General features: G+C 65.8%; 61 protein-coding genes and 3 tRNA genes (2 of these 64 only partly in view). 22 read left to right on the top strand and 42 right to left on the bottom strand.

Annotated elements, in window-relative coordinates:
• The 4 genes from DM450_RS09375 to DM450_RS09390 all read left to right on the top strand — a co-directional run.
• A protein-coding gene (locus tag DM450_RS09375) for an efflux RND transporter permease subunit (RefSeq protein ID WP_142634276.1) crosses the window boundary here: on the top strand, positions 1-555 show its 3' end. The gene continues 2517 nt to the left of window position 1, outside the view; only the last 555 of its 3072 coding nucleotides appear in the window; its start codon lies off the left edge, out of view; the stop codon is at positions 553-555.
• Positions 548-847 (top strand): DUF3240 family protein, encoded by a 300-nt coding sequence (locus DM450_RS09380; protein ID WP_093063425.1) that lies wholly within the window; start codon positions 548-550, stop codon positions 845-847. Before DM450_RS09375 ends, DM450_RS09380 begins: the two co-directional genes overlap by 8 nt.
• On the top strand, positions 844-2088 hold the full coding sequence (locus DM450_RS09385; protein WP_093063424.1) for a TolC family protein: 1245 nt from the start codon (positions 844-846) through the stop codon (positions 2086-2088). Before DM450_RS09380 ends, DM450_RS09385 begins: the two co-directional genes overlap by 4 nt.
• Before the next feature lie 127 nt (positions 2089-2215).
• Positions 2216-3127: a LysR family transcriptional regulator gene (locus DM450_RS09390; RefSeq protein ID WP_093063423.1), complete on the top strand. Its 912-nt coding sequence runs from the start codon at positions 2216-2218 to the stop codon at positions 3125-3127.
• Here DM450_RS09390 and DM450_RS09395 read toward each other — a convergent pair.
• The 24 genes from DM450_RS09395 to DM450_RS09510 form a co-directional block, all read right to left on the bottom strand.
• A complete protein-coding gene (locus DM450_RS09395) occupies positions 3100-3336 on the bottom strand; it encodes a DUF2274 domain-containing protein (RefSeq protein ID WP_093063422.1) in 237 nt (78 codons plus the stop codon). The two genes, DM450_RS09390 and DM450_RS09395, sit on opposite strands and share 28 nt — an antisense overlap.
• A complete protein-coding gene (locus tag DM450_RS09400; RefSeq protein WP_142634278.1) occupies positions 3333-4553 on the bottom strand; it encodes a TrbI/VirB10 family protein in 1221 nt (406 codons plus the stop codon). Before DM450_RS09400 ends, DM450_RS09395 begins: the two co-directional genes overlap by 4 nt.
• Positions 4550-5575, bottom strand: a complete 1026-nt coding sequence (gene trbG / locus DM450_RS09405) for a P-type conjugative transfer protein TrbG (protein WP_140926479.1) — start codon at positions 5573-5575, stop codon at positions 4550-4552. Before trbG ends, DM450_RS09400 begins: the two co-directional genes overlap by 4 nt.
• Entirely contained in the window at positions 5572-6255 is a 684-nt protein-coding gene (trbF, locus tag DM450_RS09410) for a conjugal transfer protein TrbF (RefSeq protein WP_140926480.1), read from the bottom strand. The genes trbG and trbF overlap by 4 nt, the downstream gene beginning before the upstream one ends.
• Before the next feature lie 3 nt (positions 6256-6258).
• Positions 6259-7569 carry a P-type conjugative transfer protein TrbL gene (gene trbL / locus DM450_RS09415; RefSeq protein ID WP_142634280.1) on the bottom strand — a complete coding sequence of 437 codons (1311 nt, stop codon included), beginning with the start codon at positions 7567-7569 and terminating at the stop codon, positions 6259-6261.
• Between the two features lies 1 nt (position 7570).
• Entirely contained in the window at positions 7571-7873 is a 303-nt protein-coding gene (gene trbK-alt, locus DM450_RS09420) for a putative entry exclusion protein TrbK-alt (protein ID WP_142634282.1), read from the bottom strand.
• Positions 7874-7877: 4 nt separating this feature from the next.
• Positions 7878-8636: a P-type conjugative transfer protein TrbJ gene (gene trbJ, locus DM450_RS09425; protein ID WP_142634284.1), complete on the bottom strand. Its 759-nt coding sequence runs from the start codon at positions 8634-8636 to the stop codon at positions 7878-7880.
• On the bottom strand, positions 8633-11122 hold the full coding sequence (gene trbE, locus DM450_RS09430; RefSeq protein WP_142634286.1) for a conjugal transfer protein TrbE: 2490 nt from the start codon (positions 11120-11122) through the stop codon (positions 8633-8635). The genes trbJ and trbE overlap by 4 nt, the downstream gene beginning before the upstream one ends.
• Positions 11119-11400 carry a VirB3 family type IV secretion system protein gene (locus tag DM450_RS09435; protein WP_142634288.1) on the bottom strand — a complete coding sequence of 94 codons (282 nt, stop codon included), beginning with the start codon at positions 11398-11400 and terminating at the stop codon, positions 11119-11121. Before DM450_RS09435 ends, trbE begins: the two co-directional genes overlap by 4 nt.
• Positions 11397-11732 carry a TrbC/VirB2 family protein gene (locus tag DM450_RS09440; protein ID WP_093063414.1) on the bottom strand — a complete coding sequence of 112 codons (336 nt, stop codon included), beginning with the start codon at positions 11730-11732 and terminating at the stop codon, positions 11397-11399. Before DM450_RS09440 ends, DM450_RS09435 begins: the two co-directional genes overlap by 4 nt.
• Positions 11729-12715: a P-type conjugative transfer ATPase TrbB gene (gene trbB, locus DM450_RS09445; protein ID WP_142634290.1), complete on the bottom strand. Its 987-nt coding sequence runs from the start codon at positions 12713-12715 to the stop codon at positions 11729-11731. Before trbB ends, DM450_RS09440 begins: the two co-directional genes overlap by 4 nt.
• 233 nt (positions 12716-12948) lie before the next feature.
• The gene (gene dmeF, locus DM450_RS09450; protein ID WP_142634292.1) at positions 12949-13884 is read right to left on the bottom strand and encodes a CDF family Co(II)/Ni(II) efflux transporter DmeF; all 936 of its coding nucleotides are present in this window, start codon (positions 13882-13884) and stop codon (positions 12949-12951) included.
• Between the two features lie 8 nt (positions 13885-13892).
• Positions 13893-14168 (bottom strand): metal/formaldehyde-sensitive transcriptional repressor, encoded by a 276-nt coding sequence (locus DM450_RS09455; protein WP_093063411.1) that lies wholly within the window; start codon positions 14166-14168, stop codon positions 13893-13895.
• Positions 14169-14247: 79 nt separating this feature from the next.
• Positions 14248-14673, bottom strand: a complete 426-nt coding sequence (locus DM450_RS09460) for a CopG family transcriptional regulator (RefSeq protein WP_093063410.1) — start codon at positions 14671-14673, stop codon at positions 14248-14250.
• Between the two features lie 10 nt (positions 14674-14683).
• Positions 14684-16657 (bottom strand): conjugal transfer protein TraG, encoded by a 1974-nt coding sequence (locus tag DM450_RS09465; RefSeq protein WP_142634294.1) that lies wholly within the window; start codon positions 16655-16657, stop codon positions 14684-14686.
• A gap of 15 nt (positions 16658-16672) precedes the next feature.
• Positions 16673-18433 carry a relaxase/mobilization nuclease domain-containing protein gene (locus DM450_RS09470; RefSeq protein ID WP_142634296.1) on the bottom strand — a complete coding sequence of 587 codons (1761 nt, stop codon included), beginning with the start codon at positions 18431-18433 and terminating at the stop codon, positions 16673-16675.
• A gap of 238 nt (positions 18434-18671) precedes the next feature.
• The gene (locus DM450_RS09475) at positions 18672-19559 is read right to left on the bottom strand and encodes a lytic transglycosylase domain-containing protein (RefSeq protein ID WP_142634298.1); all 888 of its coding nucleotides are present in this window, start codon (positions 19557-19559) and stop codon (positions 18672-18674) included.
• An 88-nt stretch (positions 19560-19647) separates the two neighbouring features.
• Positions 19648-19983 carry a DUF736 domain-containing protein gene (locus tag DM450_RS09480; RefSeq protein WP_142634300.1) on the bottom strand — a complete coding sequence of 112 codons (336 nt, stop codon included), beginning with the start codon at positions 19981-19983 and terminating at the stop codon, positions 19648-19650.
• Between the two features lie 36 nt (positions 19984-20019).
• Positions 20020-20565 carry a S26 family signal peptidase gene (locus tag DM450_RS09485; protein WP_142634302.1) on the bottom strand — a complete coding sequence of 182 codons (546 nt, stop codon included), beginning with the start codon at positions 20563-20565 and terminating at the stop codon, positions 20020-20022.
• Positions 20562-21068 carry a DUF2840 domain-containing protein gene (locus DM450_RS09490; protein ID WP_142634303.1) on the bottom strand — a complete coding sequence of 169 codons (507 nt, stop codon included), beginning with the start codon at positions 21066-21068 and terminating at the stop codon, positions 20562-20564. The genes DM450_RS09485 and DM450_RS09490 overlap by 4 nt, the downstream gene beginning before the upstream one ends.
• Positions 21065-21331 carry a helix-turn-helix transcriptional regulator gene (locus tag DM450_RS09495; RefSeq protein ID WP_048578566.1) on the bottom strand — a complete coding sequence of 89 codons (267 nt, stop codon included), beginning with the start codon at positions 21329-21331 and terminating at the stop codon, positions 21065-21067. Before DM450_RS09495 ends, DM450_RS09490 begins: the two co-directional genes overlap by 4 nt.
• A gap of 130 nt (positions 21332-21461) precedes the next feature.
• On the bottom strand, positions 21462-22007 hold the full coding sequence (locus DM450_RS09500; protein ID WP_409529363.1) for a DUF2285 domain-containing protein: 546 nt from the start codon (positions 22005-22007) through the stop codon (positions 21462-21464).
• Positions 22008-22023: 16 nt separating this feature from the next.
• Positions 22024-22245, bottom strand: coding sequence for a transcriptional regulator domain-containing protein (locus DM450_RS09505; RefSeq protein ID WP_142634307.1), 222 nt, complete (start codon positions 22243-22245; stop codon positions 22024-22026).
• Between the two features lie 146 nt (positions 22246-22391).
• Positions 22392-22664, bottom strand: coding sequence for a hypothetical protein (locus tag DM450_RS09510; protein WP_142634309.1), 273 nt, complete (start codon positions 22662-22664; stop codon positions 22392-22394).
• 169 nt (positions 22665-22833) lie between these two features.
• On the opposite strand from DM450_RS09510, the gene DM450_RS09515 reads away from it, so the two are divergent.
• Positions 22834-23061 (top strand): helix-turn-helix domain-containing protein, encoded by a 228-nt coding sequence (locus tag DM450_RS09515; RefSeq protein WP_142637700.1) that lies wholly within the window; start codon positions 22834-22836, stop codon positions 23059-23061.
• Positions 23062-23222: 161 nt separating this feature from the next.
• Here DM450_RS09515 and DM450_RS09520 read toward each other — a convergent pair whose 3' ends face one another.
• Entirely contained in the window at positions 23223-24065 is an 843-nt protein-coding gene (locus DM450_RS09520; protein WP_142634312.1) for a DUF932 domain-containing protein, read from the bottom strand.
• Positions 24066-24718: 653 nt separating this feature from the next.
• Positions 24719-25018, bottom strand: a complete 300-nt coding sequence (locus DM450_RS09525; RefSeq protein ID WP_142634314.1) for a DUF736 domain-containing protein — start codon at positions 25016-25018, stop codon at positions 24719-24721.
• Positions 25019-25323: 305 nt separating this feature from the next.
• Between DM450_RS09525 and DM450_RS09530 the strand changes: the two genes are divergently transcribed.
• Positions 25324-26202, top strand: a complete 879-nt coding sequence (locus DM450_RS09530; protein WP_260609749.1) for a TIGR02391 family protein — start codon at positions 25324-25326, stop codon at positions 26200-26202.
• A 102-nt stretch (positions 26203-26304) separates the two neighbouring features.
• Here DM450_RS09530 and DM450_RS09535 read toward each other — a convergent pair whose 3' ends face one another.
• Positions 26305-28374: a ParB/RepB/Spo0J family partition protein gene (locus DM450_RS09535; RefSeq protein ID WP_142634316.1), complete on the bottom strand. Its 2070-nt coding sequence runs from the start codon at positions 28372-28374 to the stop codon at positions 26305-26307.
• A gap of 307 nt (positions 28375-28681) precedes the next feature.
• Between DM450_RS09535 and DM450_RS09540 the strand changes: the two genes are divergently transcribed.
• Positions 28682-29902, top strand: a complete 1221-nt coding sequence (locus tag DM450_RS09540; RefSeq protein ID WP_142637704.1) for an IS481 family transposase — start codon at positions 28682-28684, stop codon at positions 29900-29902.
• A gap of 188 nt (positions 29903-30090) precedes the next feature.
• On the opposite strand, the gene DM450_RS09545 is transcribed toward DM450_RS09540, so the two are convergent.
• Both DM450_RS09545 and DM450_RS09550 read right to left on the bottom strand, forming a co-directional pair.
• Positions 30091-31512 carry an IS1182 family transposase gene (locus DM450_RS09545; protein ID WP_142634318.1) on the bottom strand — a complete coding sequence of 474 codons (1422 nt, stop codon included), beginning with the start codon at positions 31510-31512 and terminating at the stop codon, positions 30091-30093.
• A gap of 166 nt (positions 31513-31678) precedes the next feature.
• Positions 31679-32128 carry an Rrf2 family transcriptional regulator gene (locus DM450_RS09550; protein ID WP_142634320.1) on the bottom strand — a complete coding sequence of 150 codons (450 nt, stop codon included), beginning with the start codon at positions 32126-32128 and terminating at the stop codon, positions 31679-31681.
• 87 nt (positions 32129-32215) lie between these two features.
• Here DM450_RS09550 and DM450_RS09555 point away from each other — a divergent pair, with 87 nt between their 5' ends.
• The 5 genes from DM450_RS09555 to DM450_RS09575 all read left to right on the top strand — a co-directional run bounded on the left by DM450_RS09555 (position 32216) and on the right by DM450_RS09575 (position 36627).
• Positions 32216-32668: a group III truncated hemoglobin gene (locus DM450_RS09555; RefSeq protein WP_107396135.1), complete on the top strand. Its 453-nt coding sequence runs from the start codon at positions 32216-32218 to the stop codon at positions 32666-32668.
• The gene (locus DM450_RS09560; RefSeq protein WP_012115018.1) at positions 32665-32958 is read left to right on the top strand and encodes a DUF1971 domain-containing protein; all 294 of its coding nucleotides are present in this window, start codon (positions 32665-32667) and stop codon (positions 32956-32958) included. The genes DM450_RS09555 and DM450_RS09560 overlap by 4 nt, the downstream gene beginning before the upstream one ends.
• Complete coding sequence (locus tag DM450_RS09565; RefSeq protein ID WP_142634322.1) at positions 32951-33415, top strand: hypothetical protein; 465 nt, start codon at positions 32951-32953, stop codon at positions 33413-33415. The genes DM450_RS09560 and DM450_RS09565 overlap by 8 nt, the downstream gene beginning before the upstream one ends.
• A gap of 18 nt (positions 33416-33433) precedes the next feature.
• Positions 33434-35737 carry a nitric-oxide reductase large subunit gene (locus DM450_RS09570; protein ID WP_142634324.1) on the top strand — a complete coding sequence of 768 codons (2304 nt, stop codon included), beginning with the start codon at positions 33434-33436 and terminating at the stop codon, positions 35735-35737.
• A 344-nt stretch (positions 35738-36081) separates the two neighbouring features.
• On the top strand, positions 36082-36627 hold the full coding sequence (locus tag DM450_RS09575; protein WP_142634326.1) for a hypothetical protein: 546 nt from the start codon (positions 36082-36084) through the stop codon (positions 36625-36627).
• A gap of 52 nt (positions 36628-36679) precedes the next feature.
• Here the strand turns inward: DM450_RS09575 and qatD are convergent, their stop codons facing one another.
• The 4 genes from qatD to qatA are packed head-to-tail and all read right to left on the bottom strand — an operon-like array spanning position 36680 to position 41629.
• Complete coding sequence (gene qatD / locus DM450_RS09580) at positions 36680-37432, bottom strand: Qat anti-phage system TatD family nuclease QatD (RefSeq protein ID WP_142634328.1); 753 nt, start codon at positions 37430-37432, stop codon at positions 36680-36682.
• 8 nt (positions 37433-37440) lie between these two features.
• Entirely contained in the window at positions 37441-38790 is a 1350-nt protein-coding gene (gene qatC / locus DM450_RS09585; protein ID WP_142634330.1) for a Qat anti-phage system QueC-like protein QatC, read from the bottom strand.
• Positions 38787-39671: a Qat anti-phage system associated protein QatB gene (qatB, locus tag DM450_RS09590; protein WP_142634332.1), complete on the bottom strand. Its 885-nt coding sequence runs from the start codon at positions 39669-39671 to the stop codon at positions 38787-38789. The genes qatC and qatB overlap by 4 nt, the downstream gene beginning before the upstream one ends.
• On the bottom strand, positions 39671-41629 hold the full coding sequence (gene qatA, locus DM450_RS09595; RefSeq protein ID WP_142634334.1) for a Qat anti-phage system ATPase QatA: 1959 nt from the start codon (positions 41627-41629) through the stop codon (positions 39671-39673). Before qatA ends, qatB begins: the two co-directional genes overlap by 1 nt.
• Before the next feature lie 254 nt (positions 41630-41883).
• Between qatA and DM450_RS09600 the strand changes: the two genes are divergently transcribed.
• From DM450_RS09600 to DM450_RS09615, 4 genes are all read left to right on the top strand, one after another.
• The gene (locus DM450_RS09600; protein WP_142634336.1) at positions 41884-42210 is read left to right on the top strand and encodes a type II toxin-antitoxin system PrlF family antitoxin; all 327 of its coding nucleotides are present in this window, start codon (positions 41884-41886) and stop codon (positions 42208-42210) included.
• A 2-nt stretch (positions 42211-42212) separates the two neighbouring features.
• Positions 42213-42701, top strand: a complete 489-nt coding sequence (locus tag DM450_RS09605; RefSeq protein ID WP_221889473.1) for a type II toxin-antitoxin system YhaV family toxin — start codon at positions 42213-42215, stop codon at positions 42699-42701.
• A gap of 67 nt (positions 42702-42768) precedes the next feature.
• On the top strand, positions 42769-43017 hold the full coding sequence (locus DM450_RS09610) for a hypothetical protein (RefSeq protein ID WP_142634339.1): 249 nt from the start codon (positions 42769-42771) through the stop codon (positions 43015-43017).
• Positions 43018-43035: 18 nt separating this feature from the next.
• Positions 43036-44733: a recombinase family protein gene (locus tag DM450_RS09615; protein ID WP_142637706.1), complete on the top strand. Its 1698-nt coding sequence runs from the start codon at positions 43036-43038 to the stop codon at positions 44731-44733.
• On the opposite strand, the gene DM450_RS09620 is transcribed toward DM450_RS09615, so the two are convergent.
• The 4 genes from DM450_RS09620 to DM450_RS09635 all read right to left on the bottom strand — a co-directional run bounded on the left by DM450_RS09620 (position 44689) and on the right by DM450_RS09635 (position 45480).
• Positions 44689-44765 (bottom strand) — tRNA-Arg (locus tag DM450_RS09620). The two genes, DM450_RS09615 and DM450_RS09620, sit on opposite strands and share 45 nt — an antisense overlap.
• Before the next feature lie 52 nt (positions 44766-44817).
• A tRNA-Arg gene (locus DM450_RS09625) sits at positions 44818-44894 on the bottom strand.
• A gap of 48 nt (positions 44895-44942) precedes the next feature.
• A tRNA-Arg gene (locus DM450_RS09630) sits at positions 44943-45019 on the bottom strand.
• 44 nt (positions 45020-45063) lie between these two features.
• On the bottom strand, positions 45064-45480 hold the full coding sequence (locus DM450_RS09635; protein ID WP_260609750.1) for a (deoxy)nucleoside triphosphate pyrophosphohydrolase: 417 nt from the start codon (positions 45478-45480) through the stop codon (positions 45064-45066).
• Positions 45481-45585: 105 nt separating this feature from the next.
• On the opposite strand from DM450_RS09635, the gene DM450_RS09640 reads away from it, so the two are divergent.
• Positions 45586-45774 carry a Flp family type IVb pilin gene (locus DM450_RS09640; protein WP_142634341.1) on the top strand — a complete coding sequence of 63 codons (189 nt, stop codon included), beginning with the start codon at positions 45586-45588 and terminating at the stop codon, positions 45772-45774.
• A gap of 127 nt (positions 45775-45901) precedes the next feature.
• Positions 45902-46075, top strand: a complete 174-nt coding sequence (locus DM450_RS09645; RefSeq protein ID WP_142634343.1) for a Flp family type IVb pilin — start codon at positions 45902-45904, stop codon at positions 46073-46075.
• A gap of 107 nt (positions 46076-46182) precedes the next feature.
• Here DM450_RS09645 and DM450_RS09650 read toward each other — a convergent pair whose 3' ends face one another.
• The 4 genes from DM450_RS09650 to DM450_RS25815 all read right to left on the bottom strand — a co-directional run bounded on the left by DM450_RS09650 (position 46183) and on the right by DM450_RS25815 (position 50745).
• Entirely contained in the window at positions 46183-47682 is a 1500-nt protein-coding gene (locus tag DM450_RS09650; RefSeq protein ID WP_142634344.1) for a M48 family metalloprotease, read from the bottom strand.
• A gap of 93 nt (positions 47683-47775) precedes the next feature.
• Entirely contained in the window at positions 47776-48627 is an 852-nt protein-coding gene (locus DM450_RS09655) for a tyrosine recombinase (RefSeq protein ID WP_255535882.1), read from the bottom strand.
• Positions 48628-48691: 64 nt separating this feature from the next.
• A complete protein-coding gene (locus DM450_RS09660; protein WP_260609751.1) occupies positions 48692-50575 on the bottom strand; it encodes a hypothetical protein in 1884 nt (627 codons plus the stop codon).
• The gene (locus tag DM450_RS25815; protein WP_185928583.1) at positions 50572-50745 is read right to left on the bottom strand and encodes a hypothetical protein; all 174 of its coding nucleotides are present in this window, start codon (positions 50743-50745) and stop codon (positions 50572-50574) included. Before DM450_RS25815 ends, DM450_RS09660 begins: the two co-directional genes overlap by 4 nt.
• Positions 50746-50803: 58 nt before the next feature.
• Between DM450_RS25815 and DM450_RS09665 the strand changes: the two genes are divergently transcribed.
• The 4 genes from DM450_RS09665 to DM450_RS09680 all read left to right on the top strand — a co-directional run bounded on the left by DM450_RS09665 (position 50804) and on the right by DM450_RS09680 (position 54266).
• On the top strand, positions 50804-51379 hold the full coding sequence (locus DM450_RS09665) for a shikimate kinase (protein WP_142634348.1): 576 nt from the start codon (positions 50804-50806) through the stop codon (positions 51377-51379).
• Positions 51370-52485 carry a 3-dehydroquinate synthase gene (gene aroB, locus DM450_RS09670; protein WP_142634350.1) on the top strand — a complete coding sequence of 372 codons (1116 nt, stop codon included), beginning with the start codon at positions 51370-51372 and terminating at the stop codon, positions 52483-52485. Before DM450_RS09665 ends, aroB begins: the two co-directional genes overlap by 10 nt.
• A gap of 83 nt (positions 52486-52568) precedes the next feature.
• A complete protein-coding gene (locus tag DM450_RS09675; protein WP_142634352.1) occupies positions 52569-52754 on the top strand; it encodes a DUF3008 family protein in 186 nt (61 codons plus the stop codon).
• Positions 52755-52868: 114 nt separating this feature from the next.
• Complete coding sequence (locus tag DM450_RS09680; RefSeq protein WP_142634354.1) at positions 52869-54266, top strand: peptide MFS transporter; 1398 nt, start codon at positions 52869-52871, stop codon at positions 54264-54266.
• A 62-nt stretch (positions 54267-54328) separates the two neighbouring features.
• Here the strand turns inward: DM450_RS09680 and DM450_RS09685 are convergent, their stop codons facing one another.
• A protein-coding gene (locus tag DM450_RS09685; RefSeq protein ID WP_142634356.1) for a thioesterase family protein crosses the window boundary here: on the bottom strand, positions 54329-54568 show its 3' portion. Its footprint extends 543 nt past the window's final position; 240 of the gene's 783 nt are visible here — the last part of the coding sequence; its start codon lies beyond the right edge, outside the window; its stop codon occupies positions 54329-54331.

The following is a 54568-nucleotide window of genomic DNA, read 5'->3' on the forward strand; positions in this document are numbered from 1 at the left end:
TACCGCATCGTCTGGGGCGGCCAGTTCGAGAACCAGCAGCGCGCCTCGGCCCGGCTGATGCTCGTCATCCCGGTGGCGCTGCTGCTGATCTTCTTCGTGCTGCTGGCGACGCTGCGGTCGCTGCGCGCCGCGATCCTTATCCTGCTCAACATTCCGTTCGCGATGGTCGGCGGCGTCGTCTCGCTCTGGGCTTCGGGCGAATATCTCTCGGTGCCCGCATCGGTCGGGTTCATCGCTTTGCTCGGCATCGCCGTTCTCAACGGTCTCGTGCTGGTGGCCTATTTCCGTCAACTGCTGGCCGAGGGCTACGGCATGGCCGAGGCGGTCCGACAAGGCGCGGAGCGCAGGCTACGGCCGGTGCTGATGACCGCCAGCATCACGGCCTTCGGCCTGGTGCCCTTGCTGTTCGCCAGCGGCCCCGGATCGGAAATCCAGCGTCCGCTCGCCATCGTCGTCATCGGCGGCCTCATCACGTCCACGCTGCTGACGCTCGTGCTTTTGCCCATCCTGTTCGAGCGCTTTGGCGAGAGCGCCGGGAAACCCGAAAATGCCTGACCTGCTTCTGACCTTCCATTGCGCGATCCGGGATACGGAGACGATCGTGGAAGCGATCCGCACCGTCGCGCGGGCGCCGATCCACGTCCGGGAAGAGGCGGTGCGTGGCCGGGATTTCAGCGACGCGCGAACCGCCGAACAGGTGACGGGCAATCTTCGGCGAAGTGCGGTCGAACTCATCATCGCGGACACTGTCCAGGAAGATGTGATCCGAGCGGTGACGGACTCACGGCGCGAACGGCCGGTGCGCTGGCACGCCCTGCGGGTCGTCAGCCACGGGAGGATCGCATGAGAGCGTCCGTGCTGGCCCTGGCCATGGTGCTGATGCTGGCGCCGGGCACACTCCACGCCCAGCGCGCCGACCTGCCGCCGGTCGAGAAAGTCAACGAAGCTCTCGACAACCATCCAACCGTCATGGCGGCGGCCGCCCGGGTCGAAGCCGCCCGCGCGCGCGGGGACATGCTGCGCAGGGGCACCCATGAAGCGACGATCGCGGGCAGCTATATTCGCCGCAGCGTCGACCGCGAAGGCGGCTATGACGAGTTCGACGCGACCCTGTCCCGCCCGTTCCGCCTTCCCGGCAAGGCTGCGCTTGACCGAGAATCTGGCGCGCTGGGCGTCGAGGTTGCGGAAAACCAGATGGAGGATGCCCGCCACCAGGCCGCGTTGGTCTTGTCTGGACTCTGGCATGACTGGCTGACCGCCGGCAGCCATTATCGCAACGACCTCGACACGGTGCGCTCGCTGGAAGCGGCGCTGACCGCCTTGCGGCGCCGCGTCCAGCTCCGCGATGCTTCGGCGCTCGATCTCGACCAGGCTTCCGCTGCGCTGGCGCAGGCGCAGGCCCAGGCCGCTGCATCGCTCTCTGCGCGCGAGCAGGCGCGCGTGATCCTGGTCGCGACGTTTCCAGAGATACCGCTTCCTCCCGAGCCGGCTGAACTGGCCTTGCCCGAACGGCCGCTACAGAATCTCGAAACCATGCGGGCGCTGGTCGTCGAGCGCAGTCACGAGATTCGCGCCGCCGATCGCGAGGCACAGCGGCTAGCCGTCGTTGCGCGGCGGGTTCGAGCAGACCGGATCGCCGATCCCTCCTTTGGTGTCCGCTTGTTCAGCGAGCGTAGCGGCATGGAGCGAGGAGCAGGCGTGGTGGCATCCATCCCGCTGGGCGGTGGCTATCGCCGGGCAGCAGCCGATCAGGCTTCGGCCGAGGCGAACGCCGCCCGTCTTGAACTCGCCAATATCCAGCGATCGGTCGCGGCCATTGCCGACGCGGACCTGTCCAACGCACGCACCCGGCTGGAGGCGTGGCGAAGCGCGCAGGCATCGGCACAGAGCGCATCCGACGCTGCCGGGAGGACGGAGCGTGGTTATCAGCTAGGCCAGATTGATCTGGTCGATCTGCTCTATGCTCGTCGGCAGGCGAACGACGCCCGCCGATCCGAGATTGATGCGCGATCGGAAGCATCGCGGGCGCTGCTGAAGTTGCAGATCGATTCCCACAGCATCTGGGTTCCCGAGGGCGACCATGATTGAGGCGTGCGTCGTTCGTGGGCGTGAAGCCACGCCAAGGATCGTGCCCGTTTGACTATCAAGCAAAGTATCCTTTCAGGAAGGCTCTTGATCGAAAAGACGCGCTAACAAAAAGAATAGAGGGCTATGCGTGCCGTTCGACATTCGTCAGCTTCGCTACGCCATAGCGGCGGCAGATCATGGCAGTTTCTACCGAGCGGCGCGCGCATTGGATGTCGATCAATCGACACTTAGCCGGAGCATTCTCAAGCTGGAGCGCGTGGTCGGGGTGAAGATATTCGAGCGATCCCGCGCGGGCGTCACCATGACGATCGCGGGGCGTCAGCTCGTCCGCAGCGCCCGGCCGATGGTGGCAAGCGCCGACAAGCTGGTGGCGACCATGCGGGCGGCGGGGCAAGGCCGCGCCGGCGGGCTTATGGTCGGGCATTACAGTTCGGTCTCCGCCGGAAACCTGCGCGCGACCATGTTGGGCTGGCGCAACGCGCATCCCGATGCCGATCTAGATGGCGTGGAAGCGGACCGGCGCGCGCTGTTCGCCGGGCTCGATACCGGCGAGATCGACATTGCGATCCTGTTGGGCGACGCCAGCCATGACGGGTTCCGGCACGAATCGCTCTGGAGCGAGCGCGTAATGGTCGCGCTGCCGGCCAATCATCCGCTGGCCGAGCGTGACCTGCTCCACTGGACGGACCTACGGCGAGAGCGGTTCCTGCTTACGGCCGCCGATCCCGGCCCGGAAATCCGAGACATGCTGCTGGGCCGCCTGTCGCTCGTCGGTGTCCAGCCGGACATCAGGATGCACCATGCCAGCCGCGAGACGATCCTAAGCATCCTAGGTGATGGGCTCGGCCTATCGATCGTCTGCGAGGGCGGGACGGGCGCGCGCTATCCCGATGTGGTTTACCGACCCGTTCATAGCGAACAGGGGCCGGTGCTCATCGGCTATTCAGGATACTGGCGGAGAGACAACGGCAATCCCGCGCTGCGGCGATTCCTCGCCTTCGTGCGCGACCGCTATGCGCTATCCTTCGACATCCCCTGACGCTGGCTCTTGGTGAACGCCCGGTCAGTCGCCATGAATCGCGCTAGCATCGGGGCGACCAGCTTCTCCGGCGTCACAGCTTCGCTGCCGGTTTCAGTGGCCAGCGCAGCGGCATAGGCGACGAGATCGCGGTGGACGGCCGCAGGCAGCTCCACCGCCAGCTTGACGGGCCGGTCGTCGGCGAGCGGCCCGAGCTTCAACTTGGTCATCGCGTTGCTCCGATAGGTTCGAGCACGAGATCGCGCGTGATGACCACGCGCAGGGGGTGCCCCGGCCGGATCGTGAGCGTCGGCTGCACGTTGAGCTGCCGCCGCACGATCTGCTGGCCCGTCTGATTGATGGTGTCCTGTGAGCCTCGCCGAAGGGCGCGGGTCAGGTCGTCCTCACTGTCCGCACCCAGCTCGGTCCCGACACCGACCAGCGTCGAAACGGCCGCCGCCCGTAGCAGGTTGCCCCAATGCTGGTTCACGCGGTCTTGCAGACCGGCGAATCCGGCTCCGTCCGCGCCGGGTTGGCGCTCGAGAACGATCGAGCGTCCGTCCGGCATGATGAGCCGATCCCAGGCGAGCAGCACGCGGGTCTGTCCGGCGGCGATCTCGCTGTCATACTCGCCGATCAGCCGCGCGCCCTGCGGGATGAGGAGGATGCGCCCGGTGGGGCTGTCATAGACATTCGCCGTCACCTGCGCGGTGATCTGGCCGGGGAGGTTCGAACGGACGCCCGTGATGAGCGCAGCCGGGATGATGCTGCCGGCCTGAACGATGTTGGGCGATGCCGGCGCTGTCAGCCGCTCGACGCTGACCGTGCGTTGGTTGGACGCCTGCGCCATGAAGGCGCGCTTGCCGGCCTGGTCGCCTTGCGCCGCCTGCTGGGCCGGTTCCTGCGCGGAAGGCGCCGGCAAGCCCGGCATCGAGACCGGCTCCGCACCCGCACGCGCGCCGCCGCTGCCGAGAAAGACCGAGCTGGTGCGGGCCGCATCGCGTTCCTGCGCCGCGCGCTGCCGGGCGGCTTCCGCCGCTTGCGCGCGCGGATCGGGCGGACCTGGCTGCGCGCCGATCGGCGGCACGGGCACGTCCTCGCCGCGCTGCTGCGCCGACACGATCGGGCGGCCGAGGTCGCCGGGAAGCGGCGGGCCGAGCCGGGGCGCCTGCGCATAATCGCGCGGGCCGGACGTGATGGTCTCGGCGGTGGCGCGGCTGTCGGTGTTGTAGAGTTCCTGCGCGGCCCGATCGCCCGGCGGTTGCAGCGCATAGATCAGCGAACCGCCGATACCGAGGCCGGCGGCGACGCCGACGACGGCGAGCGCCTTGCGGGAGAGCCGCATGACGCGGGGTGGATCGCCGCGAAGCTGGAACGCGGCGGGATCAGGGCGAGCGGGCTGCGGCTCCGGCCGTGCTTCGGCTGGCGCATCGTGGCTGTCAGTCACGGCCGCCCCCTCCGGCGCGTCTCCGCGCCGTCGCGCACGATGCGGACGCGCTGTTCACTGCGGCGGTCGCCCAGGCGCAGCTCAGCGGCGGCGAAGAGCCGATCAACCACCATGTAGCGACCCTGCACGCGGTAATTGACCAGCTCGGCGTCACCGCTCGCGCCGGTCACGAACAGCGGCGGCATTTCGCCCTGCGAGATCCCGGCCGGAAACTCGATGAAGACCTGCCGCCCGTCGTCGAACGCGCGGGCCGGCGCCCACGGCACGCGGTCGCCCTCGATGCGGTAGCGGAAGTTGAGCGCCGTTACGTCCACGCCGGTTGCGGCTGGCGCAGCAGCGGCGGCAGCCGCATTGCGACCTTGCAAGGCGATCAGCGCGTCCTGCGGATAAGTCCACGATACCGACGCCATGTAGGTCGCAGGCGTCGCGCGCAATTCGAGGTGATAGGTTCGGCGGTCGGTGTTGACTACGATGTTGGTAACAAGATCGGGCCGTGTGGGCTTCACTAGGATGTGCACGCGCGCGGTTGCGCCGCTGCCGCTCACCGTATCGCCAATGATCCACCGCACCGTGTCGCCGGCCGCTACCGGACCCGGCCCGACGAGCTGTTCGCCTTCCTGCAAGGCGATGTCCGTTACCTGACCGGGCGCGGTATAAACCTGATAGAGCGCGCCTTCGGTCCACGGGTATTGCTGGATTGCGTTCAAGAAGCCGTCGCGCGCCGGCTGGATGCGCGCAGCGTCGTTGGCGTCGCCGACACGGCGGCGCGGATCGGCGGGCTCTGGCGGTCGCACTCTCTCCATTACCGGCTTCAACTGGCCGGGCAGCGGCAACGGCTCTGGTATCGTCACGATCTCGACCGCGCGGGGCGGGTCGGCCGCAGGCGTCGCCACGATCGCAGGGGGCGGATCGTCCAAAGCGATTACGGGCGGCCTGGCCGACGTAGTGGCGCAGCCGGCGAGCGCGGATGCGGAAACGAACAGCGCGGCCGTGGCTGCGCGGCGGATGGGTATGCCGGTCATTGCGACAGCTCCTTCGACCAGTTGAGGGCGTTGACGAAGACGCCGAGCGGATTCTTGCGCAGGGCGTCGGGGGTGCGTGGCGGCTGCACGACGATGGTCAGGATCGCCGACCAGCGCTCGGTGGCGGCGAGGCTGCCGTCCTGATAGCGGCGCTCGATCCAGGCGACGCGGAAGCTGTCGGGCGATGCCCGGATGACGCTGGACACGTCCACCGCGACCTGCACGCGGCCGACATTGGCGAACGGGTCGTTGGCCCGCGCATAGTCGTTCAGCGCGAGCGCACCGCGATCGGTCGTGAAGTCGTATGCCCTTAGCCAGTTTTGCCGGACGATCACAGGATCGGCCGGGATCGCGCGGACCTGCTCGATGAAGCGGGCGAGATGGAATGCGACCTGCGGATCGGTCGGGCGGTAGCCGGCCTCGGCCGGCGCGACCGCTTGGGCCTCGCCCAGCCGATCGACCTGCACGACCCACGGGACGATATGGCCGCGCGTCGATTGCCAGACGAGGCCGCAGGCCAGACCGCCGGAAAGCGCCAGCGTGCCGAAGAAGGCGAGCCGCCAGTTCTTCGCCTGCACGCGCGCCGAACCGATTCGGTCATCCCATGCCTGCGCCGCGCGCTGATAGGGTGTGGCCGGCTCGGGCGTCTGGCCGTAGCGGATGGTCGGTCGCTTGAACATGGATCAATCCTTTTGGCTGGTGTCGACGGATGCGCCGCTGCCGCCGCCATCGCCGGAGCGCAGCGTGTGAGCGGCGATGGTCGCGCCGTGGGTCATGGTCTGGCGGTTCTTCATCGCGGACGCCCAAGGGGGCGCGCCGTCCGGCGCGTCCGGCGAGGGCGTGGAGCTGCCGCCCGAAATGGTCCCGCCCGTCGCGGTGACGGCCGCACGCCCGCCGGAACGGTAGCTGTCCTTGAGCGAGGCGGCCGTCTTGCGGAGCGGCGACATGGCTGCGCCGACGGCGGCTTGGCCGACGCCGCCTGCGCCGCCCGCGACTGCGGCCGCGCCGGACTTGCCGGCCGAACCGAGCGCATAGGCGCTGTTGGCGGCGCCCGAGGTGAAGGCGGCGCCGCGCGCCGCGCCGCCGACTGCACCCGCCGCCGCGCCGACACCGAGGCGGGCGGCAGCGGCGCCACCGGCGAGCGCGCCACCGGCTGCGAGCACGGTTCCCGCTGCGGCCCCTGCGCCAAGCGCCGGGCCGCCGGAGACGATGCCATTGGCGATCGACGGGCCGAAGATGCCAAGGCCGAGAAGGCACAGCGAAGCCAGCGCGACGGCCATCGCGTCCTCGATGCTGGGCTGCGCGCCGCCGAACCCGGCGCGAAACTCGTCGAACAAAGTCGAGCCGATGCCGACTATGACGGCGAGCACCAGCACCTTGATGCCCGACGAGATCACTAGCCCCAACACGCGCTCGGCCATGAAGGCGGTCTTGCCGAACAGGCCGAACGGGATAAGGACGAAGCCGCAGAGCGTCGCCAGCTTGAACTCGATCAGCGTCACGAAGAGCTGGATCGCCAGAATGAAGAAGGCGAGGATGACCAGCAGCCAGGCGATCAACAGCACCGCGATCTGGATGAAGTTCTCGAAGAACGCGACCCAGCCCATCAAGTCTGAAATGGATTCTAGGATCGGCTGCCCCGCCTCCAGACCGACTTGGGCGACGCGGCCCGGCTGGAGCAGTTCGGCGGCGGTAAAGCCGGTGCCCGACGCTTTGAGCCCGAGCCCGGCGAAGCTTTCGAAGACGATCCGCGCAAGGCCGTTCCAGTTGCCGATGATGTAGGCGAAGACGCCGACAAACAGGGTCTTCTTGACGAGGCGTGCGATGATGTCGTCGCCTTCACCCCACGTCCAAAAAAGCGCGGCCAGGGTCACGTCGATGACGATCAGGGTGGTGGCAATGAACGCCACCTCGCCGCCGAGCAGGCCGAACCCGCTGTCGATGTAGCGGGTGAACACATCCAGAAAGCGATCGACGACGCCGGTGCCGCCCATATCAATTCTCCTGCGGGGTGGCGCCATCGGCGATGCGAGCGGCGGGGCGCGCGCCGGGCGCGAGGAACCGGCGACGGTTCTCGGCCCAGGCGCGCAGGCAGTCGGGGTCGCTCGCCCCGGCCGCGCCGATCGACTGGCAGCGGCGCAGCTCGATCAGAAGCGGGTCCGTCGCCGAGGTGTCGGCGACGGACGCCGGCTCCGCGCGCGGTGGCTCGGGCGCACGGCTCATCTCGATCGCGGTCATCGTGATGGCGATGGCGATGAAGATGACGGCGCCGACGCGCGCGAGGAGCTTGCTGTCCATCGGCTCAGTCGTGGAACATGCTTGCGCTGCCCGGCTGGTAGCCGGTGGATCGCGTCAGGAAGCGGCGGAGCCGTTCGCGGCTTTCGGCCTCGACCGCCGCATTGCGCGCAGAATCCAGCGCCTGCGCGCGGCCCTGCGCGGCGAGCAGCGCCGTCAGGTCCGCGAGCTGCTGCGATTGCAGCGCGAGAAGCTGGTTGCCCGCCTGCGCGACCTGAAGCGCGCCAGTCGCCGACTGGCTGGACGAGACCAGGCCATCCATTGTCGTGCGCGCGCCGTCGATATTGCCGACGACGCCGGCCTGCACGCGCAGCGCGTCCTCGAACGCACCGACGCTATCCTCCCAGCGCGCGTTAGCGTTGGCGACCATCTGCGCATGGGTGCCGGTCAGCGCCGCGCCCTTGTAGCGGCCGTTGAACACCTGCTGGACGTTCTGCACGTCGTAGGCGATGCGCTGCGCCTCGCCGAGAAGCTGCTGGGTGCGCTGCACTTGGCTCTGCAACTGCTGGAGCGAGCTGAACGGGAGCGACGCCAGGTTGCGCGCCTCGTTGATGAGGCTGGTCGCCTGCTGCTGGATTTGCTGGATCTGGTTGTTGACCTGCTGGAGCGACCGCGCGGCCGTCAGCACGTTCTGCGCATAGTTGGTGGGATCATAGACGATCCCGCCGAACTGAGCGTGCGCCGGCGTGGCGGCGGTGATGCCGATCATGCTCGACGTGGCGATGGCGCCGGCCAGCATGGCACGACGCAGGATATTGGGTTTCATGGGGTCATGTCCTTCAAGGCAGGGGGGAGCTGGCCGACATCTTCCCGGCGGCCGGCCAGCGGATCGGGTTGGGGTTCGGGAAGAAGATCGACCGCCCAGGCCAGGCCGCGATGGCGCAGCCATTCGGCGGCGAAGCGCTCGCGGCCGTGGGTCTCGACCAGCTCGGCGATGCGGAGCTGGTCGGTCTTGGAAGAAGCGGCGGCGAAGGCCAGCGCGACCTCTCCCAGCCCCAGCTCGAACATCCGGTTGCCGCGCCGCGACTGGCAGTAATAGTCGCGCTTGGGCGTGGCCCGGCTGAGGATTTCGATCTGGCGGGCGTTCAGCCCGAACCGTTCGTAGATGGCGGCGATCTGCGGCTCGGCCGCACGTTCGTTGGGCAAGAAGATGCGAGTCGGGCAGCTCTCGATGATGGTCGGCGCGATGTTCGAGGTTTCGATGTCGGCGAGGCTCTGCGTGGCGAACACGACGCTGGCGTTCTTCTTGCGCAGGGTCTTAAGCCATTCGCGGAGCTGCGCGGCGAAGTCCGGGCTGTCTAAGACAAGCCAGCCCTCGTCGATGATGATGAGCGTGGGCGAGCCGTCCAGCCGGCCTTCGATCCGGTGGAACAGATAGGACAGCACTGCGGCGGCCGACCCGGCGCCGACCAAACCCTCGGTCTCGAACGCCTGCACCGACGCTTCGCCGAGGCGCTCGGCCTCGGCGTCGAGCAGCCGGCCCCACGGCCCGCCGATGCAGTAGGGCGCCAACGCCTGCTTGAGCTGTTGGCTCTGGAGCAGCACGGCGAGCCCGGTCAGTGTGCGTTCCGGCACGGGCGCGCTGGCGAGCGAGCCGAGCGCCGACCACAAATGCTCCTTGGCCTGCGGATCGACCGCGACGCCTTCGGACGCGAGGATCGCCGCCAGCCATTCGGCCGCCCAGGCGCGCTCGGCCGGATCGTCGATCCGGGCGAGCGGCTGGAGCTGCACGCCGTCGCCGGCCTCGTCGGCCAGCATCCCGCCGAGATCCTGCCAGTCGCCGCCCATGCCGATCGCCGCGGCGCGGATGCTGCCGCCGAAATCGAAGGCGAAGACCTGGCCGTTCTCGTAGCGGCGAAACTGCATCGCCATGAGGGCGAGCAGCACCGACTTGCCGGCGCCGGTCGGCCCGACGATGAGCGTGTGGCCGACATCGCCGACGTGAAGGGAAAACCGGAACGGGGTCGAGCCTTCGGTCTTGCCGTAGAGCAAGGGGGGAGCACCGAAATGCTCGTCCCGTTCCGGCCCCGCCCATACTGCTGACAGGGGGATCAGGTGGGCGAGATTGATAGTGGAAATCGGGGGCTGGCGGACGTTGGCGTAGGTGTGACCGGGGAGGCTCCCCAGCCATGCCTCGATCGCGTTCATGCCTTCGGGGATGACGGTAAAGTCGCGGCCCTGGATAACCTTCTCGACCAGCCGCAGCTTTTCCGCCGCAATGGCTGGATCGCGGTCCCACACCGTCACCGTCGCGGTGACATAGGCCATGCCGGCATAGTCGGCGCCCAGCTCCTGCAGGGCGGTGTCGGCGTCGGCGGCCTTGTTCGATGCGTCGCTGTCCATCAGGACCGACGCCTCGTTGGTCATCACCTCTTTCAGAATCGCCATGACGCTCTTGCGCTTGGCGAACCACTGGCGTCGGATGCGGCTCAGCAGCTTGGTCGCGTCTGTCTTATCGAGCATGATCGCGCGGGTCGCCCAGCGATAATCGAAGGCGAGCCGGTTCAGTTCGTCGAGCACGCCGGGGAAGGTCACGCTCGGGAAGCCGACGATAGTGAGCGTCCGAAGATGTTGGTCGCCGAGCTTCGGTTCGAGGCCGCCGGTCAGCGGCTGGTCGGCCAAGAGCGCGTCGAGGTGCATCGGCGTTTCCGGCACGCGGACGCTCTGGCGGCGCGTCGAAACCGTGCTGTGCAGATAGGTCAGCGTCTCGGCGTCATCGAGCCAGCGGACCTCGGGCACGAACCCTTCGACCAGGTTGAGCACCCGGTCGCTGCGGTCGGTGAAGCCCTTGAGCAGTTCCCACGGATCGACGCCGCTGGTGGACCGGCCTTCGTAGAGCCAACCTTCGGCGCGGGCGGCTTCTTCGGCCGGCGGCATCCACAGCAGGGTGAGGAAATAGCGGCTCTCGAAATGCGCGCCCTCCTCGCGGAATTGCTCGCGACGCTCGAACTCGACCAGCGACGACACGGGATCGGGGAAGTCGGACAGCGGATAGTCGAGCGCCGGGGTGCGCTGCGCCTCGACGAAGATCGCCCAGCCGGAGCCGAGACGGCGGAGCGAGTTGTTCAACCGCGCGGTCGTCGCGACCAGCTCGGCCGGCGTCGCGCTGTCGAGATCGGGACCGCGGAATCGGGCGGTGCGCTGGAACGAGCCGTCCTTGTTCAGCACCACGCCTTCGCCGACCAGCGCGGCCCAGGGCAGGAAATCGGGAAGGGTCGCAGCTTTGCTGCGATATTCACGCAAGCTCATCATGGCCGCATCCACGTCGGGTAACGGAGGTGGCGCCGGGCCACGTCCACGAATTGCGGGTCGCGGCGGGCGGCCCAGACGGACAGCCCGTGGCCGATCGCCCAGATGACGAGCCCGGCGATCCACAGGCGCAGGCCAAGGCCGATCGCGCCCGCCAGCGTCCCGTTGACGATGGCGAGCGAGCGAGGGGCGCCGCCGAGCAAAATCTGCTCGGTCAGCGCCCGGTGGACCGGGGCAAAATAGCCCGCGATCGGTTCGCCATGATCGGCCCCGCCGTTCATGCGATCAGCGCTCCGCCGCCGAACGAGAAGAACGACAGGAAGAAGCTCGACGCCGCGAACGCGATAGACAGGCCGAACACGATCTGGATCAGCCGGCGCGAGCCGCCCGACGTGTCGCCGAAGGCCAGCGTCAGGCCGGTCACGATGATGATGATAACGGCAACGATCTTCGCCACCGGCCCCTCGATGCTTTCGAGGATGCTTTGCAGCGGGGCTTCCCACGGCATTGACGAACCGCCGGCATGGGCCGGAACGGCGAATGTCAACGCGATGACGCTGGTGGTGGCGGCGAGCATGGCGCGGCGTGCGCCATGCCGAAGGGCATGGATCATAGCAGGTCTCCGGCTTGGTGGTTGGTGAGGGGTGCGAGGCGGTAGTCGCCGGTCGCGGGGTCGAGCCCTTCGACGCGGGCCAGCTCGGTCAGCCGGCGTCCGTGCGCGTCGCGGACCAGCACGGCGATCAGGTCGATCGTCTCGGCTATGAGAGCGCGCGGAACGGTGACGACGGCCTCCTGGATGAGTTGCTCCATGCGGCGCAGCGCGCCGAGCGCAGTGCCTGCGTGGATCGTGCCGACGCCGCCGGGATGGCCGGTACCCCAGGCTTTGATGAGGTCGAGGGCTTCGGCGCCGCGCACCTCGCCGATGGGGATGCGGTCGGGGCGCAGGCGCAGCGACGAGCGGACCAACTCGGACAGCGACACCACGCCGTCCTTGGTCCGCATGGCGACGAGGTTCGGCGCGGCGCATTGCAGCTCGCGCGTGTCTTCGATCAAGACGATGCGGTCGGTGGTCTTCGCCACCTCGGCGAGCAGCGCGTTGACCAGCGTGGTCTTGCCCGCGCCGGTGCCGCCCGCGACGAGGATGTTGGCGCGGGTCTCGACGCCGTGGCGCAACGCCTCGGCCTCGGCCGCCGACATGAGGCCGGCGCGCGCATAGTCGTCGAGTGTGAACACGGCGACGGCGGGCTTTCGGATGGCAAAGGCTGGCGCGGCGACGATAGGCGGCAGCAACCCCTCGAACCGCTCGCCGCCTTCCGGCAGCTCGGCCGAAACGCGCGGCGATCGCGCATGAACCTCGACGCCGACATGGTGCGCGACCAGGCGGACGATGCGCTCGCCATCGGCAGCGCTCAGCGTTTCGCCTGTGTCGCTGACGCCCTCGCCCAGCCGATCGAGCCAAAGCCGCCCGTCCGGGTTCAGCATGACTTCGATAACGGCAGCGTCGTCGAGCCAGCCCGCGATCGACGGCCCGAGCGCAGTGCGCAGCATCCGCGCGCCGCGTGATTTAGCCTCGGATCGGATTGGGTGGATGGTCAACGACTGGCCCCTGCAAAGGACCGGGCGAACCGCCGCCCGGCTGTCGGGGCACATCAAGAGACGCAGGAAGACTCGGCTCGCAACAGCTACTTACGGGCGTAGTAGAGGGGGCGGCACATACGAGGACGACGGCGGAATGCCTCTCGTCGGCATTCCGCAGATACGGCAACCGAACTACGAAATGGCGATGCGCGCGTAGGCTTTCTTACGGATGCCGGTAATCGAGTCGATGGTTAGCGGCACTCGACTGTGAGGTGCGCCAACTCATGCACCGGCGCGAGACGGGCGCGGATCATGTCGCTCGTGACCCCACGCGCCGCGACGATGCTGACGATCGCAGCATGTGCCTCCGGCCCGACGCGCCAGACGTGGAGGTCTGCGATCCTCGCATCGCCCGGTTCTTCGACCAGCTCGCGCACCTCCTCGGCCACATGCTCGTCGGTTCGATCCAGAAGCACTTCCGCTGTGTCGCGCATAAGCCCCCAGGACCAACGCGCGATCACGATTGCGCCGACGATCCCCATTACGGGATCCATCCATACCCAGCCAAGATAGCGGCCTGCCAAGAGCGCCGTGATGGCGAGAACCGATGTCAGAGCGTCGGCGAGCACATGCAGATAGGCTGAGCGCAGATTGTTATCGCCCGTGTGCGCGGCATGACCGTGATGATGGTGCCCATGATCGTGGCCGTGATGATGAGAATGGTCGTGGCCGCCCGACAGCAGGACGGCGCTGACCACGTTCACGGCCAAGCCGACGACCGCAACCCAAGTTACCTCGCCGAACGCGACGTTGATCGGCTGGAGCAACCGGGTGACGGATTCGACGCCAATACCGACTGCGATCAGGCCCAGCGCCATTGCCGAGGCGAAGCCGGCAAGATCACCAACCTTGCCGGTGCCGAAGCTATATGCCGGGTTTCGGGCGTTCCGCTTTGCATAGGCATAGGCAAGCGCGGCAACCGACAATGCGCCGGTGTGCGTCGCCATGTGAAAGCCGTCGGCGAGCAGCGCCATTGACCCTGTGAAGTAGCCGGCGACGATTTCGCCCACCATCATCACTGCGGTCAGCGCAACCACCCAGCGCGTGCGGCGGGCGTTCTCATCATGTGCCGCGCCGAGTAAAACGTGGTCGTGAGTGTGCGCGTCGAGATCGGGCAAAGTCGCCATGAACTATCCTATTTCGAGTAGCGACGGATCACGGCGAGCAGCTCCTCCGCACCCGCCGCTCGTTCGGCATCATCAAGCCCAGGCCGAGACACGTGGGCTTCCAGATGCTCCGCTATGATCTCATCCAGCAGGCCGTTCACCGCGCCTCGGACGGCCGCAACCAGGTGAAGAATCTCCGAACAGCTCGCGTCCGCCTGCAACGCGCGGTCGATCGCACCGACCTGGCCTCCAATGCGGCGGACGCGGGCCAGCAGATCAGCGCTCGATGACTTGATGTGCGACATACCCCACCCCCCTATATGAACGGGGTTGGGTTGTCGAGTTTGTCAGCCGCAATTGGAGGCGGGAAAGCCAAGTGGTTCGCTAGTCTGGATCAGTCGCACTCTTCGGCCAGACATCTTCCGGTATCTCATCCAACAGCGTCTTGCCGCTGGCGAAGCGCCGGCCGAGCGTCTCGATGAAGCCCTCATAGCGTTTCCGCCCCTTCACCTGCGCCGCCGCCTGATCCTCATCAGGAAGCGGCGGTGTCACGGCCAACCAGAACCGGACGAACAGACTCAGCGCCTCGGTCGTCAGGCCAGTGTTGCGCTCAAGTCGCTGGACCTGACGCGACAGGCGATCAAGCCTGCGTGCGAACGCGGCTTCCATCCGGTCGGCGCCGTCCGGCGAAAGATAGGACGCCACTGCCGCCTCCACGATCGCGGAGCGGGAGATGCGGCGGCGGATCGCCAACTCATCGACCTGCTTGGCGAGCGCGGGCGGGAAATAGACGTTGAGCCGGGTTCGCATGGGCACGCTCCTACAAGTCGATGCCATCGCCCGGATCGAGCGACGCCTGCCGCGCGAGCCCTTGCATCCGGCGGCGCACGGCCGCTTGCCGGGCCGCGTCATCCTGTTCGTCATCGACGATCGAAAACTCCTGCGCGGGCGGGGCCGTTGTTTCCGGCGCAATGGCGATATGCTCGGGCAGCTCGGGCTCCCGGCGCAGCCCGCCATTGGCGGCGTCCTCGGCATCGCGGACGATGCGCGCGACCTGCTTCGGATCGGCGGATGCCTGCCAGCCGGTCCAGTCGTCCGCCCGCGGCTTGGCCGCCTCCGGGGCCGGCGCCGACGCGATCCGCTCGGCCAGACGGCGGTCCTGAAAGTAGCGCGCCTTCTTTGCCCGGATCGGGTGGACGCCCGCCACCATGACTATCTCGTCGTCGGGCGGAAGCTGCATGACCTCGCCCGGCGTAAGGAGCTGGCGGGCGGTCTCGGACCGCGACACCATCAAATGCCCAAGCCACGGCGACAGGCGATGCCCGGCGTAGTTCTTCATCGCCCGCATCTCGGTGGCGGTGCCGAGCGCGTCCGACACGCGCTTGGCGGTGCGCTCGTCGTTGGTGGCGAAGCTCACCCGGACATGGCAGTTGTCGAGGATCGCGTTGTTGGGGCCGTAAGCCTTCTCGATCTGATTGAGCGACTGCGCGATCAAGAACGCCTTGAGCCCGTAGCCCGCCATGAACGCCAGCGCGGACTCGAAGAAGTCGAGGCGGCCGAGCGCCGGAAACTCGTCCAGCATCAGCAACACCCGATGGCGGTCGCCCTTTGGGGTCAGTTCCTCGGTCAGCCGGCGCCCGATCTGGTTTAGGATAAGGCGGATCAGCGGCTTGGTGCGCGAGATGTCGCTGGGCGGCACGACCAGATAGAGCGTCGCCGGCCGCTCGCCATCGACCAGATCCGATATGCGCCACTGGCAGGCCCGCGTGACCTGCGCCACGACGGGATCGCGGTAGAGGCCGAGGAAAGACATGGCGGTGCTGAGCACGCCCGATCGCTCGTTGTCAGACTTGTTCAGCAGCTCCCGCGCCGCGCTGGCGACGACAGGATGCACGCCCGCTTCGCCCAAGTGTGGCGTCGCCATCATCGCGGCCAGTGTCTGCTCGATCGTGCGCGCCGGGTCCGAAAGGAATCCGGCGACGCCAGCCAAGGTCTTGTCCACCTCGGCATAGAGGACGTGGAGGATCGCGCCGACCAGCAGCGAGTGGGAGGTTTTCTCCCAATGGTTTCGCCGCTCCAGCGAGCCTTCGGGATCGACCAGCACGTCGGCGACATTCTGCACGTCGCGCACCTCCCATTGGCCACGCCGCACCTCCAGCAACGGGTTGTAGGCGGCCGACTCGGCGTTGGTCGGATCGAACAGCAGCACGCGACCGTGCCGCGCGCGAAAACCGGCGGTCAGCATCCAGTTCTCGCCCTTGATGTCGTGGACGATCGCCGACGCCGGCCAGGTCAGCAGCGAGGGCACGACCAGGCCGACGCCCTTGCCCGAACGGGTCGGGGCGAAGCACAGCACATGCTCGGGGCCGTCGTGGCGGAGATAGTCGCGCGCGAGCTTGCCGAGCACAACGCCGTTCGGCCCGAGCAGCCCGGCCGCGCGCACCTCCCGCTCGCTCGCCCAGCGAGCCGAGCCATAGGTCTCGGCGTTCTTCAGTTCGCGCGCGCGCCACACCGACATGCCGATGGCGACCGCGATCGACGCGAACCCGCCGGACGCAGCGATATAGGCGCCCGTCAGGAATATGCGGGGCGCATAGGCGTCGAAGCTGAACCACCACCAAAAGAAAGCGGGCGGCGGATAAACCTGCCAGCCGAACGCCTCGAACCAAGGCGGCCCCAGCTCGGGCTGATAGGCGAGCGCGGCGGCGGTCCACTGTGTCGCGCCCCACACCCCGGCGAGCACGATCAGGAACACGATGATGATCTGGCCCCAAAGGATTTTGGTCGCGGACATGGGTGTCTCCTGTTTTCAGATGCCGAGGCCGCGCTTGCGGCCAAGCGTCCAGTCGATGCCGCCGCCGGCGCGGACCATGCCGGACACCTGACGGCCGAGTTGCTGTTCGAGGGTGCTGGCCCAGGGCACGAGTCGGAAGCCGAGCCCGTCGTCGATCATGGCAAAGCGGCCTGACGTGAGCGCGAGGCGTTGGCGCACGACGCCGGCGATCTTCTCGCCGGACGCGGGGGGGCGATAGGCAAGCCCGGTCTCACCCGCGATCTTCGCGCCAACCGCGTCCAGCTCGCGCTTGCGGAGCGTGTCGAGCATCCCGCGCTCGAACACCGTCCGCTCGCCGAAGCGGCGGGCTAGCCCTTCCTTGACGAGATGGTCGGTGCGCGCGTCCATCGCGCGCCGCACCTCGGCGCCAAACCCGCCATCCGCGACTCCGGCGCCGCGCTCGATCAGCCGATGGTCGAGCCAGGTCGCGCCGGGCGCTTTCACCTGTGCGGCGAGGTCGAGGTCGGACCGCGTTGCGACGATAAGCGTCGGCTTCTCTTCGCCGGACCGCCCTACCGCGCGCAACTCGACGATGCCGCCGAGCTTGGGGCTATGCTCCAGCGCCTCGATGCCCGGCAGGCGAACATGGTGGGTGCGCCCGTCCGTGCCGTCGATCACGGCATAGGCGGTGGCGGTCAGTTCGTCGTGCAACCCCTTGTCGATCAGCCTGCCGGCGATCGGCTTCTCGGGCGCGCTGGTGACGACGGCGTAGCTGTCGAGCGGCCGGTCCTGCCCCCGATCTTTGAGCGCCGCGCCGATCGTGCGGATGATGTCTCCGCGCGCGCCCAGCTCGCGCAGCTTCGCCCCCGCACCTTCCGCGACCGCCCATTGGCCGGTATCGCCCTCGGCTGCGAGCCCCATCGTTTCCAGATGCTGCAACCGGCCGATCATCAAGCGGCGGAGCCGCGGATCGTCGGGGCCGGGCCGCTCTGGGCGCAGGTCGATCACGCCTAGCTCGTCGGCGGAGCGCTGGATCTCGGAATCGAGCCGGGTCCAGCGCTCCGCCGTCACCTCGCGGTCGAGCGCGCGCTGCACCTCATGCTCGGGCTTCGGCCCTAGTTCGGCGAAGGCCAGGTCTTGCGCGCGCGAGCGGAGATTGTGGCTGATGTAGTCGCGGGAGATGACGAGATCGGCGCCCTGATCGGTAACGCCGCGCACGAGCAAGTGGACATGCGGATTGTCGGTGTTCCAGTGATCGACCGCAACCCAATCGAGCCGCGTCCCCAGGTCGGCTTCCATCTGGCGCATGAGGTCGCGCGTGTATTCGCGCAGGTCGGTCAGCTCGGCGGCGTCCTCGGGCGACACGATGACCCGGAAATGATGCCGGTCATCCTTGCACCGGTCGGCGAAACCGCGATCGTCGGCGTTGTCGCCGGCCGCGTCGAACATCCGGGTAGGCGAGCCGTCGCGGGTGACGCCCTCGCGCTTCAAATAAGCGACATGCGCGGACAGGGACGCCGAGCGCCGGTCACCCCGGCTGCGGGTGGTCACGGGCAGCATCTTGACCATGACGCGCCGGCCCGAGCCGAACAGGCGACTGCGGGCGAAGGCGGTGCGTCCCCGCCCGAAGGTCGATTGCGCACCCCGGCGCGCTCCGCTGGCGCCGCCGCGCCGGCCGCCGCTGTGGATCGCGGCGACGCGCAGCACCTCGGCGACCAGGCCGCGGGCATTGCGGCCCTGCGCCTTGCTGCGCTTGGCCTTGCCCGGCCGGACGCGGAACTCGCTGTCCTCGCTCACGGCCGGGCCGCTTTCGGCCGAAAACGGCCTGTGGTGCCATTCGAGGCGCTGTTTTTGCTGGCTTTTCCCTTCCGCGCGGCACGCGCGCCGACCGACGCCCCCGCGTGAAGCCACGGAAAAGCCTTGGCTTTTCGGCTGAACGGGGCGCTGCTTATATCTTGCCCTCGTCTTTCCCTGCCGTTTTCCTCCTCCCCAGCGCCCTTACTGCTTCGGACGGATGAGGGGAGTGACAGGCCGATCATTGCGGTCGGCCCGCGCGGGCGCGGGACACAAACAGCGTATCGCGTAGCTCATTGGCGGACGGCTCGGCCGCGCGAACGTCGCCGGTTGTCGGCCGGTCGGTCGGTAGCTCGGACGCGGCGTCTTCGCCGTCCGACTGCCCGGCGACAGCTTCCGAAGCGGGGCTGGCGGTGCGGACGAACAGCGCCGCACGACGCCATGCAAACGGATCAGGCGTAGCGGTCGCCGCCACCTCCACCGCGCCCGATGCGCCGGTGATCGGTGCGAGCTGGGCGAGATAACCAACCGTCTCGGCGGGCAGCGGACGGCCGCGCGACACGAAGTCGTCGTAGCGGCCCGGTCCCGCATTATAGGCCGCCAGCATCGCGCTCGCGTTGCCGTAGCGGTCGTGCATCTCGCGCAGATAGGCCGCGCCCGCCATGATGTTGTCGCGCACGTCGAACGGATCGGGACCGAGGCCGTAGCGGATGCGAAGCCCGGCCCAAGTCGCGGGCATGAGCTGCATCAAGCCCATCGCCCCGGCGCGCGAGACAGCGCGGGAATTGCCGCCGCTCTCGACGCGCATCACGGCCCATATCCACGCTTCGGGGATACCGAACCGCCGCGCGGCGTCGGCGACATGACCGGCATAGGGATGGGCGGCCGCCGATCGCGCGGCCGGCAGTTCCTGCGCCAACGCCGGGGCAGACGCCGCGCCGCCTGACAGCAGGAAGACGGCAACCACGACCGCCGATCCGACTCCGCTTCGCCGCCAGCCTGCCAGCGTGCTCGCTTCGGTAAAGGGTGCGCGCGAAGCGCCGGCCTTCGGCCGCCCTTGACCTTCGCTGCGCGCCCCGGCCGGCCTGCGACCGAGCGGGACGAATGGGGTGAGCGGTGGCGGCAGCATCGCTGCCGACAAGATGTTCCGGGGGAGCATCTTGAACCGCGAACACGGCTTTCCCGCGAACAAAGGGATGGGTGGGTAGCGCACAGGCTCAGTCCTGCTCGCGCGACTTCGGCTGACGGTTCCAGCGCAGCGACCAGGCGGACTTGTCGCCCGTGTTCTGGAACAGTGCGGCGCGGATCGGCTGCGCGAACGCGGGATCGTCGATGCGCAGCGAGACGTAATCCCCGGCGCGTTCGCCGGTCTCGTTCCAGCCGGCGCCGATCTCCGGGCCTTCGCCGCCGTCGCCGCGGTGGACGCGCCAGTCCGGCGCCTTGTCGGCATCGATCTGCTCGGCCGGAACGATCGAGATACGGATGTCGAGCGTCGCCGTCTCGATGATGCCTTCGTAACCGTTGGCGGTGCGGAAGAAGCTGCCGATCTGCATGGTAATCTCCTGTGGGTTGGCGGTTGGGAAAGCGGGTCAGCGCCAGACGAGCGGCGCGTCGGGGGTGTCGCGAGTGAGGATCGGGATGGCGCGGCCGAGCACGGCCGAGGCCGGCAGCGAACCGAAATAGCGACCGTCCATGCTGTCGGCGTGGTCGGGGTTGAGCATCAGCAACTCGCCGACGCGCAGCGTTCGGCAGCCTTGCCAGACCGGCAGAGGGCGGCCCCGGCCGTCACGCTGCCGGGCGACGACAACGGGCCGCCCATCGACGCTCACTACCGCGTTGATGCGGCACACGATCTGGCCCGGCCGCGCCGCGACATGCTTCAGCAGCGGCACGCGCTCACCGAGATAGCCGCGCTCCGCCAGCCAGCGCGCCAGCGCCGGTGGCGGCGTCACAGCGACCAGTGCGCCGAGCGGCGGATCGTGCAACGGCTCGATCCGATAAAGCCCGATCGGCGCGCTCGCGCTGGCGTTCCAGACGACGCGCGGGAGCGGATCGAACACCGCCACGGCGAGGAACGACGCGCCGAACAGCGACGCGGCGGAGGCCGTCGCAATGGCCCATCCACGGCGGGTCATCGCTCGATCTCCCGGCGTTTGAGCCACGCGCGATGGCGCTCCATGGTGTAGGGGCGCGGCGGTTGTCCGGCTGCGATGCGGTTGTGGACGTGCCGCCAATGATCCGGCGCGGCGTCGCACGGATCGACGCCGGCCGCCTCGGTCGCGTCGATCGCGGCGAGCACTTGGCTGACCTTGGGCCAGCCCTCGATCTTGAGCAAAATGTCGCCACCCGGCCGCACGAAGGGCAGCGTCGTGAACGGCTCGCCCGGAGCGACCACGCGCACGATGTCGATGCGCGAGCTGACCGTGCCGTAGTCGTTCGCTGCCCAGCGGACGAACGCGAAGATCGCGCGGGGACGGAAGCGGACGATGCGGCGGCGACGATCGACGATCTCGTCGACCGCAACGCGCCCGAACCTAATCCAGTGCTCGACCCGTTTCTCGATCCACGTCAGCTCTACGCGGGTCATGCCGTCGTCGGACGGCTGGCGATGACGCATGGGGGACGGCGGGACGGTCATCGCCGGCTCCGGGCGATGGCCGAATCCGCCCGCGGCATGAGGTCGTTCTGGCCCGGATCGGAGGTCGAATGCTTGATGCCGATGTCGGCCCAGGCGCGCAGGTCATCGACCGAATAGACCACCCGGCCACCGATCCGGCGGTAGGCCGGGCCGGTCCCGAAATAGCGGTGCTTCTCCAGCGTCCGGCCCGAGAGGCCGAGGAAGCGCGCGGCTTCCGGTGTGCGCAGGAAGCGGGGCGGCAGGTTTGTGGGCGTATCGGACAAGTGACGGCTCCTGCGGGCAGTGGCGGCAGGAGGCGTAATTGTCAGAAGGAAGGCGGCCGGGTGGGGTATGAAGATGTGCGGCTGCACGGATGCGACCACCCCCTAAAGGGTATCGCGCATGGGGCTCGGATCAGCGGATACGGAGGAGTTTGCGGTAGTCGCCGTTCATCATCGCGATGCCGTCGCGGACCAGCCGCACGACGAACGAGCGCGAAGCGGACATCTTCCAGTCGCTCGCCGAAAGCCGCTCTGCCTCGTTGCGCCCGAGCGCAACCGCGATCTCACGATAAGTCGCGCCGATGTCGCGCAGATCGAGCGCGCGGAGCATCAGGTCAAGACGTGCCAGCCGGTAGGCCGTCAATGGCCAGCCGCGCGGCAACGGGCCGGCGGCGCGGCCGAGCAGACGCCGGTGGAAACGCAACATACTGACGACGCGCGTGATTAAATCCTTGTCGAGCGGGATGACAGCGGCGAGCGGTCGGCCAGGCTGCGGATCGCGCAACCAAAGCCGATGCTCCCCGGCCGCATCGGCGACGACGACATGACGTCCGTCGATGCCAGCCATGTCGGTGAGCAGCGCGCCAAGCGCGCGCGGATCGACCGGGACGGCAGCTTCGAATCCATCCGGTGCGGTATCGAGAATGACCGTGACGGCGGTCAGTTCCGGGCGCCAGATTACCGAGTCTGAAAGGTCATCCGGCGCCGTGGCGAAAGGATAACCCCCAGCGCCGCGCGAACGCCGCCTCGGCGGCGCTCTTCGCGACGGCGCCGCTCGCGATGCGTTGCCGCATCTGCGTGTGTTCGGCGCGATAGGTGCGGTTCCGCCGTAGGAACTCGGCGGCTAAATCGGCGCGCCCGAGCGCGTCGGCTAATCCACCGGCGCCTCGCTGGCGACGCCCCGACGGCGTCGGCATCGCATCCTCCCAACCACGCTCTTGCGCGGATTTCAAAAGGCGAGGATCGACGGACCGCCTCACTCAAGATAGCGCCAAGGTTGCGCTCAACCATGCCGAGTAGGCTCCAACGACGGCAGCAGAATGAGCCCAAAACGGATTGAAACTTAACGCTTTAGCGAAGGCTCAGAGCCGAGAAGATAAGCGTAGCCTACCTCCGTCATCCATCGTGCTCGGGCGAGATGGCTATCGTGCATCTCTTTCGCGCGCTGCGGCTCGACCGCAGCGTCCACGCCGAGAATTTTGGCGGTGGTCTCGCGCCAATCGGCCCCGCCATCATCGGCATCGAGCAGCCGCAAATAGGCGACGATATGGCTTTCGTCATATGCGGTAAGTTGCGATATGTCCGGCGCGCGATCTGCGAATTCATCGGTGCTCATGGCGCCCCCGTCATGTTGCCCGTTAACCAGTTTAGCGCAAACCACTGAACCGGATACGCGCAAGTCCTGCATCGTTAGATGCACCTTCCGCGCGGACGAATGGCGCACCCCAGCCGATACAACTGATATGGGATAAACCGGATGAGGTGTATCGTCCAGTTTGGCGCGCATGGATATGCGCCGTCTCGTGGGATTGAACTTCGCCAAGCTGAGAAAGGATAAGGGCTTTACCCAGGAGCGCTTCGCCGAGACGTCAGGCTTTACCCAACAATATGTCAGCGATCTGGAGCGAGGCCGGCGCAATCCAACCGTCGTCACCTTGTTTCACTTGGCCTCCGCGCTTGGCGTCACGCCCGCCGATCTTGTTGCCGAACTCGATCCGTCCGAAACCGGCTAGCTTCGCAAAACTTCGGCGCGAGCCGGGCGCCAGCCCGGCAAGCGCGCCGTTGCGGCCGCGCGGACCTTGGGACGCGCGGCCGCCGCCGATCCAGCGCAGCGGATCGGCGCGAAAATGGCAAAGCCGCAGGGCCGGAAACTCCGGCCCTGCGATTGTTATCGTCACTCCGCTTTGAGGCGCTGCATCCCTTCGGCCAGCGTCCAGAGCGCACGGTTGAGCGTCACATTCTGGTCGATGCCGTTGATCGCGCGGGTCTGCGCGCGGCGGATACGGCCCTCGGCATTGCGCTTACGGCCCTGCAACCCGCCACGAACCACATTCTCCTGAATGACGTTGAACGTGGTCCATAGGCTGTGGTCCACATCCTCGCGGCGGCGCGGCTCGATGATCTGCTCGGGCCGAACCGGGCTTTCGTCGTCGCCATAGCGCGCAACAAGGCTAACCTCGCCGAGCAAGCGCTGCTCATCCGGCGAAAGCTGGATCGCCTTCATCGACTCGCTGGCGTCGATCAGCCGGGGGAAGTCCTCGGCAACGGTGAACACGCCCTCGATAATGTCATGCTCGATATTGCCTTTGTGCGGCACGCGGACCTCCTCGAACCGCTCGCCCGCAATCATGCTGTTGGTGCAAACGAAGCGCAGCATCCCGGCGAACATCTGATAGGCGCTGGTCCCGTCATGGCTGTTGACGATGATAACTTCGGCGGCCTCGGGCTTGCCGATGCCGTCATCCCGGCGCAGGCGCAGCATGTGCTTTGCGTGGCCGTGGCGCGAACCGTCGCGGGGAACGGACTGGACGGCGAAGAAGGGAAACCATCCCTCCCGGCGCAGCCCCTCCACGATGTCGATGGTGGGGACATAGACGTAGCGCTCCGAACGGCTGTCGTGCGCCTCGCGAGCGAAGATGGACGGGACGTGGCGATACAGCGCCTCGTTGTCGAGCGGCTCCCGACCGCTGATCTGATGGGCGTTGCGGCCGAACCGGGTGGCAAGCTTGTAGTGCATTTTGGCCTCCTTGGGCTTGGGTTTCCGCGCAGCGGAGCGCCGCGCTGAAACCCTGCCCGTCGGCGAGACCGGGGGTGCAACCGGAGTGGGCGGCTTCGCGGGGAACCGGCTGCACGGAGCGCGCAGCGTGGAGGAAGCTGGGCGGAAGCCGCTCCGAAGGGCGCTGGGGGCAGCGCCCCAAGCATCGCGCCGCAAGCGGCGCCAACGAACATCTCTCTTGCCATTTGTTCCTGTTTTGATCCAAGCCGGCTGCAAGGAGTCGGTATGAGCATTACGATCAAGGGACAGACCGGGCCAGCGCCTCGCGGTCGCAGGCGACATCACCAAAACGCTGCGCGTCCCCTATGACGAGGTAGAGGAGCGTTTTCTGCTGGCGGCGAGCGACGGTTCGTTGATCGAAGGCCGCCTAGAAGCCGAGGAAGATCGCTTCGCCTTCCGGGTCGTGGTGGACGGCGCCGGGATTTCACGGATCGGCCCCGGCGAGCTGACGTTGGATTAGGCGGTCGAATGGGTGACGATCGCGCCCTATTACGCTGGCGCATTGACGGAGCGCGGCCCGATGCCGCTGCCTCTGTTCGATTCGCTGCCCGGCTAGTTCTGCCGTTCCAACGGGAAAGGCCCCCGCTCCGGTGGAACGGGGGCGTCGCCGCCGGTCAGCGGGACCAGATCAGCGCGTATTCGCCGGTGGTGTCGGTTTCGGACAGCGTGGCGTAGATCGGTGCCGGGAAGCTCGGATCGTCCAGCTTGACCGAGATGTAGTCGCGGCCTTCGCGGCTGGTCTTCTTCCAGGCGGCGCCGATGTCCATGTTGGCGGCGCTGATCCGGAAGTCAGGGGACTTTTCGCCTTCCTTGTCGACCGGCCGAAGAGTGGCCTTGGTGTTAAGAGTGAGCGTCTTGATGACGCCGTTGAACTCGCCCTTGGTGTTGGCGGTGAAGGTGCCGATCGTAGCCATGTCGTGATCTCCTGTCTGCTCGGACCGCGCCCATCGCGGCCTCGATGGCTCGGCGTCGGCCGGGGCACGATCGACCCCGCACCGCTTGCGGCCGGAACGCAGAGGAGGTTGGACGGCGGGCGGCTTTTTTGTTTCGCGATGCAAAGCCGAAGGCGGCGGAAAAAAGCCGAACGACGCCCTTGCGGGATGGCGATCGGCTTCGGTCAGACAAGCCATTGGGGAGGCCGCCGGGTGTTCGGCCCGGAAGGTAGGGAGTTTCTTATGACCGGCGATTGTGTCGGCAACTCTGTCAACAGCCTTGCGCGATGTTCATCCTACGTTCCAAGGTGATTGCCGATTCGACCAAGGAGACCGCGGAGGTTCGCAAGGGGGAGAAGGAAAAGGTGGCGCAACTGTTTTCGCAGGATCAGCTCGAAGCGATTGCCGGCGCACTCGGCGACACGGATACGGGGCTCAAGGGGACCGAGATCGCGATGCTGTTCGCGACCTGTCAAATGACCGATCCCGGCGAGATGACCAAGCGGCACCGCATCTACAACGCCTTCGCCGCCAGCCAGAACGCCCGGCAGGACCGCACGCGCATCCTCGGCTTTATCCGCCATGCGATGAGACCAGCCCGCTATAGCCGCGAGCCGCATCGCTACGAGCCGATGCGTGCCAGTCTCAACCAGGCGCTGGCCTTCGCCGGCCTCGTAGTGAGCGAGGCGGGAAAGATCGAAACCGTCGAACAGGCGACGACGCTGCCGGAAGCACAGCGCCGCGCGAAAGAACTACGCACCGATCTGGAGACGCGCGGCGTCCATCCCGATGTGCTGCGCTTCTGCCGCGCGGAACTGCTGGCCGATAACTATTTCCATGCGGTCCAAGAAGCGGTGAAAAGCGTCGCCGACAAGATGCGCGTCATGACGGGTCTGACCGATGATGGGGGAACGCTGGTGGACCGCGTGTTGGGCGGCGATCCGCCGATGCTGGCGATCAATCCGCGCGGCACGGTGAGCGAGCGTAGCGAGCAAAGCGGCTTCGCCAATCTCGTCAAAGGCGTCTTCGGCATGTTCCGCAATACGACCGCGCACGAAGCGCGCATCCACTGGCCGATGACCAAGACCGACGCCGAGGATCTCCTGACCCTCGTATCCCTCATCCATCGCCGGCTCGACGCCAGCCACATGCCGCCGCGTCCCTGATCTCGCTCAACGGAAGCGGCCGCGCCCGGTCAGGGCGCGGCCGCGATTTTGTGGGCGGCGAAAGAAGGCCGGGACCGCTTGCGCGGCCCCGGCCCAATGCCGCTATTCGGCGGCGACGGCATAGGACGCTTCGCCGTCCTCCGCTCCGGTTTCGGGGGCCTCCGCTTCGGACGGCTGCTCCGCGCTTCCCACTTCCTCGGCCTCGACGGGCGCGGGCTGCTCCGGCTCGGGCGTCCGCAGCACAGCGGGAAGCCAGCCGGTCCCGGCCAGAAGCTGCTCGGCGGTCTGCGCCATGTCCGGCTTCTTCATGTCCGCGATACGGCGGGCGGCGTCCTCCGACACGCCCTCGGTCACGGCCTCGACGATATGCGCCTTGGTGACATGGCCAAGGTAGCTGTCCACGGTGGGCGTCCAGTCCTTCGCCACGTCCAGCGCCAGCGTGGTCGCCAGCCTGTCCGCCGTTTGCAGCGAACGCGGCTTGCGGTCCCACGGCAGGCGTAGCGCATTGACGGTACGGGACGCGCAATGCGTCAGCAGCGCCAGCCGCTTCTCGTCGTCCAGCCCGACGATGAAGTCCCACAGGTCCGCAACATCACGCGGCATCCGCTCGGCCCACGCCTCGCGCGCCTCGTTCGCCTTTGCGGCCAGCGGGGTATCCTCGATCCCGTCCGCATGGCTACCAAGCGGCGTCACGGTCGGACGAACCTCAAGGCAACCGGCCTCGGCGTAGCTGTAGAACAGTTGCGCCGTGAGCGTGTGGGTCAGCGCTATCAACGCCAGATCGGGCCGCTCGCCAAGTGCCACGCGAAGGGCCAGCGTCCGGTGGGCGGACAGGTCGCGGGCGAGGCTGTCGGAAATCGGCTTGCCCGGTTCCTCGTCCTCTTCCTCGATCTCCTGCACGTCCTCGTCGCCGTCCTCGGCCTGCTCGTCCTCGACCGTCTCCCGGCCGATGGCTTCTGCTTCGTCCTCGGGCTGCGGATCGGCCAGCGCCTCGTCCTCGGGGCGGACGAAACCCCGCTCGATCCTGACCGTGCCGTCATGGTGAAGCACGACGAACGCGCCGCCATGCGCGATCACGCGGGCGTCATAGGCCGAACGCTTGGCCGAAATGGCGTCGATCTCGTCGGACACCGCCTCCAGCTTCGTCGCTACGTCCTCGGGCATCTCGTCATAGGACGAATAGCCTTCGGCAAGCGCGTCATGCTCGGTGGACAGTACCTCAAGCCTCGCCTCGTCCTCGTCGGACAGGGCGATGGTCTGCGGATAGAAGCGCCGCATCCCGTGGGCGTGGGGGTAGTCGATATGCGCCTCGGTCCATTTCCAGCCTTCGGCCTGAACCTCGCCCGCGATCTCGCGCAGCTTCTCGGCGGCGAGCATGTCGAGCAGGCCCGCATCCTCGAAGAACCCGCCCCGGTCCTCGCTGAACAGGTCACGGATGATATTGCCGCCCGCCTCGACATAGGCATCCGCCCCGACGAACACCGCGCGCCGGTCGGTCGCCGGAACATTGCTCGCGGTCATGTCGCGCCGGATAATCCACGGTTCGCGGTTGTGATGCAGATTGGCGAACACCTGCTCCTGCCGGTCATGGTCCTCGGTGATGGCGAAGGCCATGAGCTGATCCAGCGTAAGGCCGTCCTCCCGATAGACCTGCAACAGCTTCGGGCTGACAGCGCCCAAGCGAAGCCGCTGCTTGACCACGCCCGCCGACACGCCGAACCGCGCGCCGATCTCCTGCGCGCCCCAGCCCCTGTCGTTGGAAAGCTCCGCGAACCGCTCGAACTGGTCGGCGGGGTGCATGGGCGTCCGGGTCACGTTCTCGTCCAGACTGATCTCGGCGGGGTCGTTCGCCGTGTCCAGCCAGCAGCGGACTGGCTCGGACTTCTTGATCTGCTTACGCTTGGCGCGCAGCAGCATCGCCAGCCTGCGGCCCTCGCCAGCGGTGACGAGGTAATAGCCGGTAGGCGTCCCGTCCTCCTTGACCTCGGGCTCCACGACAAGGTTCTGGATCAGCCCCTTGTGCTGGATCGAAGCGGCCAGCGCCTCGATAGCGGCTTCCCCATGCGGCACCTTGCGGGCATTGCGCGGGGACTTCTTGAGCTTGGCGAGCGGCACGAAAATCTCGACGCCCGACACAGGCTCGGCGACTGCGGTTTCGGTAACAGCGTTCATCACACTACTCCTTCTAAAACCACACACACCCCGGAATGGGGTGGGCGGCGAAAGAGCGACCGGAAGGCCCGCCGGCGGAGCCGGGCAGCACCCGAAGGGCCGGAACGCAGAGAAGGTAAGCGCGGCACGCGCGTTGCGGCCCGGCGCGGCGGGCCTAGAGGGAAGCGACGCCCACCCCACCGACGGGGAGAGCTACAAACGGTCCAATCCGGCTACGTTGGTGACGGATTGGACCGATCAGATCGGTTACACATCGGACCGGTCACCTGGGTTACGGTCCGGCAATATGGCCATCGAGGAGATGGCCATGGTTTGGATGGAAACGGATCCCGTGAGCGAACGCGTGCGGTTCATTTCGGCTTGGCTAAGCCGGGAAGAGAGCGTCAGCGCACTCGCGATCCGCTTCGGTGTGTCGCGCAAGACAGCGTATAAATGGATCGGCCGCTACGCGGCCGAAGGCCCATCTGGTTTAGCGGCGCGCTCAAGCGCGCCGGTGACTCAGGCGGCGCAGACGCCTCCCAAGATCGTCACAGCTATCCTGAGGCTGCGGCGCAAACATCCGGCGTGGGGCCCGCGCAAACTGCGGGCCCGGCTCCAGCTCGATGATCCCAAGACGAAGTGGCCGGCGGCTTCGACGATCGGCGACATTTTGAAACGCGAAGGGCTGGTCCGGCCTCGCAAGCTGCGTCGGCGCGTGCCGCCGGCACAGCATCCATTCCGCGGTGCCGACGCGCCCAACGATGTCTGGTGCATCGACTTTAAGGGCTTCTGGAAAACCGGCGATGGCGTTCGTGTGCTGCCGTTCACCGTCACCGACGCGATGAGCCGCTACCTACTCGTCTGCCAAGCGGTCGAGCATCCCGACTTCGAGACGGTGTGGCCGATCCTGGTCCGGGCGTTCAAGGAATATGGGCTGCCGCGAGCGATCCGCTCGGACAACGGCCCACCGTTCGGCGCGGTCGCGGCGGGCGGACTGTCCAGGTTGGCAGTGAACTTTGTGCGGATGGGCATTACGCCTGAGCGAATTACGCCAGGCAAGCCGCAGGAAAACGGTCGCCACGAGCGGATGCACCAGACGTTGAAGCGCGAGGCCGCGACGCCGCCTTCGCTCACGGCGAACGCTCAGCTGGCCCGGCTCGAGCGGTTCCGGCAGGTCTTCAACGAGGAACGTCCTCACGAAGCCCTGGGTCAGATCCCGCCGGCGCGGGTCTTCACGCCGTCTCCAAGACTATGGGACGGCAAGCTGCGCTCGCCGGCATACTGGGGCGCAACCGAGGTACGCACCGTGCGGATCAGCGGATCGATCCGCTGGCGTGGGCGGGAGCTGTTCGTCTCCGAGGTGCTGAACGGCGAACGCATCGGCATCTTCGAGATAGCAGACGACGAATACGAGGTTCGCTTCGGCCCAATCCTGCTGGGCTACATCAAGGGCAAACAGAAGCTCATCCGAGTGCGCCCGGGCAAACGGCGCCGCCACTCTCTCGAAAACTGTCACCCAGCTGACCGGTCTGAAACGTCACCCACGTGACCGGTTGCACACAAACAACCCGATCGGGCCGGCGCAGCCCTGGCCCGATCTCCGCAGCATGGGAAAGACCCAAATCCGCCGGGGCGGATTTACGGTTCGGCGTGAACACGCCAAGCGGGGCGTTGCGGGGCAGGCTGTGCAAAAACTCATTCGTCTAATCCGCCGCCGCCAGCACCGCGACGCGCGTCTCACCCCGCTGGCGTCAGTCGCTCGGCACCGAAGGCATTTACTGCATGGAGGATGTTGAAGGCGACAATCGAGAGAGCCGCTTCGGCCTTTACCGCTCTGAGACCTCGCGTGAGGAACCTTCCGCCGCCGGACATCCGTTTAATCGTGCCGAAGGGGTGCTCTACAGTACATCGGCGGGTCACCATCAAGCTCGGATCCGCGTAGATTCTGGCCTCCATACGATCCAGCGCCGCCTGGTCGAACAACCGATGGATGGTCCGTTGGGCGCCGGACGTGCATCGGCTCTTCAGCCGACAGTCTTTGCATGCAGACGTTCTATATCGGATCGCACGGTTGCGGGTATGTTTGCCGGATGGTCTCAACGTCTTGCCGGCGGGGCACCGGATTGTGTCGGTCCCCTCATCATACACGAACTGCGCTGGCCGGAAAAAATCGGTGCTCATGGCACCGCGTTTGATCGGCGCCGCGACCTCAATATGGTCGCGCTCGCATTGCGCGACCGCCTGGGCGTTGGAGTAACCGCCGTCGGCCAGGACTTTGAGCTCGTCAACCTCAAGCACCTCCATCGTCGCCATCGACATTGGATGCAGGAGCTGGCTGTCGTTTGCCTCGTTGGTCACGTCGTGATGTATGATCAGGCCGCTATCTACATCGACCACGCTTTGCATGTTGTAGCAGGGTGTCTTGGGAGAACGTCCATAGCCCATCGGCCGCGCGTCGGACTCGCCAAAGACCAAAGCCGTCTCGTCGCGATCCTTCAGGATGTCCTGCCGGCGCACGAGCCTGTCCTTGCGGCGCCCGAGGGTCTCGATCGCAGTGGTGAACGCCTCCCGATGTTTGGGCTGATCGTCGAACCCCTGGTCCACTGCCTCATCTATGATGTCGAGCCGCTCAAGGTAGTAGGCGATCTCCTTTTCGGTGTGCGCAACGTCACGGGCAAGCCGGTCGGCGCCAGCGATGTTCTTTGAGCTCGCGACCGCGCGCATCTTCGTCCCGTCCAGCGCGACCAATCGACCGCTGATCAAGCCGGTTTCGCGGCAGAACTGGATGAATGCAGCGCTGGCGCCGACAATGGCTTCCGGATTGTCATGACGAAAGGAGGCGATCGTTCGGTAATCCGGGGCAAGCCGGCGCATTAGCCAAAGCGCTTCGAGGTCGCGGACACACGCTCGTTCCAATTGGCGTGAGGACCGAACCTGGTTGAGATAGCCCCAGATGTACAGCCGGAGCATATCGCCTGGATGGTATCCAGGGCGGCCGGTGACCGCAGCGATAGCGCGACCGAAGCCAAGCTCAGCCAAGTTCAAGCTGGTAACAAAAGCATCGACGACTCGGACCAATGCGTCCGGGGAAACATAGTCATCAACACAAGGAGGAAGCAGGCTGACCTGATCTCGCGCGAGTCCCTCAATAAAACTCATGCACACCCCGGCGCGGAAGATGGGAAGATAATTGGATTCTACACTGACAGGTTCATGAGTAAAAGCTTGTTATTGGCTTTGAACATCTGCGCCAGGTGGCGTAATAACTCATTACAGATGTTGCGGGCTTCCGAGAAGGATCAGGTCAGAAGCGCCGGGTTCTCCGTTACGTCGAAGCAGTGGCCGCTTGCGCGTCGAGCTGCCACCCGTAGCTTTTGGAATCCGGTACGAGATCGGCGATGGTGAACTGATCGAGGTGTCGCGCGAAAGCTTCCAGCGCGCCTGCCAAGGCATGGCGCAAGCCGCATGCGGGCGTCACGACGCAGCTGTTGGTCGCCGCGTCGAAGCATTCGACGAATGTCCCGGTGTCTTCCATGATGCGCATGATCGAACCGACGTTCAGGGCATTGGCGGGCCGCGTGAGCTTGAGGCTCCCGCTCCGGCCCCGCACACCCTCGACAAATCCCTCCGCGGCCAGTCGCTGCGCCACTTTCATCAGATGGTTCTTCGAGATGCCATATGCGTGTGCGATCTCGGCGATCGAATGGTGGCCGTCCTTCACGGCCAGGAACATCAATGTGCGAAGGGCATAGTCGGTCTGGACGGACAATCTCATAAAAGATGCATATCATATATTGGTTTTATCCGCCAAGGCGCGTAAACCATGCATAGGAAATTCATCTTAATCGAGTCGAGGCAGGCAATGACGTCGAACCATGCCGAGCAGGCGCGGGCGCGCAAGATGGCGGATGCGCTCGCCTGCGGGATCGATGATGCTTTCATCTCGCGGCTCGTGGAGAGGTTCTACGACACCGTCCGGCAGGACGACATGCTCGGTCCGATCTTTGCTGAACGCATCGGCGACTGGCCGCATCATTTGACGCGGATGAAGGATTTCTGGGCCTCGATCATGCTCGAATCCGGTCGGTTCAGCGGCAATCCGATGCGCAAGCATATCGCGATCGGCGAGCTTGATGAGGCGCATTTCGCGCGCTGGCAGTCGCTTTGGGACCAGACGCTTGACCGGATCGCGCCGAACGCAGCGGTCGCGGACCGGTTTGGCGAAGCGGCGCAACGCATTGGCGAGAGCTTGCTGACCGGCATCAAGATCGACCGGGGCGGTCTGGCCGCCATTTCCGCGAGGGCCGCGTCGTGACACCGGTCCCCTACGGCGCATCGCCGATCTTCGATGAGCAAAGCCTACCCGACGCGCTGCGCAACGATCATCGCACCAAAGCAGGCACCTGGGGCCTCCTGCGGATGCTGGAGGGCGAAGTGCGGCTCGTTTTCGTCGATCCGCCGAGCGAGCAGCTCGTGACGCCCGACAGGCCCGCGATCATCCCGCCGCAGGCAACCCATCATGTCGTTCCGCTCGGCCCCATGACGATGCAGGTCGAGTTCTACCGGGAACGCCCAGAGCTTGTCGAAGACGCGGACCGTGGATGACTTCGCCCTTGCTCGCACGGTGCATGTCATCGCGGTCCTGTTCTGGATAGGCGGCGTCGGTTTCGTCACCTGGGTGCTGATGCCGACGCTTAAGGCAACGGAACTGCCGCAGGATCGCTTGCGCCGTTTTCAGCAGATGGAGGCGCGCTTTGCCTGGCAGGCACGCGTGTGGGTTCTACTTGCCGGCGCAAGTGGCCTGTGGCTGGTGGCGCGCGCCGATCTGTGGAGCCGCTTCCTCGACGGCCGGTTCTGGTGGATGCACCTGATGGTCGCGCTCTGGACCGTGTTTGCGCTGATGTTGTTCGTCATCGAGCCGCTGCATCTCCATCGTCGTCTCGCCAATACACAGTCACCCGAGGCGGATTTCGCTCGAATGATCCGGCTGCATCAGTTATTACTTGCAGTCAGCATCATAACAATTTTGGGCGCGGTAGGCGGTAGTCACGGACTATTCTGAACAGAGGGGGTTTGGGGCATGAAGAGCTATCAAACGACATTCAGCATCAAAAGGCTGTGGATCATCCTGTCGGTCGGCATGGTGGTCATGTTCGGGATCCTACTGTTGCTCGGGCAGCAGATCTACCAGCAGGCGCCGCCCATTCCCGAAGCAGTGAAGTCCCAAAGCGGCGAGACATTGTTCACGCGCGCGGACATCGAGACCGGCCAGAATATCTGGCAGTCGATCGGCGGCATGGAGCAGGGCTCGATCTGGGGCCATGGCAGCTATCTGGCGCCCGACTGGAGCGCCGACTGGCTGCACCGCGAGGCGGAGGCACTGCTCGCCCTATCGGCCACTCCGCTCCCCGCGGGCGTGTCCCCCACGCAGGCGGAAGCGATGCGAAAGGCCGCGCTGCAAGAGGAAATGCGCAGGAACAGCTATGACCCCGCGTCCGGCGCCATCACGGTCAGCGACACCCGCGCGCGCGCAATTCGGCAGGTGCAGCAGCATTTCGTAAGCCTGTACGATGGCGGCGATCCTGCCTCGCTAAAGCTCCGCCGCGACTATGCCTTCCCGGTCTATGGCGAGCTGTCGGCCGCGGAAGCCCGGCAGCTTACCGCCTTCTATTTCTGGACGGCCTGGGGGGCGACCACCGATCGTCCGGGCCAGAACATCACTTATACCAGCAACTGGCCGCACGAACCCCTGGTGGGCAATAGCCCAACCACCGGCACTCTGTTGTGGAGCCTTGCTTCGGTCATCCTGCTGCTTGCAGCGGCAGGCGCACTCATCGCCTATTACGCCAAGCAGTTCGACGTCTGGCGCGGCGACATCCTGCCCGAGGGCGGCATGGCGACCTCTGATCTTCTGGGACAGGCCGTAATCACACCGTCGATGCGGGCTACCGCGAAATATTTCTGGGTCGTCTGCGCGTTGTTCGTGGGGCAGGTGCTGCTGGGCATTGTCACCGCTCATTATGCGGTCGAGGGACAAGGGCTCTATGGCCTGCCTTTTGCAGAATATCTTCCCTACACGATCACCCGCACATGGCACACGCAACTCGCGGTGCTGTGGATCGCCACGGCATGGCTGGCGACCGGGCTCTATGTCGCGCCGATGCTCGGGGGACGCGACCCCAAGTTCCAGCGGCTCGGCGTCAATTTCCTGTTCGTCAGCCTGCTGGTCATCGTCATCGGCTCCTTTGCCGGGCAATGGGCGGCCGTCCACCGCTTCTTCACCAGTCTGACGGCGAATTTCTGGTTCGGGCATCAGGGCTATGAATATGTCGATCTCGGCCGCTTCTGGCAGATCTACCTCCTGATTGGCCTGTTCCTCTGGGTGGCGCTGGTGGTGCGCGCGCTCTGGCCCGTGCTGCGACGGGAGGGCGGAAAGTCCCTCATCTATCTCGTGCTGGTGTCAGCGCTCGCCATCGGGCTGCTCTACGGCGCGGGGCTGATGTGGGGTCAGCATACGAACATCGCCATCATGGAATATTGGCGCTGGTGGGTGGTGCATTTGTGGGTCGAGGGCATTTTCGAAGTCTTCGCCACGGCCATCATCTCGCTGCTGTTCGTCCAGATGGGCATCCTGCGAACCTCTACCGCCACCGTGATGGTGTTGTTCGCGACGATCATCTTCCTGTTCGGCGGGGTGCTCGGGACCTTCCATCACCTGTATTTCAGCGGGACGCCGACGTCGGTGATCGCGGTCGGCGCGATGATTTCGGCGTTGGAAGTGGTGCCGCTGCTGGTGGTCGGCTTCGAAGCCTATACGCGGCACAAGGTCGAGCATGAAGCCGAGTGGGAACGGATTTACCACTGGCCGTTCATGTTTTTCGCCGCCGTCCTGTTCTGGAATCTGGTCGGCGCCGGCCTGTTCGGCTTCCTCATCAACCCACCGATCGCGCTCTATTACATGCAGGGGTTGAACACGACGGCGAACCATGGCCACGCCGCGCTGTTCGGCGTCTATGGCATGCTCGGCCTGGGGCTCACGCTCTATTGCATGCGTGGATTGACCGACGTCACGCGATGGAACCAGAAATGGATCAGGATCTCCTTCTGGTCGCTCAATATCGGCCTTGGAATGATGACCTTCCTGTCGCTGCTCCCGCAGGGCATCCTGCAAACTTATGCCAGCATCGAGCACGGCTATGCCTATGCGCGCTCAGCGGAGTTCATCCATAGCCCGATCATGCAGGCGCTGGTCTGGGCAAGGGTGCCCGGCGATGTCGTGTTCGCATTCGGCGTCTTCGCGTTCGCATGGTTCATGGTTCAGGCGTTCATGCACGGCAGGAAGCCGACTCCAGAAACGGTGGCCATTCCAAAGCCGGCGCCTTAGATTCGCCACTCCGCTTCCCGGCTGTACCCCGGTTTTCAACAGACGGCCGGCTAATTTCGGGCGTTGGTCGCTCTCGGCCAACGCCATTTGCCCGTGAAACGGCTTCAGGATCGCCGGACAGGCTTGCCCGCTCCGTGGGTTTTAGCACAGCCTGGGGGTGTCCCCGCTTGAAGGGGTCTGGCGAGACCCGCCTGGGGCTCGCCAGCAGGGGAAAGCTTTCCCCCTCAAACCGGAAAATGATAGCAGCAAAAAGACACCATCCGCACACTAAAGCGAGGTGGATTAGAATACAGCGGGCGGAATCGGATTGCGTCCGGGAGGGCTATTAGCTTGGGGGAAAGTCTATGGACTGGTCACAATTAACCGGAGCCCTGATCGGTCTCGTGGGTGTCCCTCTGGGCATCATATTGGGGGAGTTATTGAGACGACGGCAAAGAGCAGAACAATTCGCAGCGGCGATCTTCGCCAAGCGCCTCGAAGCCTACGACTCGCTTATAAGTATCCTATTTGACAGCCACCGGATCGCGAACGAAGTGATCGACAATGCGAACCTGTCGGCGGCCGAGCGGCACGAGCTGATCTCCGCAGCCATCATGCCGATCGCGGAACATACAACGCGCAGCGTCCTCTATATAGACGAGGAACTGGGCGCCCATTGCACCGCGCTTTTCATGGGTGTGGAAGACCTGCGCGACCTGCCCGAAAGCGAACGTCAAGCGCGTCTCGCGCAATTCCAACGGGATTGGAGAGAAACTCGCCGGATGATCCTTGAGGACTCTGGGGCCATCAAGGTCAATCGGCTGTTCCGCGACATCAATCGCCCCACGCTCAGCTCACCCGTTATCGAGCGCATTCGAGAATTGCGGCGCGAGCAGGGCAGCGAAATCTGAGACGACCTCTGCCCAGCCAGCGGCGATAGAGCTTCGATCTTACGGGTGGCGTCTATGCTTGTTCTACAAGCAGGCTTTTGAGATTCCGCATTATCGTGGCGGACATATCAGCGGGCGGCATTCCGTGCAGACGCGCCATACCTTCGACAGCGATCCAGACATCGCTCGGCGTGGTCGGACGGGCGTCGGTCTGAGTGAATGGCCCATCTGTCTCCGTCAGAACGCGATCCAACGGGAGCGCCTTGGTAATCGCCGCGCGCTTCTCATTCGCGAGCATCTCCGCGTTCAACGAAAAATAGCAGCCGAGATCGACTGCTCTCTTGGCCTCTGCTGCGGTGCCCGTGAACCAATGAAGCACCACGCGCCCGCGCGGGGGCGGCATGTATTGCTCAATCATATCGAGGACGGCCTTGGTCGCGCGGACGCTATGCGTCGTGACGATCTTGTTCCCCGCCGCCGCACACAGCGTCAGCACGCGAGCGAAAATCTCCTTCTGCATCTCGAACGACCTGTAGAACCGCGGGCCGGCGTCCAGCCCGACCTCGCCGACATAGCGGGTGCGCGGCAGCAATTCCTCCCATAGCCCGATCTCATGAGCGCGTTCGGCGACCAGTTGAGGATGCAGGCCGAGAGCCGCCCGAACATGATGCGTGGCGGACGCCAGTTCGTGGTTTCGCGGCCAAGCCTTGGGGGTGGTAGTCACGGTGAGAGTGAACACGCCATCGCGCTCGCAGCGCTCCACCGCGGCCGCGTGGTCGGGGTAGAGATCGAGGTGGCAATGAAAATCGACGAGACCCGATCGCATGGGGCCTCTTACGACGGTGCGGCGCGAACGCCAGTCAGCAAGCGTCCAACCTCCTCCAATCCGCGGCGATAGACATCGGCCAGATCATCGTGGCGGGAGGGATCATCATAGAGCGGCCCCGGCTTGTGGATGAGGGCCTTGGCGAGTTCCGGGCGCTTCGATAGCCTCGCGACCGCGATCTGGAAGGATCGGACCTGCTGACCTTCGGCCTGCCTGGTGTCCAACGTGGCAGCCTTCAGGTCGGGTACGCCGTAAACTGTCGAATCCTTGCCTCGCAGAGAGGCTCGCCGAATGAGACACGGCAGGCAGTATCCGCAGTGCCCCTGCGGCTTCTTGGTCCAGCGCCCCTTCGTCGGTGACGAACATGATAGCGACAGCGGGGCGAGCTGCTTCAACAGGGTCGGATTGGCGCACTCGGCGACCATTTCTCCCTTGGTCTTGTCCCAATAGGGATTCTCGACCTTCCCTCCGACACCAAGCGCGCCAAGCAATTCGTTCCACCGGGCCATGTAGAAAGGATGCGTCGTCCGGGTGCTGAGCGCACCGAGCCGGAGCCGATCGAGCGGCACGTTGAGCGCGATCAGACCGTTCTCGGGAACCTTGAGCACGAAGGCGCGGTCGAGCGCCGTGCCGGCGGCGACACCCAGCGAGAAGAACAGGAAGGATCGACCGCGTGTGGTGTCCTCCGATCCGACATCCTCGACAAACCCGCTATCGAAGCTCATCCACACCCGCAGCCGATCGAAGGCAGATGCTTTATAAGCGGCTTTCAAACCGTCGAAGCACTGCTCCTGCGACTTGCTCACCAGTCCTTCGCCAGCATGGCTGACCAGAAGCGGCGTCTCGCCGGCATTCAAGCTGTCGATCGCGCCGATCAGGCTGTCCAAGCCACCGGAGAACAGACTCACGCCATCGAACGGGGCGGGAATAAGGGTGGGTGCCGCGACGGGAACCAGCTTCGCATAGCCCTTGGCCCGTTTGCGGAAACCCACATCCCATCTGTCGCCTGTCAGAAAGTTCAGGGCGCGGACCAGGATGGGCGCCGCGGCCGTCCATCGCACCGGATCGCTCACCGGGATGACCAGCCGAATCTCGCGCGTCCAGGCGTCCTGCGATTCGGTCGAGCGGGAGATGCGTGTGTCTGCGGCATGAACATGGGCCGCGACCACCAGTATGTCCGCGCCGATCTCGCTCGGTGTCAGATGCAAAGCTTTGAGGTCGGCCAAGGCATGGCCGATCCCATGATCGAGACGCTTGCCCGCCACCAACTGCAAGGTCGATGCAACCTCGTCGCGCGCCTTGGGGACGCGGGTCTTATCGTCCGGCCCGAAACGGCCGATGATGACATGGCGCCTCATTTCGCTGCCTCCCCATCGCCCATCGTCTGCAACACGTCGAAGGCGGATTGATAGACGCTGGTTACGAAGCCCATCACTGCATCGGGGGTCAGCGACTGAATATTGACGCCCGCGGCGTTGATCGCGTCGCTGACACCACGCTGGATGAAATCACGCAGTTGCGCCTGAACCCTCTCGGCCGCGCGTGGGTCGGCGGGCAAAGTCACGACCTTGGTGCCGATGTCGTTGCAGATGCGCGCCTCGATCGCGTGCGTCGCGTATAGTTCGAAGACGGTCTGGATCTGGCCCGGTGTCAGCGCGTCGATGTCGGTAATGCCCGCACCGGCGAGATCGGCGATGGTCTCGACGAAGGCGTCCCGCGCGATGCCCTCGTCTATCGACCCGCCTTCGGGGCAGATGTAATCGGCGAGTCCCGCGAACACTTCCTCGATCGGACGCCCGGCGAGGCTTTCGAGGTTGAGCGTTCGCAGCGCTTCGCGAACGCCATTCGCGCTGGCGTCGTTGAGGAACCTGACCAGTCCAGCGCCCGCGCCCCGTGATGAGCCCATGCGCTGCGCGGCCTGGCGTGAGCCGCCCGCCGATTTGGACACATATTGCGAGACCGCGCGGCCGAGGCTCTTGCGGTCGCTTCCGCCCGAACTTGCGAAGCGAGTGAAATTGTTTCGGGCCGATGTGAACCGATCCGATGCTCCTGCCGGCGCGGTCGGCCGCGGCGCTGGTGCTGGAGGAACGGCTGGAGGCGATCCATCAGGTGACGGCGGCTGTGCCCCGTCGCCATCACCCGCGCCCGCACCGGCCCCGCCGTCACCGTCGCCCTGCAACCAACTCGGGATCAACGGCGTGCCACCACCTGCGCCCCCATAAGCGTTCGACGTTCCCATCAGCGCCCGCCTTTTCGAGTGCGAAGCGCGGCGCTGGCCGTCGTCTTCAGGAAGGAAGATTGAGACGTGGACCATCCCTGGAGTAGCTTCTCGAAGCGCGCCACGGCGTCAGAGTCCTTGATGATTCCCTCCCAACCTGACGCGGGCCACGGCCCGCACCGATCGGCTGGCACGGCTTCGAGCAAGTCGAGAAGATTGGCTTGCAATGTCGGATGGGCGCGAACCAGCACCGCGAGCCCGTCAATGCCGGGCGGAGCCGTATCGAAGGCGTCGCCACCCATTACGCGCCCTCGCAGCTCCTCGAAGACCTGCGCGGCCTCGGCCGGAACGAGCTGCTTGAGTTCGCCTTCGAACGCCTGGACGGCAAGTTTCGGGCCGAGCAGCTTCTCGACCACAGCGGCGAGACGCCCGAGGACGGAGGCCGCGCCGAAGTAGTCCTTCCGATCCTTGGTCACGAACAGATAGGGGCGCAGATCGACTTCGGCCAAGGCCGGTGACAGCCGCGCCCAGGCCCGTATCGCGTCGGCCGCCTTCCATTCCGTCAGGATGGCGCTGTCCTTGGAGTCCGGCACGGCGGTCGGCTTGGCGTCATCGGTGGAACTGATCTTAGGCCCGGCCCGCTTCGCCTTGGGGGCTGGCTTCTCCTCGGGCGCAGCGGCTTCAAGCGCCGCCAAATCTACGCAGCGGCCGTCCGGATCACGGGCAGCGGCGCTTGCGATCTGGTCGAACAATCTGGAGAGGAACCGTTCGGCCAGCATGAGCTTCGCCAGAACGGGCAGCTTCACCTCTTCTCCGAAGCCGCGAGCGAGCGCGGTCTGATGGCGCAGCAGCAGGGTGTTCAGGAAGCGCTTGATCTGCCGCGGATTGCCCTGAGTGCCGCTGGCCAGGATCGGACCGATCTGGTCGCTCAAGGTGAGCGCGTTCTGGACCTGGCCGGCTTTGTCGCCCAAGGCGGTCTTGACCGTCTGCGCGTCGAGCCCGGCCGTCTTCCAGGGCCGTTTGAGCAATTCTCGCGCGACGGTGATGAGCGCGGAGTAAGCGGGATCGTCCTCGCCCAGCTCGGCGCCGATGAGCAACAGGGTGACGTAGATGCGGGTTTCGGTCTCGCCCAAGGCCGGAATCCGGAACGGAATCTGGATCAGCTTTTCGAGATAGTTGCGCGCATAGTCGCGGGGTCCGGTCGTGTCCGGCAGCTCGGGGAAATGTTTGCGCACCGAATATTCGATCATCGCCTCGTCGGCCGCGACGATGAACGCGGTGCGGGCGGTGAAGACGAACAGCCGGACGGCTTCGAGCGTTTCGATCGCCGTGTCCGGCAGGCAGCGGTCGAGATCGTCGATGAGGACGATCAGTTGCTTGATGCCCGCCTGCTTGAGCAGATCGTCAAAAGCTTTCCGGAACGCCTCGATCTCTTCCGGCACATTTTTCGACTCTCCCGGCTTCAGCAGACCTTGCACACCGTCGATCGCTTTGTCGTAATTCTCCTGCGTGGCGAGTTTCGAGGGATCGGAGAAGATACCCTTCAAGGTGCCGACCACCGCGCCGATCTGATCGGCTGTGGGAATGCCGGTGAATGCGGTGAAAGCGAGCCCGCCCCCGTGCCGCGCGATCTTTAGCCAATCGATCCGCCGGAAGATGTCTTTCACGGCTACGCCGGCTTGGGTGAGCAACGGGCGTTTTTCGATAAGCCCGGTGACGATGCCCTCGATCAGCGCGATTTTGGCGTCTTCGAATCCTTGAAAGCGCCATCCGTTGAATTTGATGCAGAGCACGTCCTCATCCGAACTGAGGCCGTTTTCGATCATCTCCAAGATGCTGGATTTGCCCGCACCCCAGTCGCCGTGAACGCCGATCGTCACGGCGCGCTCGGGCTTTTCGCGCAGCAGCTCGATGATGGTCTTGGCGATCGCCTCATTGTTGAGGAGATCGACTTTTGTCTCATTGTCAGTGAGAATCATCCCGCCCCCGTCCTCCCCGCGACTCGCAGCGGTTGTAATAGTGAAGCCCCGCACGCAACACTGCCGGAAGAAGATAGGTTTCGCCATATGTTCTGGCCTTGGGCCAGTCCAACGAGACGCAACCAAGCAGTTTCTTCTTCTATCGGTCCTGATTCACCTGGAGGGACTTTCGGGAGGATGTGATGCCGGTGGAAGGCTCCACCTTGACAATGTAATGTATTTTCCTTACATGCAGCGGGCAGAGGAGATGAGCCATGCCCGCATTGCTCGAAGAAATCAGCACCATCACCGCCAAGGGCCAGACGACGATTCCGAAGTCCGTCCGCCAGGCGCTCGGCGTCGATTACGGCGGCAAGATCGCTTTCCGCGTCGATGAGCATGGCGTGTCGGTGCATCGCGCCGATGCCGAGCATGACGATCCGGCGATCGACAGCTTTCTGACGTTTCTGGCCGAGGATATCAAACGCCGGCCCGAGGCGCTGACTGCGCTTTCCCCCGCGCTCGCCGAACGCATTGCGGCGCTAACCGAGGGCGTTAAGGTCGATCTCGATGCGCCGATCGACGGCGATGTCGATCTCTGATGATGGTCGTCAATGGGTGGCAACTCATTGCCCACCCTCTGTTTCTCGATCAATTCGAGAAGTTGGGGGCGGCCGTCGCGCGTCTGCGGGAGAAAGACCCGCGCGGCTGGCGCAAATCGGCCAATGCGAAATTGCTGGAAGCGCTGCGCCAGCTCGTATTCGAGACCATTCCCCAAGACCCCACGCGCCCGGAATATCGGCAGGGGGGCACGTTGGGCGACGATCGCAAACACTGGTTCCGGGCGAAGTTTGGCGGCGGCCGGTTCCGGCTATTCTTCCGCTACAGCACCAGCGCGAAGGTCATCGTGTTCGCCTGGGTGAACGACGAGACCACGCTGCGCACCTATGGATCGAAGTCAGACGCGTATGCGGTGTTCCGCAAGATGCTCGACAAGGGCAACCCGCCCGACGATTGGGCGGTGCTGCTGGCGGCCGCGAGCGAGTCGGAAGCGAGGGAGCGTTTGGGGGCAGCTTCGCCAGACCCGCCATGAGCCCCTATCTGCGCTACGCCCGGTCGAACCAATTGCGCCCTGCGTGGCCGCGCGGCAGCGTTGCGGCATGGCCCTGCCTCGCAAACGTCGTCGCCGCGCGCCCCGCGGCTGGTCGGAAGGTCTCGAAGACCTGCACGACTATATGCGCGCGCCGCCGCAGCGAGCCGCGCCCCGCGCGCGCGTCATCAAGGATAGCGGCGCGATCGTCGTCACGGACGACTGGCCCGAGCGGGTTCCCATCGGCGACGCCGAGTTGCGCAGCATCGAAGGCCATTTGCGCAAGGAGTTGGACGACCTGTTCGGACCCGTGCCGTGAGATAAGGAGGATCATGCCATGACCGACGCCGCCCTTCGCGTCGAGGAAACCCCGCCGGTCGTGGCGACCGCCCGTGCTGCGCTCTACCTACGGGTCTCGACCGGCCGGCAGGCCGAGAGCGACCTGTCGATTCCCGACCAGCGCCGCCAGATCGAAGGCTATTGCCTGTCGCGCGGCTGGGAGGTCGCGGCCGAGTTCGTCGAGCCGGGCAACACCGCGACCGACGATCGCCGACCTGCCTTTCAAGCCATGATCGACGCGGCGATGACAAAGCCCCCGACGTTCACCGTCATCGTCGTTCATAGCTTCTCGCGGTTCTTCCGCGACCAGTTCCAGTTCGAGTTCTACGTCCGCAAGCTGGCGAAGAACGGGGTGAAGCTCGTCTCGATCACGCAAGACCTGGGTGACGATCCGATGAGCATCATGATGCGTCAGATCATGACGCTGTTCGACGAATATCAGTCGAAAGAGAATGGGAAGCATACGCTTCGGGCGATGAAGGAGAATGCCCGGCAAGGCTTCTGGAATGGCGCCCGCGCGCCGATCGGCTACCGCGTGGTGGCGGCCGGGGAGCGCGGCGCGAAGATCAAGAAGAAGCTGGAGATCGACCCGATCCAGGCCGAGACGGTGCGACGCATCTACCGCATGGCGCTCAACGGCGTCGATAACCGGGGGGCGATGGGCCTCAAGTCGATCGCCACCTGGCTCAATGAGAACAATATCCGCACTCGCGACGGCGGGCGCTGGGGATTGGGCGCGGTCCATCAAGTGCTCACCCGCACGACCTATATCGGGCAGCACCGCTTCAACACCCGCGATCACAAGACGAAGACGCCGAAGCCGGAGAGCGAGCACGCCGTCATGGAAGTGCCGGCGATTGTCTCGGAAGCGGAGTTCGAGGCCGTCCAGCGTTCGCTCAAGGCTCGCAGCCCGAAGATGATGCCGCCGATGGCGGTGGGCGGCCCTACGCTGCTTACCGGCATCTGCTTCTGCGCGTGCTGCGGCGGCGCGATGACGCTGCGCACGGGCACCAGCAGCGTCGGGCGGGAATATCGCTATTACACCTGCTCGACGAAGGCGCGGCAGGGTGCGACCGGCTGTCCCGGCATCACCGTGCCTATGGACCGGCTCAATGAGGCCGTGGTCGATCATCTCGAAGCGCGGCTGCTCGACCCGGCACGGCTCGAAGCTCTGATGGATCAGATCCTCGAACGCCGCGACGAGTGGGTCAACCAGCGCCGCGAGCATGTCGCCGATCTTGAGCGGCGGGCGACCGAGGCGGAAGCCAAGCTCAAGCGCCTCTATGACGCGATTGAGAACGGGGTGATCGACGTGAGCGACCCTTCGCTGAAAGATCGCATTGCCGAGCTGACCGCGACGCGGGACCAAGCCAAGGGCGATTCCGAGCGCGCCTTGGCGCATATCGTGAAGATCGGCCCGGCGATCACGCCCGAGAGCCTGCGTGCGTTCGCGGCCGCCCTTCGCAAGAAGCTACGCAATGGAGACGGGACGTTTGCCCGCGATCAGGTGCGGGCGGTCGCGCAGCGCGTGGAAGTCGTGAGCCGGAAAGAGGTTCGTATCCGTGGACTGCGGAGCGAATTGCTCCGAACGCTAACCGCCGCCTCTGGCGTAGAGGCGGCGGTGCTAGGCGTTCGTGCCTTTGAACCGAAATGGCGCGCCCGGAACGATTCGAACGTCCGACCCTCAGATTCGTAGTCTGATGCTCTATCCAGCTGAGCTACGGGCGCGCACGATGCCCTATGTAAGGCTCGAAAGGCCTGGGACCTTTCGAAGGAAAAATGGCGCGCCCGGAACGATTCGAACGTCCGACCCTCAGATTCGTAGTCTGATGCTCTATCCAGCTGAGCTACGGGCGCGTGCCAATTTTCTTTCCAACCAAGGCCACATTTTCCCCGAGAGGAAAGTGGCGCGCCCGGAACGATTCGAACGTCCGACCCTCAGATTCGTAGTCTGATGCTCTATCCAGCTGAGCTACGGGCGCGTTGGAGTGGCGCCAATAGAAAGGGATCCGCCCCCCGTCAACGCCTATATCGAACTTTCTTCCAGGAATTTGCACAAGGCCCTCGCCAGCGGGTAATCCAGAGGCGGCATTGCAAGGGTTTCGATCGCCCCGGGGGCAAGCCAGTCGATGGCCTCGGCCTCATGCGGATGCGGCTCGCCCTGCCATTGGCGGCACGCGTAAAGAAGAATGACAAGCGAGCGGCGCTTCGCCTCGCCCTCCGCTCCGGTCCATCCGCTCGCGAAACCGACCGCCTCCAGCAAATCCGCATCCAGCGTCAGCCCCAGTTCCTCCTGGAGCTCCCGGACGGCGGCATGCTCGGGGCTTTCTCCCGGATCAACCTTGCCCCCGGGGAATTCCCATAGGCCGCCATGCGTATTCGCAAACGGTCGCTGCTGCATCAATACGGAGCCGTCCGCGCGCACCAGCGCAACGGCGACCACCAGGAGCGGTGTAAAGGAACTTTCCAGCTTCGACGCCCTTCTTAGGAACTCGTTAACGCCCCCATGGCACTCCCCGGAGTGTTCTGGAGAACTGTGGGTTTACGCATGAGCATCCGATCGATCAGCCTTCAAGTCTTCAAGGAACAGACCGCGGCCACCACCGTGGAATACGGTCTCATCCTGGCAATGATCGTGCTGGTCGTCGTGGTCGCCATCAGCGGCGCCGCCGACGAGACCGTGGCGATGTGGAACAGCATCTACTCCAAATCGGACGCCGCAATTTCCGCAAGTTGAAGCAAACTCCAACTTAAGCAATTTTCAACACTTCCCCCCTAGAACCAAGATTGTCCGAAGCGCTGAAGCGAGACGCCAGGCGGGAAGGACCGGGTACAGAAGACTGCTATTTTTCAGGAGACATACCATGAAGTTTCTCGCCAAGCTGCGTCGCAATGAAGAAGGCGCCACCGCAATCGAATACGGCCTCATCGCCGCTCTGATCGCCGTCGCCGCCATTGCCGCCATGCAGGGCATGGGCTCGCAGCTCACCTCGACCTTCTCGAAGACCTCGTCGGCTATCGGCACGACGAACGCCTGATAGGCTTTCGAGCTAAACGGTTTGGGGGCGGCAGGTATCCACCTGCCGCCCCTTTCCGTTTCCGGCCCCTGAGGCCCTGGCAAAACCCGCGGGAAACCGCGGGTTTTTCAGTATGTAACGATCTTCACCTTCTGCCCCGGCACCAGCTTGTCCGCCGCCTGGAGGCCGTTCAGCACCAGGAAGCGATCGAGCTGTGCATCGCCATAGGCCATACGCCGGGCGAGCGACTGCGAAGTGTCGCCAGTCTTTACAACCACGACGCGTAGCATACGCGGGCGCACTTGCCCGGCTTCGGCGGCCGAGATCCGGCGGAAGCTCCTGAACATCGGATTGAACACCGCGGCGCCTCCCGAACGGGTAATGGTGACGAAGTGGTAGGCATTGCCGCCGCCAAGGTCATAGGCGAAGACCGCGACCTCGTTCGCGCCGCTGGAAGTCTGCACCCGGGCAACGCCATAAGCGGCGGAAAGGCCGTTCACGGTCGCCCGCTCCACGCTCTCGGGCCTGATTCGCGCCTGCCCCTTGTCGGTCAGCCCGGCAAACACGCCATCGATGTACGAATCGAGGCCGGTTCCCAGCTTTCCGCCGGAAAACTGCGCCTTGCCCGATGCACCGCTGATCGACACCGCCTTCGTGCCGTTGACCAGATAGAACCCGTCCGGCGCCTGGAACGTGAAGCGCAAGTCGGCATGGGTGAACCGGCTGCCCTCGATCACGCCCTGATGCGGGTCATCCCCGTAGACCAGCCCGTCGATTCGCGAGAGGAAAACGTCGCGATTCGTCGCGCCCGACGCCGCCTTGCCCGCCAAACTCTGCGCATCGCGCACGCGCGAGGCGGGATCCGGGTGCGTCGAGGCCCATTCCGGCACGCGGTTCGAGGTTCCCTGAAGCTGCGCCTCAAGGGCATTCTGCCGCGCCAGGCTCTCCAGCACGCTCGCCATCGCGCGCGGATCGTAACCCGCGCGCTTCAGGTAGGTGATGCCAAGCCGGTCGGCCTCGAGTTCCTGCGTGCGCGAATACTGCAGCGTCAGCATCTGCGAGCCTTGCGAGGCAATCCGCTGGCCAAGCTGGCCCAGTGCCGAATCGCCCAGCAGGACGCCGGAAAGCAGCGAGCCAAGCACGCCGATGATCTGGTTGCGATTCGCCGCTTTCTGGCGCTTGGCCGAATGACGCGCAGCGACGTGGCCCACTTCGTGCCCCAGCACACCGGCCAGTTCCGCCTCGTTGTTCATCAGCGCGGTCAACTGCCGCGTCACGTAGATGTACCCGCCGGGTATCGCAAAGGCGTTGTTCACCGAGGAATTGAGCAAGGTGACGGTAAAGTCCCCGCGCGCGTTCGACAGGCCGGACTGCACCGCGATGGTCTTGCCGACCTGCTCGACATAAGCCGCCTGCGGACCGGAGACGGCCCCGCCGAATTCGGCCAGCAGATCGGGATGGGCCTTGGCGCCTTGCGCCTTGTCCGACTGGCTGATCGCGCTTGCCGCCGGAACGGCGGCCGCCGCCGTCGCCTCACTCACGCTGGCCGGCGCCAGCGCCAGGACCAGCGCCGCCGCGCTCCCTCCGGTCACGGCCGCACGCCGATAGCCCCCACGCACCTTCTTCATCGCTTGTCCTTTACCGATCCGCCAAGTTCGGCTTCTTCTTCCGCGCGATAACGCACGGGGCAAGCCCCCTGTTCCGCAAATCCGCAAGCGTCGTCAGGCCGATCGGGCGAGTGGGTGCCGCGCGTTGACCAGCGCCACCAGCCTGGCGCTATCGACATGGGTGTAGATCTGCGTGGTCGCGATGTCCGCATGGCCGAGCAGGGTCTGCAGCACCCGCAAGTCGGCCCCGCCTTCGAGCAGGTGGGTGGCAAAGGCATGGCGCAGCACATGCGGAGACACCCGCTGCGGGTCGAGATCGGCGCGCACGGCCAGATCGCGCAAGAGCTGGAACAGCCGCACCCGCGTAAGATGACCGCTCTCCCCGCGCGAGGGAAACAGATGACGCGAGCCGTCCGGCCGCAAGGCCAGCCAGCGCGACAGCACCGCGCGGGCACGCGAACTGACCGGCACCATGCGCTGCTGGCCGCCCTTGCCGGTGACATGCAGGAACGGCGCATCACGCGGCACCGCCGCCACCGGCAGCGACACCAGTTCGCTGGCCCTGAGGCCCGAGCCGTAAAGCAGTTCCAGCAGCGCAAGCAAGCGCACCGCTTCCGGGCGGTCGCCCTCGGCCTCCTCCTCCGCCCGCGCCAGGAACCGCGTGACCTCCTCGCGCGACAGCAGGCGCGGCAAGGGCCGGCGGGTGACCGGACGCGGGAGCGAGGGCGAAGGATCGTCCTCGCGCAGCCCTTCGTCGACAAGGAAACCGTAGAATTGCCGCAAGGCCGAACAGCGCCGCGCCAGCGTTGCCGGGGCGACATCGCTCCACGCCGCGCCCAGCCCGGCCAGTGCCGCGCCGCTGGCGCCGACGAGATCCCCCAGTTCGTCCATCGCCGCTTCGAGATCGCGGCGATAGGCGGCCAGGGTATTGGCCGCCGCACCGCGTTCGGCAGCCAGCATCGTCAGGAACCGTTCGGGCGCGCTACCAGTTGACGAACGGCCGGTTGACGAACCGCGCCCTCGCACGCCGTCAGGCCCGCGCGACCGCCTCGGCCGCGATCATCCGCGCTTCGGCGTCGAGCCCCACGCTGCGCAGTGCCGAAACGATATGGTAGAGATAGCGCGGCGTCATCCGGTGCCAGTCGCTGCCCTGCATGCCGAGCCCGGCCAGCAGCGCGACACTGGCCGCATCCCCATTGCCCGCCGCCCGGTCGAGCGCGGTGAGAAAACGCGAACTGCTGTCGAGGCCGAGGCCCAGCTGCCCGGAAAAGCTGCGCGCATCGCCGTCGTCGATACGGCCGAGCGCCGCCAGGCCTGCCACCAGAAACGCACTGCGGCGCTTGTCCTGGCTGTCATCTCCATCGACAAATGTCGAAACCGCGCTCGATCCCACCGTCTTTATCCGTCCGGGGGCCGCCAGCACCAGCAGCGCCCAGCCCTGGCTGCCCGAGGCGACGACCGGCGACCAGGCGAGCGCATTGGCATCGAAGCCCGCTGCCAGCATCGAGGTCAGCAGTGCCGGAGCGTCGCCCTCCAGATCCTTGCTGGGCGCGATGCGCGCGGCGGCGGCGGCGGTGAGGACCTGGCGGGCATAGACGGCATTGGCGCCGCTTGCCCCGTTCCACAGGCTCTGCATCGCCGCGAAGCGGGCCGCCGGATCGTCGAGCACATAGGCATTGCGCAGGGTTTCCGCGCGCTGCTGCCACTCGCCCTGCACTTCGGGATCCGAATAGAGCTGGCTGTAGAGATCGACCATCGCCGCATTCGAGAGCACGCCGGTGCCGCCCGCGTAATCGGCCGCGGCGGCGCGGCGGGCAAGGCCGACCATCGGCGCCAGTGCGGTCATGTCATCATAGATCGGCGCCGCGCCGCTCATCGCGCTGTCCGGCGGGGTGAGGCCCACCGCATTGGCAAGGCCGAAGCGCCACGGTGTCACCGTCGTCACGCCGTCCCACTCGATGGTGACGGCCTTGCGTGAACGACCGGCGGCACCGGCGTACTTCTGCGCCAGCAGCACGTCGATGCGGTCCATCGAACCACGCACGCGCGCCTTGTCGAGTTTGGCCATCGCCGAAGTGCCGCTACCGCGAAACGCCTCGCAGATCGCCTTGGCGGCGTTCCACTGGGGATCGTCGCGCAGCGAGCCGAGCGACGAGAAGACCGGGCACAGGCCGGTGAAATCGGCGGTATTCTGATACGTGTCGAACGCCGCATTGCCGAGTTCCGGCGTGTAATTGGCGATGTCGATATCCTGCAGCACCGCACGCGCCGCATCGCTTTCGCCCATGCGCAGCAGGAGCGCCACGCGCAGCGCCAGGAAACGCTGCGCGCTCATGCCCGCAGGCGGCGCCAATCGCGAGATCAGCGCACGGCGCAGGAGAATGTGCCCCCAGCGCGAAACCAGCTGCCCCCGGTTCGCGGCCAGCGCGGCCTCGACCACCGAGGCATGTTGCGAGCCCAGCGAATCCGCCGACAGGCCGCCCTCGGTATCATCGATCAGGCCAACCCGCTCCATCGAGCGGCGCGCCTGCGGCGGCATGTCGAGATCGATCTTGTTGCCCAGCAAATCCTCGAAGTCCTCGGGCGACATGCGCTCCAGTTCCTCGAGGGTCGGCACGCGCGTCAGCCCGCCGGGGCCGGTGAGCGCGGGAACCGCCAGCGCGCCGTCCAGCACCATCGGCGCGGCCTTCGGCACCGGCTGGACGACCGGGGTGGAGACCGAAGCGGGATTGGGACGGGAGGCGGAAGCGGCCGGCGCACTTGCCGCAGGCGCCGCGGCGGGCGGCGGCGGTGCCGGCTCGTCGAACCCCTTGGGAAGAAGCGATTCGGGGCCCGACTGCGCCACGGCCCAAACCGAAGTAAGCGCCAGCGCCGTGCCGACCATCACATGCCAGGTGCGGATACGGACCTTCATTGCGGCGCCTTCTCGCTCGTCTGGTCCGGCACTTTCACCGTCTCCACGATGTCGCGAACCTCCCGGTGACCGCCGTTGACCCATGCCCAGCTGCCCACGACCACCACAATCGCGAGGACCGCAGCCACGGTTACGCCCGGAAGCTTCCGCCTGCGCCTTGGTATCGTCACTCGTCTTCCTTCACCGATGCTTGCGCTGCGACCTAGCGCAACTATAGGCGATGGAGCAATGGACGTTCAACAGACCCGGTTTTCGACACAGGAAATTGCCGCGCTTGCCCGGCGGATCGATCGCCCCATCGTGCTGGTCGGCATGATGGGCGTCGGGAAATCGAGCGTGGGCAAACGCCTCGCCGCCCTGCTCGACGTGCCATTCGTCGACGCCGACGACGAGATCGAGCGCTCCGCGCAGATGACCATCCCGGAAATCTTCGCCACTTACGGCGAATCCTATTTCCGCGACGGCGAGCGCCGCGTGATCTCGCGGCTGCTGGCCGCCGGCGCCCAGCGCTCGGTGATCGCGACCGGCGGCGGCGCCTTCTGCAATGCCGAGACGCGCGACCTGATCCTCGGCAACGCCATCACCGTGTGGCTCGACAGCGAAGTCGAGACACTGGTTGACCGCACCGCACGCAAGGACAACCGCCCGCTGCTGCAGGGCGGCGACCCGCGCGAGATCCTCGGCCGCCTGCGGGACGAACGCCGCCCGCACTACCAGCAGGCCCCCATCCACGTGCTGTCCTCCCCCGGGCCGCATGTGCAGACCATCAACAAGGTACTTCAAGGACTCTCGCAATGGCTGTGATTTGCGTCGACATCGCCGGGCGCCCCTATGAAGTGCGCGTCGGCGCCGGGCTGCTGGCCGAACTCGTTCCCAATTGCCGCGGCCTGCTGCGCAAGCGGGGCGTGCCGATCGTGACCGACACCCATGTCCATGCGGCATGGGGCGAAGTGGTCGAACGGTCGCTGCGCGACAACGGGCACGAACCGCACTGGCGCATCCTGCCGGCGGGCGAGGCGACCAAGTCGTGGGACGAACTGGCCGCGACGGTGAACTGGCTGCTCGAACTCGGCGTCGAGCGGGGCGACAGCGTGATCGCCCTTGGCGGCGGCGTGATCGGCGATCTCACCGGTTTCTGCGCCTCGGTGCTGAAGCGCGGCTGCAAGTTCATCCAGGTGCCGACGACCCTGCTCGCGCAGGTCGATTCGAGCGTCGGCGGCAAGACCGCGATCAACACGCCCGCCGGCAAGAACCTCGTCGGCGCCTTCCACCAGCCCTCGCTGGTGCTGGCCGACCTTTCCGCGCTCGACACCCTGCCCCGCCGCGACCTCCTGGCGGGCTATGCCGAAGTGGTGAAGTACGGCCTGATCGACGATGCCGACTTCTTCGCCTGGTGCGATGCCAATGCCGCCGCCATGATCGACGGCGATGCGGCCCTGCGCGAATATGCCGTCGCCCATTCGGTGGCGAGCAAGGCGCGCATCGTGGCCGAGGACGAGTTCGAGACCACCGGCAAGCGCGCGCTGCTCAACCTCGGCCATACGTTCGGCCATGCGCTGGAGGCCGAAACCGGCTTCTCCGCCCGCCTGCTCCACGGCGAAGGCGTGGCGCTGGGCATGGTGCTGGCCGCGCGCTACTCCGCCCGCAAGGGCCTGATGCCGCAGGCGAGCGCCGAGCACGTCGCCCGCCACATCGGCGAGATCGGCCTGCCCGCCAGCCTCTCCGCGCTCGGCCTCGAATGCGATGGCCGCGCGCTGGTGGAACACATGCTCCACGACAAGAAGATGGATGCCGGCACCCTGCCCTTCCTGCTGATGAAAGGCATCGGCCAGACCTACCTCGACCGCGAGGTCTCGCTGGACGATGTCGCCGTCTTCCTCGATGAGGAACTGGCCCGCAGCCCGGCGTAAAACTGGGCCGCTTCGGCGGCTTGCGGGAACTTTCATCACGCGCCTCGTGTCATCCCTTGCATCACCGCAAGGGAGCAAAAGCCATGCCCGCAAAGTCCAGAGCCCAGCAGAAAGCCGCAGGCGCGGCGCTCTCCGCCAAACGCGGGGAAACGAAGAAGAGCGCCCTCAAAGGCGCCTCGCGCGAGATGGTGGAGAGCATGACGGAAAAGCAATTGGAGGACCTTGCCTCCACCAGCCATAAGGGCAAGCCGGAGCACGTCCCGCATTGAGGCACTCCGCTGACGGCATGACGTCATTGGCGTGACATTTCCCGGACGCGCCATTATAGGCGCACAACAAGAACATAACCATCCTTCAAATATAACAATATTTCCGGGATCGCCATGACCGTTGCCGAAGCCACCCCCGAGCTCGACTTCCCCGAAGAAGCCTCGCGAGACGATCGCGCCTTCCTCGGCCACCCCAAGGGCCTTGGCTATCTCTCCTTCGTGGAAGGCTGCGAGCGCTTTTCGTACTATGCCATGCAGACGCTGCTCGTGCTCTACATGGTCAAGTACCTGCTCCTGCCCGAAAACGTCGGGAAAGTGCTGGGCCTGTCATGGCTGCGCGGCTGGCACTATGCCGGGCTCGACGGTCAGCCGCTCGCCTCCGCGATCTTCGGCGACTACACCTCGCTCGTCTACCTGACACCCATTCTCGGCGGCGTCATCGCCGACCGCTGGCTGGGCCGCAAGGCGACGCTGATCGCCGGCGCCGTCATCATGTCGATCGGCCACTTCCTGATGGCGTTCGAGGGCCTGTTCCTCTTCGCGCTGATCTCGCTCGTTGTCGGCGTCGGCCTGTTCAAGGGCAATATCGCCAGCCAGGTGGGCGAACTCTACAAGCCCAATGACCTGCGCCGCGCGATGGCCTTCCAGATCTTCTACATCGCCATCAACGTCTCGGTAATCGCGGCCCCGCTGATCTCCGGCACGCTGGGTGAGAAAGTGGGCTGGCATTACGGCTTCGGCTCCGCCGGGGTCGTCATGGTCATCAGCCTGCTTGCTTATCTGAAAGCGCAGCCCTGGCTTCCCGCCGACAATCGCGCGGCAAAAGACGGCACCAAGGCACCCCGCACCCGCCTCACCAAGTCCGACTGGCCGCGCCTTGGTGCGCTGGCCGTGCTGGTACCGGTGCTGGCCATCGCGATGATGACCAATCAGGAGATCTTCAACGCCTACCTCGTCTGGGCGGACGACAAGTTCCAGCTGACTTTCTTCGGCGACACCCTGCCCACAAGCTGGATGATCACCGTGGACGCTACCCTCAGCTTCTCGATGCTGGTCGGCGTGGCGGCGTTCTGGAAATGGTATTCCGCCCGCACCGGCCGCGAACCCGATGAACTGGGCAAGATGATCATCGGTTCGGTCTTCTCGATCTGCGGCGGCATGTGCCTGGTGATCGCGGCAGCCACCGCAGGCGGCGGCAAGATCGGCCTGTTCTGGCCGGTGATGTTCCACCTGTTCAACTCGATCGGCTTTGCCCACATCATGCCGGTGAGCCTCGCCCTCTTCACCAAGATCGCGCCGCGTTCGCTCAATGCGACGGTGGTGGGCATCTACTATCTGGCCTTCTTCGGCGCGAACAAGATCGTCGGCGTGGTCGGCGGCTGGTATTCGACGATGGACACCGTGTCCTTCTGGCTGACCCACGTGGGCGCTGCCGCATTCGGCCTGATCGCCTTCGCCGCGTTCAAGATCGTGCTGGGCAAGACGCTGGCGGGCGAGCCCGGCCCCGCCTGATTGCAATAACGGCGCCCCTGCTCAGGCAAGGGCGCCGTTATTGCTTCAAGCGTCAGGACTTCTCAGCCGAACACCGCGACCGACTGCATCCCCGCAATCACCGGCCTGCCCGCCGCATTCCACTGCAGGATATGCTCGCTCGCCCCGCCGTCTCGGGCGAATTCGCTGGTCGAGCGCAGCAGCCACCAGCCGTCCTCGGTCGCAGGCGTAGGCTCCAGCAGGTTGACGTGCCAGTGCATCGAACTGATCGGCACACGGAAATTCAGTAGCGGCAGAACCGCCGTCGGCAGCGCATCGCCGAT

It is taken from the genome of Sphingomonas sp. IC081, from assembly GCF_006874585.1.
Classification (GTDB): domain Bacteria; phylum Pseudomonadota; class Alphaproteobacteria; order Sphingomonadales; family Sphingomonadaceae; genus Novosphingobium.

Bases quoted from the DNA above. Each gene is read 5' to 3' on its own strand.
- DM450_RS09380 (WP_093063425.1), top strand. From the start codon at position 548: ATGCCTGACCTGCTTCTGACCTTCCATTGCGCGATCCGGGATACGGAG.
- DM450_RS09385 (WP_093063424.1), top strand. From the start codon at position 844: ATGAGAGCGTCCGTGCTGGCCCTGGCCATGGTGCTGATGCTGGCGCCG.
- DM450_RS09395 (WP_093063422.1), bottom strand. From the start codon at position 3,336: ATGACCAAGTTGAAGCTCGGGCCGCTCGCCGACGACCGGCCCGTCAAG.
- trbG (WP_140926479.1), bottom strand. From the start codon at position 5,575: ATGACCGGCATACCCATCCGCCGCGCAGCCACGGCCGCGCTGTTCGTT.
- trbF (WP_140926480.1), bottom strand. From the start codon at position 6,255: ATGTTCAAGCGACCGACCATCCGCTACGGCCAGACGCCCGAGCCGGCC.
- trbL (WP_142634280.1), bottom strand. From the start codon at position 7,569: ATGGGCGGCACCGGCGTCGTCGATCGCTTTCTGGATGTGTTCACCCGC.
- trbK-alt (WP_142634282.1), bottom strand. From the start codon at position 7,873: ATGGACAGCAAGCTCCTCGCGCGCGTCGGCGCCGTCATCTTCATCGCC.
- trbJ (WP_142634284.1), bottom strand. From the start codon at position 8,636: ATGAAACCCAATATCCTGCGTCGTGCCATGCTGGCCGGCGCCATCGCC.
- trbE (WP_142634286.1), bottom strand. From the start codon at position 11,122: ATGATGAGCTTGCGTGAATATCGCAGCAAAGCTGCGACCCTTCCCGAT.
- DM450_RS09435 (WP_142634288.1), bottom strand. From the start codon at position 11,400: ATGAACGGCGGGGCCGATCATGGCGAACCGATCGCGGGCTATTTTGCC.
- DM450_RS09440 (WP_093063414.1), bottom strand. From the start codon at position 11,732: ATGATCCATGCCCTTCGGCATGGCGCACGCCGCGCCATGCTCGCCGCC.
- dmeF (WP_142634292.1), bottom strand. From the start codon at position 13,884: ATGGCGACTTTGCCCGATCTCGACGCGCACACTCACGACCACGTTTTA.
- DM450_RS09455 (WP_093063411.1), bottom strand. From the start codon at position 14,168: ATGTCGCACATCAAGTCATCGAGCGCTGATCTGCTGGCCCGCGTCCGC.
- DM450_RS09460 (WP_093063410.1), bottom strand. From the start codon at position 14,673: ATGCGAACCCGGCTCAACGTCTATTTCCCGCCCGCGCTCGCCAAGCAG.
- DM450_RS09465 (WP_142634294.1), bottom strand. From the start codon at position 16,657: ATGTCCGCGACCAAAATCCTTTGGGGCCAGATCATCATCGTGTTCCTG.
- DM450_RS09475 (WP_142634298.1), bottom strand. From the start codon at position 19,559: ATGCTGCCGCCACCGCTCACCCCATTCGTCCCGCTCGGTCGCAGGCCG.
- DM450_RS09480 (WP_142634300.1), bottom strand. From the start codon at position 19,983: ATGCAGATCGGCAGCTTCTTCCGCACCGCCAACGGTTACGAAGGCATC.
- DM450_RS09485 (WP_142634302.1), bottom strand. From the start codon at position 20,565: ATGACCCGCCGTGGATGGGCCATTGCGACGGCCTCCGCCGCGTCGCTG.
- DM450_RS09490 (WP_142634303.1), bottom strand. From the start codon at position 21,068: ATGACCGTCCCGCCGTCCCCCATGCGTCATCGCCAGCCGTCCGACGAC.
- DM450_RS09505 (WP_142634307.1), bottom strand. From the start codon at position 22,245: ATGCCGACGCCGTCGGGGCGTCGCCAGCGAGGCGCCGGTGGATTAGCC.
- DM450_RS09510 (WP_142634309.1), bottom strand. From the start codon at position 22,664: ATGAGCACCGATGAATTCGCAGATCGCGCGCCGGACATATCGCAACTT.
- DM450_RS09515 (WP_142637700.1), top strand. From the start codon at position 22,834: ATGGATATGCGCCGTCTCGTGGGATTGAACTTCGCCAAGCTGAGAAAG.
- DM450_RS09520 (WP_142634312.1), bottom strand. From the start codon at position 24,065: ATGCACTACAAGCTTGCCACCCGGTTCGGCCGCAACGCCCATCAGATC.
- DM450_RS09525 (WP_142634314.1), bottom strand. From the start codon at position 25,018: ATGGCTACGATCGGCACCTTCACCGCCAACACCAAGGGCGAGTTCAAC.
- DM450_RS09530 (WP_260609749.1), top strand. From the start codon at position 25,324: ATGTTCATCCTACGTTCCAAGGTGATTGCCGATTCGACCAAGGAGACC.
- DM450_RS09535 (WP_142634316.1), bottom strand. From the start codon at position 28,374: ATGAACGCTGTTACCGAAACCGCAGTCGCCGAGCCTGTGTCGGGCGTC.
- DM450_RS09540 (WP_142637704.1), top strand. From the start codon at position 28,682: ATGGTTTGGATGGAAACGGATCCCGTGAGCGAACGCGTGCGGTTCATT.
- DM450_RS09545 (WP_142634318.1), bottom strand. From the start codon at position 31,512: ATGAGTTTTATTGAGGGACTCGCGCGAGATCAGGTCAGCCTGCTTCCT.
- DM450_RS09550 (WP_142634320.1), bottom strand. From the start codon at position 32,128: ATGAGATTGTCCGTCCAGACCGACTATGCCCTTCGCACATTGATGTTC.
- DM450_RS09555 (WP_107396135.1), top strand. From the start codon at position 32,216: ATGACGTCGAACCATGCCGAGCAGGCGCGGGCGCGCAAGATGGCGGAT.
- DM450_RS09570 (WP_142634324.1), top strand. From the start codon at position 33,434: ATGAAGAGCTATCAAACGACATTCAGCATCAAAAGGCTGTGGATCATC.
- DM450_RS09575 (WP_142634326.1), top strand. From the start codon at position 36,082: ATGGACTGGTCACAATTAACCGGAGCCCTGATCGGTCTCGTGGGTGTC.
- qatD (WP_142634328.1), bottom strand. From the start codon at position 37,432: ATGCGATCGGGTCTCGTCGATTTTCATTGCCACCTCGATCTCTACCCC.
- qatC (WP_142634330.1), bottom strand. From the start codon at position 38,790: ATGAGGCGCCATGTCATCATCGGCCGTTTCGGGCCGGACGATAAGACC.
- qatB (WP_142634332.1), bottom strand. From the start codon at position 39,671: ATGGGAACGTCGAACGCTTATGGGGGCGCAGGTGGTGGCACGCCGTTG.
- qatA (WP_142634334.1), bottom strand. From the start codon at position 41,629: ATGATTCTCACTGACAATGAGACAAAAGTCGATCTCCTCAACAATGAG.
- DM450_RS09600 (WP_142634336.1), top strand. From the start codon at position 41,884: ATGCCCGCATTGCTCGAAGAAATCAGCACCATCACCGCCAAGGGCCAG.
- DM450_RS09605 (WP_221889473.1), top strand. From the start codon at position 42,213: ATGGTCGTCAATGGGTGGCAACTCATTGCCCACCCTCTGTTTCTCGAT.
- DM450_RS09610 (WP_142634339.1), top strand. From the start codon at position 42,769: ATGGCCCTGCCTCGCAAACGTCGTCGCCGCGCGCCCCGCGGCTGGTCG.
- DM450_RS09615 (WP_142637706.1), top strand. From the start codon at position 43,036: ATGACCGACGCCGCCCTTCGCGTCGAGGAAACCCCGCCGGTCGTGGCG.
- DM450_RS09640 (WP_142634341.1), top strand. From the start codon at position 45,586: ATGAGCATCCGATCGATCAGCCTTCAAGTCTTCAAGGAACAGACCGCG.
- DM450_RS09645 (WP_142634343.1), top strand. From the start codon at position 45,902: ATGAAGTTTCTCGCCAAGCTGCGTCGCAATGAAGAAGGCGCCACCGCA.
- DM450_RS09650 (WP_142634344.1), bottom strand. From the start codon at position 47,682: ATGAAGAAGGTGCGTGGGGGCTATCGGCGTGCGGCCGTGACCGGAGGG.
- DM450_RS09660 (WP_260609751.1), bottom strand. From the start codon at position 50,575: ATGAAGGTCCGTATCCGCACCTGGCATGTGATGGTCGGCACGGCGCTG.
- DM450_RS09665 (WP_142634348.1), top strand. From the start codon at position 50,804: ATGGACGTTCAACAGACCCGGTTTTCGACACAGGAAATTGCCGCGCTT.
- aroB (WP_142634350.1), top strand. From the start codon at position 51,370: ATGGCTGTGATTTGCGTCGACATCGCCGGGCGCCCCTATGAAGTGCGC.
- DM450_RS09675 (WP_142634352.1), top strand. From the start codon at position 52,569: ATGCCCGCAAAGTCCAGAGCCCAGCAGAAAGCCGCAGGCGCGGCGCTC.
- DM450_RS09680 (WP_142634354.1), top strand. From the start codon at position 52,869: ATGACCGTTGCCGAAGCCACCCCCGAGCTCGACTTCCCCGAAGAAGCC.